45 protein-coding genes and 2 pseudogenes are annotated in these 53,892 nt (G+C 72.2%); 28 read left to right on the top strand and 19 right to left on the bottom strand.

Annotated elements, in window-relative coordinates; translation table 11 throughout:
• Positions 1-209, top strand: a pseudogene (locus AB0P17_RS00235) (hypothetical protein); the annotation flags it as partial.
• A gap of 60 nt (positions 210-269) precedes the next feature.
• Here the strand turns inward: AB0P17_RS00235 and AB0P17_RS00230 are convergent.
• Positions 270-1,421: an NADH-quinone oxidoreductase subunit D gene (locus AB0P17_RS00230; protein WP_365806139.1), complete on the bottom strand. Its 1,152-nt coding sequence runs from the start codon at positions 1,419-1,421 to the stop codon at positions 270-272.
• 37 nt (positions 1,422-1,458) lie between these two features.
• Positions 1,459-2,523 (bottom strand): SAM-dependent methyltransferase, encoded by a 1,065-nt coding sequence (locus AB0P17_RS00225; RefSeq protein WP_365806472.1) that lies wholly within the window; start codon positions 2,521-2,523, stop codon positions 1,459-1,461.
• 131 nt (positions 2,524-2,654) lie between these two features.
• Here AB0P17_RS00225 and AB0P17_RS00220 point away from each other — a divergent pair, with 131 nt between their 5' ends.
• A complete protein-coding gene (locus tag AB0P17_RS00220) occupies positions 2,655-3,854 on the top strand; it encodes a sensor histidine kinase (RefSeq protein WP_365806137.1) in 1,200 nt (399 codons plus the stop codon).
• 143 nt (positions 3,855-3,997) lie between these two features.
• A complete protein-coding gene (locus tag AB0P17_RS00215; protein WP_365806135.1) occupies positions 3,998-4,669 on the top strand; it encodes a response regulator transcription factor in 672 nt (223 codons plus the stop codon).
• A gap of 96 nt (positions 4,670-4,765) precedes the next feature.
• On the opposite strand, the gene AB0P17_RS00210 is transcribed toward AB0P17_RS00215, so the two are convergent.
• The gene (locus AB0P17_RS00210; RefSeq protein ID WP_365806133.1) at positions 4,766-6,016 is read right to left on the bottom strand and encodes an RNA-guided endonuclease TnpB family protein; all 1,251 of its coding nucleotides are present in this window, start codon (positions 6,014-6,016) and stop codon (positions 4,766-4,768) included.
• Between the two features lie 291 nt (positions 6,017-6,307).
• The gene (locus AB0P17_RS00205; protein WP_365806132.1) at positions 6,308-7,600 is read right to left on the bottom strand and encodes a beta-eliminating lyase-related protein; all 1,293 of its coding nucleotides are present in this window, start codon (positions 7,598-7,600) and stop codon (positions 6,308-6,310) included.
• 153 nt (positions 7,601-7,753) lie between these two features.
• Here AB0P17_RS00205 and AB0P17_RS00200 point away from each other — a divergent pair, with 153 nt between their 5' ends.
• The 10 genes from AB0P17_RS00200 to AB0P17_RS00155 all read left to right on the top strand — a co-directional run bounded on the left by AB0P17_RS00200 (position 7,754) and on the right by AB0P17_RS00155 (position 16,726).
• Positions 7,754-8,704: a DUF2520 domain-containing protein gene (locus AB0P17_RS00200; RefSeq protein ID WP_365806130.1), complete on the top strand. Its 951-nt coding sequence runs from the start codon at positions 7,754-7,756 to the stop codon at positions 8,702-8,704.
• A gap of 152 nt (positions 8,705-8,856) precedes the next feature.
• Positions 8,857-9,981, top strand: a complete 1,125-nt coding sequence (panC, locus tag AB0P17_RS00195) for a pantoate--beta-alanine ligase (RefSeq protein WP_365806129.1) — start codon at positions 8,857-8,859, stop codon at positions 9,979-9,981.
• Between the two features lie 59 nt (positions 9,982-10,040).
• Positions 10,041-11,990: an L-aspartate oxidase gene (locus AB0P17_RS00190; protein WP_365806471.1), complete on the top strand. Its 1,950-nt coding sequence runs from the start codon at positions 10,041-10,043 to the stop codon at positions 11,988-11,990.
• Between the two features lie 2 nt (positions 11,991-11,992).
• Positions 11,993-13,054, top strand: coding sequence for a carboxylating nicotinate-nucleotide diphosphorylase (nadC, locus tag AB0P17_RS00185; RefSeq protein ID WP_365806127.1), 1,062 nt, complete (start codon positions 11,993-11,995; stop codon positions 13,052-13,054).
• A complete protein-coding gene (locus AB0P17_RS00180; protein ID WP_365806125.1) occupies positions 13,054-13,851 on the top strand; it encodes a type III pantothenate kinase in 798 nt (265 codons plus the stop codon). Before nadC ends, AB0P17_RS00180 begins: the two co-directional genes overlap by 1 nt.
• Before the next feature lie 265 nt (positions 13,852-14,116).
• On the top strand, positions 14,117-14,818 hold the full coding sequence (locus AB0P17_RS00175) for a hypothetical protein (protein ID WP_365806469.1): 702 nt from the start codon (positions 14,117-14,119) through the stop codon (positions 14,816-14,818).
• A 14-nt stretch (positions 14,819-14,832) separates the two neighbouring features.
• Positions 14,833-15,018 carry a hypothetical protein gene (locus tag AB0P17_RS00170; protein WP_365806124.1) on the top strand — a complete coding sequence of 62 codons (186 nt, stop codon included), beginning with the start codon at positions 14,833-14,835 and terminating at the stop codon, positions 15,016-15,018.
• A gap of 155 nt (positions 15,019-15,173) precedes the next feature.
• The gene (locus tag AB0P17_RS00165; protein ID WP_365806122.1) at positions 15,174-15,683 is read left to right on the top strand and encodes a BlaI/MecI/CopY family transcriptional regulator; all 510 of its coding nucleotides are present in this window, start codon (positions 15,174-15,176) and stop codon (positions 15,681-15,683) included.
• A gap of 9 nt (positions 15,684-15,692) precedes the next feature.
• A complete protein-coding gene (locus AB0P17_RS00160) occupies positions 15,693-16,247 on the top strand; it encodes an amino-acid N-acetyltransferase (protein WP_365806120.1) in 555 nt (184 codons plus the stop codon).
• A gap of 143 nt (positions 16,248-16,390) precedes the next feature.
• Complete coding sequence (locus AB0P17_RS00155; protein ID WP_365806118.1) at positions 16,391-16,726, top strand: Lsr2 family protein; 336 nt, start codon at positions 16,391-16,393, stop codon at positions 16,724-16,726.
• Here the strand turns inward: AB0P17_RS00155 and AB0P17_RS00150 are convergent.
• A complete protein-coding gene (locus tag AB0P17_RS00150) occupies positions 16,705-17,415 on the bottom strand; it encodes an SCO3374 family protein (RefSeq protein ID WP_365806117.1) in 711 nt (236 codons plus the stop codon). The two genes, AB0P17_RS00155 and AB0P17_RS00150, sit on opposite strands and share 22 nt — an antisense overlap.
• 433 nt (positions 17,416-17,848) lie before the next feature.
• Between AB0P17_RS00150 and AB0P17_RS00145 the strand changes: the two genes are divergently transcribed.
• Entirely contained in the window at positions 17,849-20,371 is a 2,523-nt protein-coding gene (locus tag AB0P17_RS00145; protein ID WP_365806116.1) for an ATP-dependent Clp protease ATP-binding subunit, read from the top strand.
• Positions 20,372-20,501: 130 nt separating this feature from the next.
• Here AB0P17_RS00145 and AB0P17_RS00140 read toward each other — a convergent pair whose 3' ends face one another.
• Positions 20,502-23,729 carry an NACHT domain-containing protein gene (locus AB0P17_RS00140; RefSeq protein WP_365806114.1) on the bottom strand — a complete coding sequence of 1,076 codons (3,228 nt, stop codon included), beginning with the start codon at positions 23,727-23,729 and terminating at the stop codon, positions 20,502-20,504.
• A complete protein-coding gene (locus AB0P17_RS00135) occupies positions 23,726-24,112 on the bottom strand; it encodes a trypco2 family protein (RefSeq protein ID WP_365806112.1) in 387 nt (128 codons plus the stop codon). Before AB0P17_RS00135 ends, AB0P17_RS00140 begins: the two co-directional genes overlap by 4 nt.
• A gap of 364 nt (positions 24,113-24,476) precedes the next feature.
• On the opposite strand from AB0P17_RS00135, the gene AB0P17_RS00130 reads away from it, so the two are divergent.
• A complete protein-coding gene (locus tag AB0P17_RS00130) occupies positions 24,477-25,151 on the top strand; it encodes a M23 family metallopeptidase (RefSeq protein WP_365806110.1) in 675 nt (224 codons plus the stop codon).
• A 74-nt stretch (positions 25,152-25,225) separates the two neighbouring features.
• Here the strand turns inward: AB0P17_RS00130 and AB0P17_RS00125 are convergent, their stop codons facing one another.
• On the bottom strand, positions 25,226-25,807 hold the full coding sequence (locus AB0P17_RS00125) for a helix-turn-helix domain-containing protein (protein WP_365806109.1): 582 nt from the start codon (positions 25,805-25,807) through the stop codon (positions 25,226-25,228).
• Positions 25,808-26,078: 271 nt separating this feature from the next.
• Here AB0P17_RS00125 and AB0P17_RS00120 point away from each other — a divergent pair, with 271 nt between their 5' ends.
• The gene (locus tag AB0P17_RS00120) at positions 26,079-27,671 is read left to right on the top strand and encodes an MDR family MFS transporter (protein WP_365806107.1); all 1,593 of its coding nucleotides are present in this window, start codon (positions 26,079-26,081) and stop codon (positions 27,669-27,671) included.
• A 112-nt stretch (positions 27,672-27,783) separates the two neighbouring features.
• Here the strand turns inward: AB0P17_RS00120 and cseC are convergent, their stop codons facing one another.
• The 6 genes from cseC to AB0P17_RS00090 form a co-directional block, all read right to left on the bottom strand.
• Positions 27,784-29,103, bottom strand: coding sequence for a two-component system sensor histidine kinase CseC (cseC, locus tag AB0P17_RS00115; protein WP_365806105.1), 1,320 nt, complete (start codon positions 29,101-29,103; stop codon positions 27,784-27,786).
• Positions 29,100-29,804 (bottom strand): two-component system response regulator CseB, encoded by a 705-nt coding sequence (gene cseB, locus AB0P17_RS00110; protein ID WP_365806103.1) that lies wholly within the window; start codon positions 29,802-29,804, stop codon positions 29,100-29,102. The genes cseC and cseB overlap by 4 nt, the downstream gene beginning before the upstream one ends.
• A gap of 141 nt (positions 29,805-29,945) precedes the next feature.
• A complete protein-coding gene (locus tag AB0P17_RS00105; protein WP_365806467.1) occupies positions 29,946-30,557 on the bottom strand; it encodes a hypothetical protein in 612 nt (203 codons plus the stop codon).
• Between the two features lie 98 nt (positions 30,558-30,655).
• Positions 30,656-31,261: a SigE family RNA polymerase sigma factor gene (locus AB0P17_RS00100; RefSeq protein WP_365806101.1), complete on the bottom strand. Its 606-nt coding sequence runs from the start codon at positions 31,259-31,261 to the stop codon at positions 30,656-30,658.
• Between the two features lie 228 nt (positions 31,262-31,489).
• Positions 31,490-32,512: an A/G-specific adenine glycosylase gene (locus AB0P17_RS00095; protein ID WP_365806099.1), complete on the bottom strand. Its 1,023-nt coding sequence runs from the start codon at positions 32,510-32,512 to the stop codon at positions 31,490-31,492.
• 189 nt (positions 32,513-32,701) lie between these two features.
• Positions 32,702-33,358: a phosphatase PAP2 family protein gene (locus AB0P17_RS00090; protein ID WP_365806097.1), complete on the bottom strand. Its 657-nt coding sequence runs from the start codon at positions 33,356-33,358 to the stop codon at positions 32,702-32,704.
• Positions 33,359-33,527: 169 nt separating this feature from the next.
• On the opposite strand from AB0P17_RS00090, the gene AB0P17_RS00085 reads away from it, so the two are divergent.
• Complete coding sequence (locus AB0P17_RS00085) at positions 33,528-34,418, top strand: hypothetical protein (RefSeq protein ID WP_365806096.1); 891 nt, start codon at positions 33,528-33,530, stop codon at positions 34,416-34,418.
• 175 nt (positions 34,419-34,593) lie between these two features.
• On the opposite strand, the gene disA is transcribed toward AB0P17_RS00085, so the two are convergent.
• Together disA and radA are read right to left on the bottom strand one after the other, a co-directional pair.
• Positions 34,594-35,718 (bottom strand): DNA integrity scanning diadenylate cyclase DisA, encoded by a 1,125-nt coding sequence (gene disA, locus AB0P17_RS00080; RefSeq protein WP_365806094.1) that lies wholly within the window; start codon positions 35,716-35,718, stop codon positions 34,594-34,596.
• A 44-nt stretch (positions 35,719-35,762) separates the two neighbouring features.
• On the bottom strand, positions 35,763-37,169 hold the full coding sequence (gene radA, locus AB0P17_RS00075; RefSeq protein ID WP_365806092.1) for a DNA repair protein RadA: 1,407 nt from the start codon (positions 37,167-37,169) through the stop codon (positions 35,763-35,765).
• Positions 37,170-37,412: 243 nt separating this feature from the next.
• Between radA and AB0P17_RS00070 the strand changes: the two genes are divergently transcribed.
• Positions 37,413-39,266: a hypothetical protein gene (locus tag AB0P17_RS00070; protein ID WP_365806090.1), complete on the top strand. Its 1,854-nt coding sequence runs from the start codon at positions 37,413-37,415 to the stop codon at positions 39,264-39,266.
• 4 nt (positions 39,267-39,270) lie between these two features.
• Here the strand turns inward: AB0P17_RS00070 and AB0P17_RS00065 are convergent, their stop codons facing one another.
• Positions 39,271-40,095, bottom strand: a complete 825-nt coding sequence (locus AB0P17_RS00065; RefSeq protein ID WP_365806088.1) for a hypothetical protein — start codon at positions 40,093-40,095, stop codon at positions 39,271-39,273.
• Between the two features lie 39 nt (positions 40,096-40,134).
• On the opposite strand from AB0P17_RS00065, the gene AB0P17_RS00060 reads away from it, so the two are divergent.
• The 4 genes and pseudogenes from AB0P17_RS00060 to ilvD all read left to right on the top strand — a co-directional run bounded on the left by AB0P17_RS00060 (position 40,135) and on the right by ilvD (position 44,880).
• Entirely contained in the window at positions 40,135-41,064 is a 930-nt protein-coding gene (locus AB0P17_RS00060) for a Ppx/GppA phosphatase family protein (protein WP_365806086.1), read from the top strand.
• A gap of 134 nt (positions 41,065-41,198) precedes the next feature.
• Positions 41,199-41,999: pseudogene (locus AB0P17_RS00055) on the top strand (sugar phosphate isomerase/epimerase); the annotation flags it as partial.
• 239 nt (positions 42,000-42,238) lie between these two features.
• On the top strand, positions 42,239-42,856 hold the full coding sequence (locus AB0P17_RS00050; protein WP_365806085.1) for a TetR family transcriptional regulator: 618 nt from the start codon (positions 42,239-42,241) through the stop codon (positions 42,854-42,856).
• Between the two features lie 173 nt (positions 42,857-43,029).
• The gene (ilvD, locus tag AB0P17_RS00045; RefSeq protein ID WP_365806083.1) at positions 43,030-44,880 is read left to right on the top strand and encodes a dihydroxy-acid dehydratase; all 1,851 of its coding nucleotides are present in this window, start codon (positions 43,030-43,032) and stop codon (positions 44,878-44,880) included.
• A gap of 52 nt (positions 44,881-44,932) precedes the next feature.
• On the opposite strand, the gene AB0P17_RS00040 is transcribed toward ilvD, so the two are convergent.
• Positions 44,933-47,365, bottom strand: a complete 2,433-nt coding sequence (locus AB0P17_RS00040) for a serine/threonine-protein kinase (protein WP_365806082.1) — start codon at positions 47,363-47,365, stop codon at positions 44,933-44,935.
• 125 nt (positions 47,366-47,490) lie between these two features.
• On the opposite strand from AB0P17_RS00040, the gene AB0P17_RS00035 reads away from it, so the two are divergent.
• The 6 genes from AB0P17_RS00035 to proC all read left to right on the top strand — a co-directional run bounded on the left by AB0P17_RS00035 (position 47,491) and on the right by proC (position 52,083).
• Complete coding sequence (locus AB0P17_RS00035) at positions 47,491-47,868, top strand: SH3 domain-containing protein (RefSeq protein WP_365806080.1); 378 nt, start codon at positions 47,491-47,493, stop codon at positions 47,866-47,868.
• Between the two features lie 199 nt (positions 47,869-48,067).
• The gene (locus AB0P17_RS00030; RefSeq protein WP_365806466.1) at positions 48,068-48,568 is read left to right on the top strand and encodes a hypothetical protein; all 501 of its coding nucleotides are present in this window, start codon (positions 48,068-48,070) and stop codon (positions 48,566-48,568) included.
• A 63-nt stretch (positions 48,569-48,631) separates the two neighbouring features.
• On the top strand, positions 48,632-49,444 hold the full coding sequence (locus tag AB0P17_RS00025; protein WP_365806078.1) for a class I SAM-dependent methyltransferase: 813 nt from the start codon (positions 48,632-48,634) through the stop codon (positions 49,442-49,444).
• A 108-nt stretch (positions 49,445-49,552) separates the two neighbouring features.
• Positions 49,553-50,320, top strand: a complete 768-nt coding sequence (locus tag AB0P17_RS00020) for an ABC transporter ATP-binding protein (RefSeq protein ID WP_365806464.1) — start codon at positions 49,553-49,555, stop codon at positions 50,318-50,320.
• Positions 50,317-51,156 carry an ABC transporter permease gene (locus tag AB0P17_RS00015; RefSeq protein WP_365806076.1) on the top strand — a complete coding sequence of 280 codons (840 nt, stop codon included), beginning with the start codon at positions 50,317-50,319 and terminating at the stop codon, positions 51,154-51,156. The genes AB0P17_RS00020 and AB0P17_RS00015 overlap by 4 nt, the downstream gene beginning before the upstream one ends.
• Positions 51,157-51,273: 117 nt before the next feature.
• Entirely contained in the window at positions 51,274-52,083 is an 810-nt protein-coding gene (proC, locus tag AB0P17_RS00010) for a pyrroline-5-carboxylate reductase (RefSeq protein ID WP_365806074.1), read from the top strand.
• A 15-nt stretch (positions 52,084-52,098) separates the two neighbouring features.
• On the opposite strand, the gene trpS is transcribed toward proC, so the two are convergent.
• Entirely contained in the window at positions 52,099-53,127 is a 1,029-nt protein-coding gene (gene trpS, locus AB0P17_RS00005) for a tryptophan--tRNA ligase (protein ID WP_365806072.1), read from the bottom strand.
• Between the last annotated feature and the right edge of the window lie 765 nt (positions 53,128-53,892).

The following is a 53,892-nucleotide window of genomic DNA, read 5'->3' as shown; positions in this document are numbered from 1 at the left end:
ACGTCCCCGCACCGGAGGACGCCTCCGTACCCCTGGACCGGCTGGCGCGGGTGGCGCGTGAGGACCTCGCCGACGTGGTGGGCGAGGAGGCGCTCGCCGAGCGGCGCAGGACCGAGGACCGGGGGGTCGGCCAGGTCATCGACCTGACCGCACACGACGAGACGGAGCCGCTTCCCCTCGGCGAACTGCGCGGCGCGATCAGCTCGTGACGCGGGACTTCGTGACGCGGGGGTGGGCAGGGCACGCCCCACCCACCCGGCCGCGCCGGTCTACTTGTCGATGTCGCCGACGACGAAGAACAGCGACCCCAGGATCGCCACCATGTCGGCGACCTGCGTCCCGGGCAGCAGCTCCGTCAGCGCCTGGATGTTGTTGAACGAGGCGGAGCGGAGCTTCAGCCGGTACGGGGTCTTCTCGCCCTTCGACACCAGGTAGTAGCCGTTGACGCCGAGCGGGTTCTCCGTCCAGGCGTACGTGTGGCCCTCCGGCGCCTTCAGCACCTTCGGCAGCCGCTGGTTGACCGGCCCCGGCGGCAGCTCCACGAGCCGGTCCAGACAGGCGTCGGCCAGCGCCAGCGCGTTGTGCGTCTGCTCCAGCAGGCACTCGAAACGGGCCAGGCAGTCGCCGTCCTCCCGGGTCACCACCGTGAGCACGTCCGCCAGCTCGCCGTACGCCAGGTACGGCTCGTCGCGGCGCAGGTCGAAGTCGACCCCGGAGGCGCGCGCGATCGGCCCCGACACCCCGTACGCGTGCACCGCGTCCCGTGACAGCACCCCGACGCCGCGCGTGCGCCCCCGGAAGATCTCGTTGCCGAGGACCAGCCGGTCGTACACGTCCATCCGCGAGCGCACATCGGCGATCGCGTGCCTGACCCGGCCCGGCCAGCCCGCGGGCAGATCCTCCTTGAGGCCGCCGACCCGGTTGAACATGTAGTGCATCCGGCCGCCGGAGATCTCCTCCATCACCGCCTGGAGCTTCTCGCGCTCCGTGAACGCGTAGAACACCGGGGTGATCCCGCCCAGTTCGAGCGGGTACGAGCCGAGGAACATCAGGTGGTTGAGGACCCGGTTCAGCTCGGCGAGGAGCGTCCTGGTCCAGACGGCGCGCTCGGGGACCTCCATGCCGAGCATCCGCTCGACGGCCATCACCACGCCCAGCTCGTTGGAGAACGCCGACAGCCAGTCGTGGCGGTTGGCGAGCATCACGATCTGCCGGTAGTCACGCGCCTCGAAGAGCTTCTCCGCGCCCCGGTGCATATAGCCGATCACCGGCTCCGCGTGCTGGATCACCTCGCCGTCGAGCACCAGGCGCAGCCGGAGCACCCCGTGGGTGGAGGGGTGCTGCGGACCGATGTTGAGCACCATGTCGGTGCTCTCCGCCGCGCCGCCGATGCCGACCGTCGTCCGGGTGGTCTCCGTCATGGCGACAGTCTCTCAGAGGGGCGCGCAGGCGCCGACGTCAGAGGCCGCACGGCCGGCGCGGCTCGTACGGCTCCTCACGGTCCCCCGTCCCCCACACGTCCCGGGGCGCGATCCCGACGGGCTGCGTCAGCCAGCCGAAGTCCCCGAGACCGCCGCGCGCCGTCAGCTCCGCCGCCTCGCCCGCCCCGGCGAGCGCCCGTACGTACGCCGCCGGGTCCGACGCCGCCAGGGCGAGCGGCGGGCGGTCGCCCCGCACGCCCAGCCGGTGCAGCGCCTCGCGCTGGGTGAGCAGCTCGGCGCCGGGCAGCGGGCAGGCGGCCGCGCACGCGTCCAGCGCCACGTGCGCGGTCAGGTCGCCGGTCCCGTCCGGTACGGGGGCCACCTCCCGGCCCGCGCGGAAGCCGGTGAGCGTGCCGAACGGCGGCCGGGCGCCCCGTACATGCGCGTAGTCCACGGCGACCGCGAGCCCCCGCTCCAGCGTCCCGACCGCCGCCGCCCAGGCCTCGTCGCGGGGGCGGCCGATCTCCGCCCGGGTGCCGGGCCCGGCCGGCGGCCACCAGCGGTCGAGCCAGCGCGCGTCCGGGCCGCCGACCGGACCGCCCAGCACCTCGGAGCCGTCCGGCCGCACCAGGACGTACCGTACGGTCCCGCCGGGATCCGTCCCGGCGATGTCGAGCGGCACATTGTCCAGCCACTCGTTGGCGAAGAGGAGCCCGTGGACCCCGGCCGGCGGCTCCGCGCACCACTCCACGCGCGGGTCGAGCCCCGGCGGACGCGGGGCGCGCTCGACGGCGTACGGATGCACGGTCAGCCCCTCCGGAACCGCCCCCAGCACGCCGGTCAGCAGCTCGCCCCGGCCCGCGCCGACATCGACGAACGCCACCTCGTCGCGGTCGAGCAGCCGCGCGGTCCGCACCAGCAGCCGGGCGACGGCGGCGGCGAAGAGCGGGGAGGCGTGCACCGAGGTACGGAAGTGTCCCGCGGGGCCCTCGGGGCGCAGATAGAAGCCCCCGGGGCCGTACAGCGCCGCCTCCGCCGCCGGGCGCCAGCGCACCGGCCCCGGGTCGCCCGGGGAGCGGGGCCCGCCCCGGGGCCCGTCCACCGATTCACCTGCCGACTTACCCGTCTCATCCGTCACGGCGCCAAGTCTCCACCTTGGGGAGTACGCTTCCGCCGACCGGATCGATCCTCCGGTTGACCCTCAGAGTCATCCGCTTCCCTACGCTGGGTTACGTGCAGCGCTTCTACGAGTTTCTCCGCCGACACCCGAGGGGCGTCGACAGCTTCTGGGCTGTCCTGCTCCTCGGGATCTCGCTGTTGTGGGCGGTCCAGCAGAATCTCGGCGTCGAGCGGCGGCTGGTCGCGATGGCGGTCGCCGTACCGCTGTCCCTGGCCGTGGCGCTGCGGCGGCAGGCGCCCGAGAGAATGCTGGTGCTGGTGGCGGCCGTCGGTGTCGCACAGCTCGCGCTCAACGTGCACCCGGGCCCGGCCGACTTCGCGATGCTGGTCGTCATCTACACCGTCGCCGCGCGGGGCGGGCCGCGCTGGGCCTCCCGGTCCGCCCTGGTCGGCGGCGTGCTCGCCGCGCCGCTGTCACAGGTCCGCTGGTCCACCGGAGAGGGCGGCATCGCCGGCGGGATCTTCTTCACCGTCGTGCTGACGGTGCCGTTCGTGCTGGCCTGGGTGCTGGGCGACTCGATGCGGACCCGCAGCGCCTACTTCGCCCAGCTGGAGGAGCGGGCCACCCGGCTGGAGAAGGAGCGCGAGGCACAGGCCAAGGTGGCGGTCGCCGCCGAACGCGCCAGGATCGCCCGCGAGCTGCACGACGTCGTCGCGCACAACGTGTCGGTGATGGTGGTCCAGGCGGACGGTGCCGCCTATGTCCTGGACGCCGCGCCCGACCAGGCCAAACAGGCCCTGGAGACCATTTCGACCACGGGGCGGCAGGCGCTCGCGGAGATGCGCCGGCTGCTCGGCGTGCTGCGGACCGGCGACGCCAAGGAGAGCGGCGAGTACGTTCCGCAGCCCGACGTCGGGCAGATCGAGGACCTGATCGAGAACGTACGGGCGGCGGGCCTGGCCGTGGACTTCAAGATCGAGGGCACCCCGAGGCCGCTGCCCAGCGGCGTGGAGCTGACCGCGTACCGCATCGTGCAGGAGGCCCTCACCAACTCGCGCAAGCACGGCGGCCCGGACGTCGGGGCCAGCGTCCGGCTCGTCTACTTCGACGACGGGCTCGGCCTGCTCGTCGAGGACGACGGCAGGGGCGCGGCACACGAGCTGTACGAGGACGGCGGCGCCGACGGACGGGGCCACGGCATGATCGGCATGCGGGAGCGGGTCGGTATGGTCGGCGGCACGCTGGACGCGGGCCCGAGGCCGGGCGGCGGCTTCCGGATCAGCGCGCTGCTGCCGCTGAAGGCAGCACACTAGTGTCCGGGCCGGTGTCCTGGCGGCGGCCGCCTGCCCGGTCCCTCCGCACGCCCCGGCCCTCCCGGGCCCCGGACTCCGCCGGACCTCCCCGGACCCGCCGTACCGGCCGGCCCTCTGATGCCCCCTAAGGACAAGGACCCCCGATGTCGATCCGCGTGATGCTCGTCGACGACCAGGTGCTGCTGCGGACCGGCTTCCGTATGGTGCTGGCCGCGCAACCGGACATGGATGTCGTCGCGGAGGCCGGGGACGGCGCCGAGGCGATCGAGAACCTGCGCTCCACCGACGTGGACGTCGTACTCATGGACGTACGGATGCCCCGGCTGGACGGCGTCGAGGCGACCCGCAGGATCTGCGCCGTGCCCGACGCCCCGAAGGTCCTGATCCTCACCACCTTCGACCTCGACGAGTACGCCTTCTCCGGGCTCAAGGCCGGGGCCAGCGGCTTCATGCTGAAGGACGTGCCGCCCGGCGAACTGCTGAACGCGATCCGCGCCGTCCACAGCGGCGACGCGGTCGTCGCGCCGTCCACGACACGGCGCCTCCTCGACCGCTTCGCGCCGATGCTGCCCAGCAGCGGCAAGCCGGAGCACAGGGAACTGGAGCGGCTGACCGACCGGGAGCGCGAGGTCATGATGCTGGTCGCGCAGGGCCTGTCGAACGGTGAGATCGCCGGCCGCCTCGTGCTCTCCGAGGCGACCGTGAAGACGCACGTCGGCCGGATCCTCACCAAGCTCGGGCTGCGCGACCGGGTCCAGGTGGTCGTCCTCGCCTACGAGTCGGGACTGGTCAGGGCAGGTGGCGGGGCGGGCTGACCCGGATGCTGGCCTGGTGGTGGTGTGGGGGTGTGTGTTGTTGGGGGAGTCCGGTGACATCGTTGACTTCCTCCCCCTCGTGAACGAGGGGGATTCCTACGGCTCGCGCCGTGGGGGTTTCTGCTTCATCGCCGACCGCCCCGTCCGGGAGGACTCCCGTTGAGGTCTTACACCGGCTCCACAGACGGACACCGCCAGCCCGGCGGCCAGAATGTTCTTCGCGGCATTCACGTCCCGGTCGTGGACCACGCCGCACTCACACGTCCATGTACGGACGTTGAGCGGCAGCTTCGCACGGATCGTGCCGCAGGCACCGCACAGTTTCGAGCTGGGGAACCAGCGGTCGACGACCACGAGTTCCCGCCCGTACCAGGCGGTCTTGTACTCCAGCATGGACCGCATGTCGCTCCACGCCGCGTCGGACACGGCGCGGGCGAGCTTGTGGTTCCTGACCATGTTGCGGACGGTGAGGTCCTCGATCACGACCGTTTGGTTCTCACGGACGAGCCGGGTGGTCAGCTTCTCGATCACGACCGTTTGGTTCTCACGGACGAGCCGGGTGGTCAGCTTGTGGAGGAAGTCCCGGCGCCGGTCGGCGATCCGGGCGTGGACACGGGCGACCTTACGGCGGGCCTTGGCCCGGTTGGCCCCGTCGCCCTTGTCCTTGCGGGACAGTTCCCGCTGGGCCCTGGCGAGCCGGGCCCGGTCCTTTCGCTCGTGCCTCGGGTTGGCGATCTTCTCACCGGTGGAGAGCGTCACCAGGGACGTGATCCCCGCGTCGATGCCGACCGCGTTCGCGGTGGGCGGGGCCGGGACGATCGTGTCCTCGCAGAGCATCGACACGAACCAGCGTCCGGCCGCGTCCTGGGACACGGTCACCGTGGACGGCGTGGCGCCTTCCGGCAGCGGCCGGGACCACGCGATGCGCAGCGGCTCCGCCATCTTGGCGAGGGTCAGCCTTCCCTCGCGGAAGCGGAAGCCGCTGGTGGTGTACTCCGCGCTCCTGCGGGACTTCTTCCGCGACTTGAAGCGCGGGTACTTCGCCCGCTTGCCGAAGAAGTTGGTGAACGCCACCTGCAAGTGCCGCAGAGCCTGCTGGAGCGGGACGCTGGACACCTCGTTGAGGTAGGCCAGTTCCCCGGTCCTCTTCCACGCGGTCAGCATCGCGGAGGTCTGGTTGTAGTTGACCCGTTCCTGTCGCGTCCACGCCTCGGTACGGGCGTTGAGCGCCATGTTGTAGACCTTCCGCACGCATCCGAAGGTGCGCGACAGCTCAGCCGCCTGCGCGTCCGTCGGATAGAAGCGGTACTTGAACGCCCGCTTCACATGGTTTCCGGTCACGCTCACAAACTAGCGCCGGCGTCGGAGCACGGTGATTCGCCCTGGCGGCGCATCCCAGCTCCTTGCCCCCGCTCCGCAGGAGTCCGATTCCTCCCCGGCCTGAAGGCCGGGGTTTCCTCGGAGGCGGCCGAACGCACGATCCGGGAGTACCGCCGTACGCACCGGGCCGCCCCGCACACCGCCTGGTACACCCGGCTCCCGCGCCTGCCCCGCAGGGGCTCACCACGGGGGGCCGCCACCCGGTGACGCCGGCCCGTGACGCCGCCCCGGCGGCTACCCACCGGCGGCTACCCACCGTCACACCGTCGCGTCCGGCCGCCGTCCATTCCGCTTTCCGGCCGCCACCTCCTCGTCCCGCCTCTCCTGTTCCTCCCGTACGCGGTCCACGAAGTCCCCGACCGCCGCCCGTATGTCCCCCGCCGACCACTCCAGACCCGGCCGCGTCACGGTCACCTCCGTGAACGAGACCCCCGGCGGCCCGGCGGGCGCCGGGTGCCAGGCACGGAACAGCGTCACCTCCGTCTCCTCGGCCTGCCGCACCGCCGCTTCGTTCAGCACCTCGGGCGCGTACGGCAGCCACACCTGGAACTGATGGGTGTGCGGCGGCTCGGGGTGGACGCGGAACCACGGCACCGGCGCCGCGGCCAGGCTCTCCGCCAGCGCCCCGGCCACCACGCGCGCGTGTGCGACGTACGAGGGCAGACGGGGCAGCTCGCGCTCCAGCCCCAGCAGCGCCGACAGGGCGGCCGGGAACTGCTGGAAGAGCTGGCCGCCGTAGCGGTGGCGCCAGGTGCGCGCCTCCTCCACCAGCTCCTCGGGGCCTGCCAGCGCCGCGCCCGACAGGCCGTCCAGGGACTTGTAGAAGGACACGTACACGCTGTCCGCCAGGCCGGCGACCTCGGCGAGCGGGCGCCCGAAGTGCGTGGCGCTCTCCCACAGGCGCGCGCCGTCGAAATGCACCACCGCGTCCCGCTCGCGCGCCGCCTCCACGACCGCGGTCAACTCCTCCCAGGAAGGGAGGACGAAGCCCGCGTCCCGCAGCGGCAGCTCCAGCATCAGCGCCCCGAAGGGCTCGGCCAGCTCCCGTATCTCCCGCGCGGTCGGCAGCCGCGGCTCCGTCGTCGGACGGACCGTGAGCAGCCCGCTCACGGCCGACAGCGCGTCACGCTCATGGACCTCCGGGTGGGCCAGCGGATGCAGCGCCACCGTGCGGTTGCCCGTACGCCCCGCCCAGCACCGCAGCGCCACCTGCTGCGCCATCGTCCCCGAGGGGAAGAACACGGCGGCCGGGAAGCCGAGCAGTCCTGCCACCCGCCGCTCCAGCTCGGCGACGACCCCGTCCCCGTACATGTCCGCGTCCTCGTCCAGGTCGTGCACCTCGCCCGCGTCCGCCGCGAGGGCCGCCAGCCGCTCGCGCAGCCGCAGATCCATGGCGGGGCGCGCCAGCGCGCGACTCGACGCCCGCCACGCGGCCCGCCTCCGCCGCCGGGCGCCCTCGGCCGCCTCCGCCGCCCCGGCCGGAGGCCCGCTCTCCTCGGCCACCGGTCCGCTCTCCTCGGCCGCTCCGGCCGCCCCGCTCGTCTCGTTCATGCGCCGATCATCGCCCACGCCGCGCCCGCCTCGGCCGGCCCTGTGGATATCGCCCACAGCCTGTGGACAACTCGGGTGCCGGTACGAAACGCTGGCGTAGCATGGCGAGAAATCGTCCGGTACCCCCTGCGGACTGGAACGGAAGGCCCTCGCGTGAACGCATCAGCTCAAGAGTCCTTCGATCCCCGGGACCGCCCGGCCCGGCTCACGGTCGGCGTCGTCGGGGCGGGCCGCGTCGGACCGGCGCTCGCCGCGTCCCTCCAGCTCGCCGGGCACCGCCCGGTCGCCGTCTCGGGTGTCTCGGACGCCTCCGTACGGCGGGCGGGCGCCCTGCTCCCCGACATCCCGCTGGTCACCCCGGCCGAGGTGCTGGCCCGCGCCGAGCTCGTCCTGCTGACCGTTCCCGACGACGCGCTGCCCGGGCTGGTCGAAGGGCTGGCCGAGACCGGTGCCGTACGGCCGGGACAGCTCCTCGTCCACACCTCGGGGCGGTACGGCACGCAGGTCCTCGACCCGGCGCTGCGGGCCGGCGCCCTGCCGCTCGCCCTGCACCCCGCGATGACCTTCACCGGCACCTCCGTGGACGTCCAGCGGCTGGCGGGCTGCTCGTTCGGGGTCACCGCGCCGGAGGAGCTGCGGCTGGCCGCCGAGGCGCTGGTCATCGAGATGGGCGGCGAGCCCGAGTGGATCGCGGAGGAGGCCCGTCCGCTCTACCACGCGGCCCTCGCCCTGGGCGCCAATCACCTGGTCACGCTGGTGGCGCAGGCCATGGAACTGCTCCGCGCGGCCGGAGTCGCCGCCCCCGACCGGATGCTCGGGCCGCTGCTCGGCGCGGCCCTGGACAACGCGCTGCGCTCCGGCGACGCGGCCCTGACCGGACCCGTGGCACGCGGCGACGCGGGCACGGTCGCCGCGCATGTCGCCGAGTTGCGCACGCACGCGCCCGGTGCCGTCGCGGGCTACCTCGCGATGGCCCGTACGACCGCGGACCGGGCGCTCGCGCACGGCCTGCTCAAGCCGGAGCTGGCGGAGGACCTGCTCGACGTGCTCGCGGGCGGCGACAGCCTCGGGGACACCCGCGGCGGCGCGGGAGGCACCCGATGAGCGTGATCAGCCCCGCCGACCCGACGGCGGAAGAGCCCGGCCGGACGGAATACCCCGGCCGGACGGAGAAGCCGGGCCGGACGGAGAAGCCGGGCCGAACCGAAGAGCCCGCCCGAGCCGGAGAGACCAGTGAGACCGGAGAGACGGACCTCATGAGCACAGAGCCCGCGAGCACGGATCCCGCGCGTACGGATCCCGCGAGCACGGCCCCCAAGGGCCTTGAACTCGCCGCCACGCGCGCGGAACTCGACCGCGTCCTGGACCGCCGCGCCCCCGGCGCCCGGATCGGCGTCGCGTTGACGATGGGGGCGCTCCACGAAGGCCACGCGACGCTCGTACGGGCCGCCCGCACCCGGGTCGGCCCCGGGGGCCTGGTCGTGGTCACCGTCTTCGTCAACCCGCTCCAGTTCGGCGCGGGGGAGGACCTGGACCGCTATCCGCGCACCCTCGACGCCGATCTGAAGGTCGCGCGGGAGGCCGGCGCCGATGTCGTCTTCGCGCCGGGCGCCGAAGAGGTCTACCCGGACGGCGCCCCCCAGATCACCCTCTCCGCGGGCCCCATGGGCGAGCACTTCGAAGGCGCCTCACGCCCCGGCCACTTCGACGGCATGCTCACCGTCGTCGCCAAGCTCCTCCACCTCACCCGCGCCGACGTCACCTTCTTCGGCCTCAAGGACGCCCAACAGCTCGCCCTGGTCCGCCGGATGGCCCGCGACCTGAACTTCCCGGTCGAGATCGTCGGCGTACCGACGGTCCGTGAGGACGACGGCCTCGCGCTCTCCAGCCGCAACCGCTACCTGTCCGTGGCCGAGCGCCGTACCGCACTGGCGCTCTCCCGGGCCCTGTTCGCCGCCCGCGACCGCCTCGCCGCCCAGCACGCGCTGCGCGCCCGCGCCGCGTCCGCCCCGGCGCCCGGCGCCCGCGCCGCCCGTCTCTCCGCCCTCGGCGAGGCCCGCCTCGCGGCCGACGCCCACGCGGTGGCCGCCGCCGGTACGCCGGGCACGCCGGATTCCGCCGGGACCGCGGCGGGCGGCGCCGGCGCCCCGGGCCGGCCCTGCGGGGCCGACGCCGTGCGGGCCGCCGCCCGGGCCGTCCTCGACGAGGCGTCCCGCGCCGTGCCACCGCTGGAGCTCGACTACCTCGCCCTCGTGGACCCCGCCGACTTCACCGAGGTCCCCGACGGCTACACCGGTGAGGCGGTCCTCGCCGTCGCCGCGAGGGTCGGCACCACCCGGCTGATCGACAACATCCCCCTGACCTTCGGAGCTCCCCAGTGACCGGACGCCCGACCGGACCCGGAAACCCGACGAGAACCGGAATCCCGACGAGAAGCGGAATCCCGACCGGCCCCGGATACCCGACCGGAACCGGAATACGGCTGACCGCCCCCGCCCCCGGCTGGGCCGTCGACGCCGATGTGGTCGTGGTCGGCTCCGGCGTCGCCGGTCTCACCACGGCCCTGCGCTGCACCGCCGCCGGCCTCCGTACCGTCGTCGTCACCAAGGCCAGGCTGGACGACGGCTCCACCCGCTGGGCGCAGGGCGGCATAGCCGCCGCCCTCGGCGAGGGCGACACCCCCGAGCAGCATCTCGACGACACGCTCGTCGCCGGCGCCGGGCTCTGCGACGAGGAGGCGGTACGCACCCTGGTCACCGAGGGCCCGGCCGCCGTACGGCGCCTCATCGACACCGGCGCGCACTTCGACACCTCGGCCGAGGGCGGGCTCCAGCTCACCCGCGAGGGCGGCCACCACCGCCGCCGTATCGCCCACGCGGGCGGCGACGCGACCGGCGCCGAGATCTCCCGCGCCCTGGTCGGGGCCGTCCGCGACTCCGCGCTCCGCACCGTGGAGAACGCGCTCGTGCTGGACCTCCTGACCGACGAACAGGGCCGTACGTCGGGCGTCACCCTCCATGTCATGGGCGAGGGGCAGCACGACGGAGTGGGCGCCGTCCATGCCCCCGCAGTGGTCCTCGCCACCGGCGGGATGGGCCAGGTCTTCTCCGCGACGACCAACCCGGCCGTCTCCACCGGCGACGGCGTGGCGCTGGCGCTGCGGGCCGGCGCCGAGGTCTCCGACCTGGAGTTCGTGCAGTTCCACCCGACGGTGCTGTTCCTCGGCGCCGGGGCCGAGGGCCAGCAGCCGCTGGTCTCGGAGGCGGTACGGGGCGAGGGCGCCCACCTCGTCGACGCCGGCGGCGTCCGCTTCATGCTCGACCAGCACGAACTGGCGGAGCTGGCCCCCCGCGACATCGTGGCCAAGGCGATCATGCGCCGGATGCGGGAACAGGGCGCCGATCACATGTATCTCGACGCGCGGCACTTCGGCGCGGAGATGTGGGAGACCCGCTTCCCGACCATCCTCGCCGCCTGCCGCTCCCACGGGATCGACCCGGTGACCGAGCCGATCCCGGTGGCACCCGCCGCCCACTACGCCTCCGGCGGGATCCGTACGGACCTGCGCGGCCGTACGACGGTCCCGGGCCTGTACGCGAGCGGCGAGGCGGCCTGTACGGGGGTCCACGGAGCCAACCGGCTTGCTTCCAACTCCCTCCTGGAGGGCCTGGTCTTCGCGGAGCGCATCGCTGCCGACATCGCGGACGGCGTCGCTGACGACATCGCGGACGGCGCCGCCGACGGCATCACGGCCGGGCCCGCGCAGCCCCGGGACCCGGCCCGGCGCGGGCCCGCCGAGGCCCCCGCCGTCCCCGTCGAACCGGCCGGCACGCTCCACGTCCCGCTGATCGCCCCCGAGGCCCGCGTCGGCATCCAGCGCGTCATGTCCCAGGGCGCCGGAGTGCTCCGGTCGGCCGCGAGCCTCCGGGCCGCCGCGACGGCCCTGGAGGCCGTGTCCCAGCACGCGCTGAGCCCCGAGTCCGCCCCCGCCGCCGCCCCGGCCGGCGAGACCCCCGGCGAGATCCCCGACGCGACCTCCGGCAAGGCCGCCGTCCCGGGCGTGGACGCCTGGGAGACGACGAACCTCCTCTGCGTCGCGCGGGTCCTGGTCGCCACCGCCCTGGAGCGCGAGGAGACCCGCGGCTGCCACTGGCGCGAGGACCACCCCGAGCGCGACGACACCGACTGGCGCGCCCATCTCGTCGTCCGGCTCGACCCCGACCGCGGTCCGGTGCTGCGCCGTACCCCGACAGCGGCCTTCCCGCCCGTCGCCCCCCCGTACCTCCCCGCCGAACCTCCTTCCCACGTCGCCCCGTCCGGCGCCGCCCCCGCCGTCGCCCCGGATTCCGACGTACCCCCACGCCCAGCCAACGCCCCCAGGGAGCCGTAACCGTGAGCACGCCCGAAGTCAGTCCGCGCCCCGAGCCCGTGGACGTACCGCTCATCCAGATCGGCGCCCCCGCCGAGGCCACCACCGGCGGCTGCGGTGACCACTGCGGCTGCGGCGGCGAGGACGGATACGCCCTCGACGGCTCGGACGGCCTGGAGTGCGGTCTCGACCCCGCCCTCGCCCAGCTCCTCGCCGACGCCGGTCTCGACCCCGTCCAGGTCGAGGACATCGCCCATGTCGCCATCGAGGAGGACCTCGACCGCGGCGTGGACGTGACGACCGTCGCGACCGTCCCCGAGGACGCCGTCGCCACCGCCGACTTCACCGCCCGGGAGAGCGGCACGGTCGCCGGGCTGCACATCGCGGAGGCCGTCCTCTCCCTCGTCTGCACGGAGGCGTTCGAGGTCGAGCGGCACGTCCTGGACGGCGACCGCGTCGCGGCCGGCCAGAAGCTGCTCAGCGTCACCGCCCGCACCCGTGACCTGCTCACCGCCGAGCGCAGCGCGCTCAACCTCCTCTGCCGCCTCTCCGGTATCGCGACCGCCACCCGCGCCTGGGCCGACGCGCTCGAAGGCACCGGCGCCAGGGTCCGCGACACCCGTAAGACCACCCCGGGGCTGCGCGCGCTGGAGAAGTACGCGGTGCGGTGCGGCGGTGGCGTCAACCACCGGATGTCGCTCTCCGACGCCGCCCTGGTGAAGGACAACCACGTCGTCGCGGCGGGCGGTGTCGCCGCGGCGTTCAAGGCCGTACGGGCCACCCTGGAGGAAAGGGGCACGCCCGACCTGCCCGTCGAGGTGGAGGTCGACACCCTGCACCAGGTGCGGGAGGTCCTGGACGCGGGCGCCGATCTGATCCTCCTGGACAACTTCACCCCGGCCGAGACCTCCGAGGCCGTCGGCATCGTCGCGGGCCGCGCCGTCCTGGAGTCCTCGGGACGGCTCACGCTCGCCAACGCGCGGGCCTACGCGGACACGGGTGTCGACTTCCTCGCGGTCGGCGCGCTGACGCACTCCTCCCCGATCCTCGACATCGGCCTGGACCTGCGCGAGGTCGGCGCCTGATGCTGCTCACCATCGACGTGGGCAACACCCACACCGTCCTCGGCCTGTTCGACGGCGAGGAGATCGTCGAGCACTGGCGCATCTCCACGGACGCCCGTCGCACCGCCGACGAACTCGCCGTCCTCCTCCAGGGCCTGATGGGCATGCACCCGCTCCTCGGAGAGGAACTGGGCGACGGCATCGAGGGCATCGCCATCTGTTCGACGGTCCCCTCCGTCCTGCACGAACTGCGCGAGGTGACCCGCCGCTACTACGGCGACGTGCCCGCCGTCCTCGTGGAGCCCGGCATCAAGACGGGCGTGCCGATCCTGATGGACAACCCGAAGGAGGTCGGCGCGGACCGCATCATCAACGCGGTCGCGGCGGTCGAGCTGTACGGCGGCCCCGCCATCGTCGTCGACTTCGGTACGGCGACGACCTTCGACGCGGTCAGCGTGCGCGGCGAGTACACGGGCGGGGTCATCGCCCCCGGCATCGAGATCTCGGTCGAGGCGCTCGGCGTCAAGGGCGCGCAGCTCCGCAAGATCGAGCTGGCCCGGCCGCGCAGCGTGATCGGCAAGAACACCGTCGAGGCGATGCAGTCGGGCATCCTGTACGGCTTCGCGGGCCAGGTCGACGGCGTGGTGTCGCGCATGGCGCGCGAGCTGTCCGACGACCCGGAAGAGGTGACGGTCATCGCGACCGGCGGCCTCGCGCCGATGGTCCTCGGCGAGGCGTCCGTGATCGACGAGCACGAGCCGTGGCTGACCCTGATCGGCCTGCGCCTGGTGTACGAACGCAACGTCTCCCGCATGTGACCCGCCGGGGCGCTCCGGGCGGGGCACGGGTCGGGCGCCCTGACCGCGCGGAGCACGGCCCCGGCCACTCCGGCGTTTTTTACGGGGCCGCCGTACCGCTCTCCGGGCCCGTGAGGGCGGCTCACGGACCCGGAGAAGCCCCTTGCGCGGCCTGGTGGCGCGCGTACCGCGGCCGGGCACGCCCGGAGAGGGGTATTAAGCGGATTTTGTCCCTTTGGCGCGTACTGTCGCCCCCATGCCCACGCCCTACGGATCCCGCGGCGGCATGGCGTTCGGCGCTGACGAGCTCTGTGTGCTCCGACGCGCCCTCGCCGCCGCCCTGCACCCCGCCCCGCTCCCGCGCGAAGACGTCCAGGACTGCCTGCGCCTCGCCGAGTCCGTGGACGAGGCGGTACGCGAGGCGGGGCGCATGCGGGCGTTCCTGGTCGCCGATCTGGCCCGGTACCGGCAGGCGCTCCCCGGCTCCGTCTCCGGTTATCTCGAACTGCTCCAGGACGCCCTGGCCACCGGCTACCCGCCGGGCCCCGACGATCTCGCCGCGCTGCGCGCACTGCGGGGCAATCGGGCCGCCGCGGCCCTGCTCGACCACTGCCGGCGGCTCGCCGAGCGCTCGGTACGCGCCCGATTCGCGGGGGTGGGCGCCCCTCGCCGTACGGTCCCGGCGGCCCCCGCGCCCCGCACCCGGCTGCTGGCGCTGCCCGGCGGCCGGGCGGCCGACGAACCGGCGCACGCCCGCGAACCCCGTAAACCCGCCAAGCCTGCCGAGCCCGGCAAGCCCGCGAAACCCGCCGAGCATCCCGAGCCGGCCAAGCCCGCCAAGCCCTCTGGGCCCGCCGAACCCCGGCGCCCCGCCGAGCCCGCCGAGCCGCGTCGCCCCGCGCCGGACAAGCCGATGCCCAAGCCGTCCGAGGTCTTTCCGCCGCGCCGCAGACCCGCGCCCCCGCCGGAACGGCTCGCCGCCGGATAGCTACTCTGGACGGCATGGACTACGTCTCCGCGCTGCTGCCCCCCGTGGTCATGGCCACGTTCTTCACCCTCCTGGTCAGGACGATCGTCAAGAGCCAGGGCGGCCCCAACAAGGCCAAGGAGGACGCGGCGGTCGACGCGGCCCTGGCCCGTGCGGAGGCCGCCAGGACGGGCGCCGCCCCGGACGCCCGCGGCGCCTGAGCGACTTCCGGAGTCACCGGCCTCCGGGGCTGCCCCCCTGTTCTCCCGGGCCGCAGATCCATCGCTCCGTCGGACGTACGACCGGAACCCGGTCGTACGTCCTTTTTGTCACGTCAATAACCGGCCATTCGGGCATCTCGTACTACGGTGGCCGGGTGCCCCGTCAATTGGGAGACCTGGAAGACGCCGTCATGACACGCGTCTGGCAATGGAACCGTCCGGTCACCGTCAGGGAAGTCCTCGAAGACCTTCAGCGGGAACGGTCCATCGCCTACACCACCGTCATGACCGTAATGGACAATCTCCATCAGAAGGGCTGGGTGCGCCGGGAAGTGGACGGCCGTGCCTATCGATATACGGCGGTCTCCACCCGCGCCGCGTACGCGGCGGCACTGATGAACGAAGCCTGGTCGAAGAGTGACAACCCGGCCGCCGCCCTTGTCGCCTTCTTCGGCATGATGTCGGCCGAGCAGCGCCGGGCCCTTGAGGACGCCGTCCGTATGGTCCGTGTGGGCGGCGCGGACACACCGGATGTCCCGGAAGCCCTCACGGTCCCCGAAGGCGCCGAAGTCCCCGGAGCCGCCGCGGCTGCCGAAGCCCCGGAAGCGGGGGAGGAGGGCCGGCCGGGAGAGGGCGGCGACGAGGGTTCCGGACCGGGGCGATAGCGTCCGGTCATGCCCTCAGTGCCTCCCGATACCGTGCCGCCCGTTCCCAATGCCGAAGCAAATGCCCTCACCGTACGGCGGGCCAGGACCAGGGACGTACCGGCGGTCCGGCGTCTCGTGGACGCTTACGTGAGCGAAGGCATCCTGCTCGACAAAGCGCCGGTGACGCTTTACGAGGACATCCAGGAGTTCTGGGTCGCGGAACGCGACGCGGACGCGACCGTCATCGGCTGCGGTGCCTTGCACGTGATGTGGGAAGACCTTGCCGAAGTGCGCACACTGGCCGTTGATCCTGCGGTCAAGGGGGTCGGTGCCGGACATCTTCTGCTGGACAAGTTGCTGGAGACGGCCCGCTGGCTCGGAGTGCGCCGGGTATTCTGCCTGACCTTCGAAGTCGAGTTCTTCGCGAAGCGGGGCTTCGTGGAGATCGGCGAGACGCCGGTCGGCCGAGATGTGTACCGAGAGCTGCTCCGTTCCTATGACGAGGGTGTTGCCGAGTTCCTCGGTCTCGAACGGGTGAAGCCGAACACCTTGGGCAACAGCCGGATGCTTCTGCATCTGTGATCGTCCGACTCCGCAGCGCTCTATGTCCGAATCGCGTACGTTTCCCGTCCTGTTGCGTCTGTGAACCTCTCCCGGGGGTTTGTGTTTTCCTGAGAAAAGCGGTTTCCTTTCCGCGTACTGCATTTTCGATGAAAGGAAATCCGGTGGCACAGAAGGTTCAGGTCCTTCTTGTCGATGACCTCGACGGCGGCGAGGCGGACGAGACCGTGACGTTCGCTCTGGACGGCAAGACCTACGAGATCGACCTCACCACGGCCAATGCGGACAAGCTGCGGGGTCTCCTCGATCCGTACACCAAGGGTGGCCGGCGTACCGGCGGCCGTGCCGCGGGCAGCCGTGGCAAGGGGCGCCTGGCGGCCGGTGGCAACAAGGACACCGCTGAAATCCGCAAGTGGGCGAAGGAGAACGGCTACAGCGTCAACGACCGCGGCCGTGTTCCCGCCGAGATCCGCGAGGCCTACGAGAAGGCCAACGGCTGAGTATTCGTACGGAACATATTTCCGCGCAGCAAGCGGGCCCGGTGGCACTCGGTGGCCGCCGCGTCCACGAGCCGTACGAGATCGGGGGCACCCCCACCACTGCCCCCGTTGCCGTCGCCCCGCCCGGAGAGGGTGAGGGCCGGCAGCGTCGGCTCCACCTCGCGTCCCGGCACGGGGGGCCGCAGCCATACGGCGGCCCCTTGCGCGGTGGCACCGCCGGCCCGCCGCGGGGGAGCGGGGGACCGTACGGGCACGGTCCCGGCCACGGGTGCAGCCGCAGGCGCCGCAACGGGCACGGCCCCGGGTACGGCAACCGGTGCCACGGCCGGTACGGGGGCGGTCATCCGTCCGCCGGCGCCGAGCGCCGCCAGCCCCAGGGCGATCCCGCCCCAGTCCAGCCAGTCGAGCAGGCCGGGCAACTCGTCCGCGCTCCCCTCGGCCACCAGCAGCCGCGTGAGGCCACCGCAGCCGCTGAGCGCCACCGGGCCGCACGCCGGGCCGATCCGCCGCAGCAGCGCGGCGCCCGCGTCGGCGGGCAGCTCCAGCACGTCGAAACGGACCCCGGTGACCAGCCGGAGCGGCACCCCGGGCACCCCGGGCGCCGTCGGCCACCCGAGCCCGCCCTCGTACCATTCCGCGTACCGCCGCTCTTCGGACGGCGCGCGGGGAGGCGGAACAGTCGGAGCCATACTCCGGGCAACTCCCTACGCCCGCCCAGGGTTACGCTGAGTCGCCACCTCGTTGCCCACAGTTCCCGATTCGGGGGCGTGCGGGCGCGTTCAGGAGCGCAAGGGTGTTCGCCCGTAGCGGAGGGAACCGGGGCGCGCCGCATGGAGTGTCAGTGCTTGCGGGTAAGACATTCCTAGTGGGAAGGGGCGACACGCGGTTCAGGACGCCTCACGTTCGCCATCGGCGTAGTGATGCGAGGGGTATCTGCCTGGCCTGCGGGAACATCGTCTCGCACCATCGGGTTGAAGCTGTTGTCCGGCGTTCGGGGCTGGGAGCCTGGGACAGGTAGTCGGCAGTTGGAATGAGCGGTCCCCGCTTGCGGGACTAAGCTGCGGAAGGACAGGGAGGGGACCGACCCCTTTACTGCCTGACCGCTCTGAGGAGCGATTAACGATGTTCGAGAGGTTCACCGACCGCGCGCGGCGGGTTGTCGTCCTGGCTCAGGAAGAAGCCCGGATGCTCAACCACAACTACATCGGCACCGAGCACATCCTCCTGGGCCTTATCCACGAGGGTGAGGGTGTCGCCGCTAAGGCCCTGGAGAGCCTCGGGATTTCGCTCGAGGCGGTCCGCCAGCAGGTGGAGGAGATCATCGGCCAGGGCCAGCAGGCCCCGTCCGGGCACATCCCCTTCACTCCCCGTGCCAAGAAGGTGCTGGAGCTGTCGCTCCGCGAGGCCCTTCAGCTCGGCCACAACTACATCGGCACCGAGCACATCCTGCTCGGCCTGATCCGCGAGGGCGAGGGCGTCGCCGCCCAGGTCCTCGTGAAGCTGGGCGCCGATCTCAACCGGGTGCGGCAGCAGGTCATCCAGTTGCTCTCCGGCTACCAGGGCAAGGAGGCCGCCACAGCGGGCGGTCCTGCCGAGGGCACGCCCTCCACGTCCCTGGTCCTCGACCAGTTCGGCCGGAACCTCACCCAGGCCGCCCGCGAATCCAAGCTCGACCCGGTCATCGGGCGCGAGAAGGAGATCGAGCGGGTCATGCAGGTGCTGTCCCGCCGTACGAAGAACAACCCGGTCCTCATCGGTGAGCCCGGCGTCGGCAAGACGGCGGTCGTCGAGGGACTGGCCCAGGCCATCGTCAAGGGCGAGGTGCCCGAGACCCTCAAGGACAAGCACCTCTACACCCTCGACCTCGGCGCGCTCGTCGCCGGCTCCCGCTACCGCGGTGACTTCGAGGAGCGCCTGAAGAAGGTCCTGAAGGAGATCCGCACCCGCGGCGACATCATCCTGTTCATCGACGAGCTGCACACCCTCGTGGGTGCCGGCGCCGCCGAGGGCGCGATCGACGCCGCCAGCATCCTCAAGCCGATGCTGGCCCGCGGTGAGCTGCAGACCATCGGTGCGACGACGCTCGACGAGTACCGCAAGCACCTGGAGAAGGACGCGGCCCTGGAGCGCCGTTTCCAGCCGATCCAGGTCGCGGAGCCGTCGCTGCCGCACACGATCGAGATCCTGAAGGGGCTGCGCGACCGTTACGAGGCGCATCACCGCGTGTCCATCACGGACTCCGCGCTGGTCGCCGCCGCTACGCTCGCCGACCGCTACATCTCGGACCGCTTCCTGCCGGACAAGGCGATCGACCTGATCGACGAGGCCGGCTCCCGGATGCGCATCCGCCGGATGACCGCGCCGCCGGACCTCCGCGAGTTCGACGAGAAGATCGCCGGAGTCCGCCGCGACAAGGAGTCGGCCATCGACTCCCAGGACTTCGAGAAGGCCGCCTCTCTCCGGGACAAGGAGAAGCAGCTCCTCGCCGCGAAGACCAAGCGGGAGAAGGAGTGGAAGGCCGGCGACATGGACGTCGTCGCCGAGGTGGACGAAGAGCTGATCGCCGAGGTCCTGGCGACGGCCACGGGCATCCCGGTCTTCAAGCTCACGGAGGAGGAGTCCTCGCGGCTGCTCCGCATGGAGGACGAGCTCCACAAGCGCGTCATCGGCCAGAAGGACGCCATCAAGGCGCTCTCCCAGGCGATCCGCCGTACGCGAGCCGGCCTGAAGGACCCGAAGCGCCCCGGCGGCTCGTTCATCTTCGCCGGTCCGTCCGGTGTCGGTAAGACCGAGCTGTCCAAGACGCTCGCCGAATTCCTCTTCGGCGACGAGGACGCGCTGATCGCTCTCGACATGTCGGAGTTCAGCGAGAAGCACACGGTTTCCCGCCTCTTCGGTTCTCCCCCCGGATACGTGGGATACGAAGAGGGCGGCCAGCTCACCGAGAAGGTCCGCAGGAAGCCGTTCTCCGTCGTTCTCTTCGACGAGGTCGAGAAGGCCCACCCCGATATCTTCAATTCCCTTCTCCAGATCCTGGAGGACGGTCGCCTGACCGACTCCCAGGGCCGGGTCGTGGACTTCAAGAACACGGTCATCATCATGACGACCAACCTCGGGACGCGGGACATCTCGAAGGGCTTCAACCTGGGCTTCGCGGCGCAGGGCGACACGAAGACGAACTACGAGCGGATGAAGAACAAGGTCAACGAAGAGCTGAAGCAGCACTTCCGGCCCGAGTTCCTCAACCGTGTCGATGACACGGTCGTCTTCCACCAGCTCACCGAGGAAGACATCATCCAGATCGTCGACCTGATGGTGCACAAGGTGGACGAGCGCCTCAAGGACCGCGACATGGGCCTCGAACTGAGCCCGAGCGCCAAGTCGCTCCTGGCGAAGAAGGGCTACGACCCGGTCCTGGGCGCCCGGCCGCTGCGCCGGACGATCCAGCGGGAGATCGAGGACATCCTCTCCGAGAAGATCCTCTTCGGTGAGCTGCGCCCCGGTCACATCGTGGTCGTCGACACGGAGGGCGAGGGTGACACGAAGAAGTTCACCTTCCGCGGCGAGGAGAAGTCCCCGCTGCCGGACGTCCCCCCGATCGAGCAGGCGGCGGGCGGCGGCCCGAACCTGACGAAGGAGGCGTGACGTCGCGGATACCGCGCGCGTGACGCTGCTGGGCTGAGCGCCTGAGCGCCTGAGCGCTTGAAGGGGCTGCCCCGGACCGTTTTCCACGGGTCCGGGGCAGCCCCTTTTTCCGGCTGCCTTTCCGCACGGCTTACGTGTCCACGGTCAGGCGGTCGCCGAGGGGCTCGGTACCGAGAAGGACGGGCAGGACGCCGGACCGCTTGGACGAGACGGTGATCCGCAGCCCGGGGAGACCGTGCAGGGGCGTGAGATCCAGTTCCTCGCCGTCCGGAGCCAGGGTGTTGAGGGTGAGCTCCGCGAGGGAGGGGAATGCCTCGGTGACATGTTCCAGCCCGGCGTAGTCGGATACGACGTTCAGGTCCAGCCTTCTGATCTGTGGTGCCGACGTGATGCCGTGTCGGTCCTGAGCCAGCCAGGTGCACGAATCGAGACGCAGCCTCACGGCGCGGAGCGCGGTCCACATCCTCAGCGTGGAGAGATCGATCCGCTTCCCGCACACGACATCGAGAACGGCCACGCCGGGATGGGCACGGGGCAGCTTGCGGGTGGAAGGCGCACTCGGGTACCGGAGGAGGAGCATGGTGAGTTCGGGGATATGGCTGACCGGGTCCAGTTGCTCCGGAGTGGCGCCGTGCAGGTTCAGTTCGAGCACCTTGATGTGTGTCTTCCTGAGCGCGGAGAAGTTCGTGAGCGCCGGGCTCTTGAAGATGGTCAGCCGTCTCAGGAGCGGCAGCCGGTGGACGAACGCCAGATGGGTCAGTGTGGTGTTCCCCGAGATGAACAGCTCGCGGATCTCCAGATCGGCCAGATGACGGGCCAGTTGGGAACCCGAGAAGTCCCCTTGGAGCATGAGGCAGCCGAAGGGGCCGAGCTCTTTGAGCAGGCGCAACTGGGCGATGTCGTCCACCGTGATGACCGCCTCTGTGAGCGGCAGGTCGGCGAGCACCTCACGGGCGTACACCTCCACGGGGAAGTTTCTCCAGCCGCTCACCAGTTCGCCCCCAGCGGCCCGGCTCTCATGCCGGGCTAGCTGCTTCGCGTAGGGAATGGCGGCGGCGCCTCCGATGAGGCACAGCAGATCAGCCGTGTACGCGAGGCCGTCAGAGGTCAGATCGGACGGTTCGGGGAGGAGGGGCAGTACGTACTCCCCGAGGGATGCCACCAACTCCACCTCCGCGATGTCCTCGGGCGGGAGCAGCGCGCGGATATGGGCGGCGACCGACTGGCTGACGCCTTCGTCGACCACGACCGTGCCGAGGAGGCAGCGGGCCGCGAGCATGTACAGGGGCGCGCGCTCCGCCCGGTCCGCGGCACCCGCCCCGGTCTTCAGCAACCCCTCGATCAGCTCGCGGACTTCGTGGGGGCGGCAGTGGCCCACCGCCAGCCGGACGGTGTCCTGCCACTGCTCGTTGTGGGCGTTGCGGAGCAACTCCGGGAGCGAGCCGCCTTCCACGAAGGCGCGGGCCGCCAGATAGTCCTGGAACGTCCGGTGGATGAACTGGATCTCGTTGTCGCCGCGTTCCTGGAGGAGACCGCTGCGGTTGAGCAGATGCGTCAGGACCCCTGCCGCCGAACCCTGCTTGCCGACCTGGGGCAGCCGTCGCATCGCCACCTTGATCTGCCGCTCCGCCACCTCGCGGGAGAGCTGCGCCTGTCCGGCTCGTACCAGCCAGACGGCGAGGGTCTGCAGCAGCTCCTGATGCTCCTCGAAACCCATCGTGATGCCGTCCGGGTCGGCGATGCCGCGCTGTCTGTCCCGGGTGCCGAGCAGCATCGCGAGTGTGGAGCGGTACAGCTCCCATCGGGTGTCGGGCAGGAGGCCGCCCCGGCGGCGGTGCAGGGCGCAGATGACGGCGCAGAGCAGCGGGGTCTGGGCGAGGGTGCGCAGGGCGTCGCTCTGGGCGAAACGGGTTCGCAGCTCGGTCTCCAGCGTGAGGAGTTCGGCGCGTTCCCCCTTGGCGCGCTCCTCGTCCGCGTAGGTGTCGCATTCGAGGCGTGCTGCCCGGTGCCAGGCCGTGACGAACGTCTGGATGTCCTCGTCACGCATCGGGAGGAGTTGCAGCTCGTCGAAGCGTCCGGAGCGCAGCCACTCCTCCTCGACGGCGAGCGGGCGCACCGTGGCCAGGCAGCGGGTGGCGGGATAGAGGTCGAGCAGTTCGTTCAGCCAGATCCGGGTGTTCTCGCGCTCCTCGGGAGGCACCTCGTCCACGCCGTCGACAAGGAGGAAGCCCCGCCCGGCCTCCAGTACCCGCCGCGCCCAGCCGGGGGGCGCCTCGTCCGCCAGGATCTGGGCCACGGACGGCAGTTGGGACGGCGTCGGCAGCCCGTTGCCCCGGGCGTGCACCGTGCGCAGGGGGACGACGAAGGGCACCAGGCCGTTGAGGTCGGCCAGCTCCGGGCCCAGGGTGCCGTGGGCCGCGTGGGCCGCGAGCCACCACACCAGGGTGGTCTTGCCCGCGCCCGCCTCGCCGCGCAGGAGGGTCCGGGGGCGGTCCGCCAGAAGGCTGTCGATACGGCTCGGCTGGACCGGGGGCGGCCGGTGCGGCTCCAGCCTGTCCAGGCCGCCCGGCCGCTCCCGTCCGCCCGCCTCCAGGCTCAGATACGCCGTGTCCAGGTCCCAGGTCGACTCGTTCGTGCCCAGCTCGTCGATGCCGAAGATCCGGGTCTTGCGGTAGCGCGCCCTGACGGCTTTCGCGTACCCCTTCTCGAAGCGTTCGTCCTGCGGGTGGGCGTCGGCCAGCGGGGCGATCCGGAACGTGTCACTGACGGGGGCGCCCGCCTCAAGGATCCGGACCATCGGTATGCCCTCCACCCGCAGGTGAGCGCGGTCCCGGGGCACCTCGGTGACGATGCCGAGGAGGACGGCGCCCGCGAAGACCGGGGAGCCGGAGAGGCCCTGGAGAGGGCTGGTGCCGTCCGCGCGGTCCGCCGCAGCCGGGTGGTCCAGTTCACAGACCAGGGCCGAACGGAGCGTGCCGGCCGCCGGGAGGACGGTCGCGCGGTACTGGTCCAATTCCAGGGCGCCGTCGGACCCGTACCGCTGGATGTCCGGGAAGCCGATGATCTCGCAGTGCGGCAGGGGCGCCTCCGTGGCGAGTACGCCGACGCGGAGGCGGCCGAGCGGTGCCGCCGCCTCCGGGGCGAGGACGTCGTGGTCGGTGACGAGCAGGGCCGCGTCCAGGGTGTCGTCGCGCCACTGGACCTCGGCGGGGACGGTGTCCGCACGGCCGGGGTGGGCGATCGCCGTCCTGTCCGTGTCGCCGATCACATGCGCCGCCGTCAGCACGGAGCGCGGGGTCAGCAGTACGCCCGACCCCTGCCGCTCCCCGAGGACCGCGACGCCCCGGGTGACGCTCACCGCGCGCCGCCGAAGCCCGACGTGGAGCCGTGGTCCTCGTTGCCGACCTTCCAGGGCGCGCCGGTGCGGGCGTTCCGGGGCTTCAGGGTGAAGGCGACCTTGTGGGTGTGGCCCGAGGTGCGGGAGGCGTCCGTGCCGGCCTCGACCACCCATGCCTTGACCTTCGCGCCGCCCTTGACCTCCTTGCGCAGCTCCAGGGTGAACTCCATCTGGATGTCGCCGACCTCGAAGGCGACGGGGGCGCCGGCGGCGCGGGTGGCGGCGTCGAGGAGCTGGTCGCGTACGGACTGGATCGCGTCGGCCAGCTCGATGCCGTCGAAGTCGTGGCCGTGGTCGTGGTCGCGCCCGTGGTCGTCGGGGCGGGCGTGGGCCGGTGCGGTCATGGTGGTCCCCCGTGGGCGAAGTTTCTGTTCGTGGAAGCTTCCGAGACTAGGGGGCGCCCCGGGCCTTTGGTCCCGAAACGGACAGCCTTCCTACCCGGTGGCCGTGACAAGGCGCACAGGCGTTTCCGGCGCTACTAGCCGCAATAGTGCGCGAGGCCCGCGGTCGACAGGGAGTCCCAGCTGTGCGGTGGCTGTGTGGGGGACGGGACCGGCGGGGCGTCAAGAGGCCGAGGGCCGGAGGGCGGCGCTACGACGGAATGTCGTAGATGGGGTGTTTTGGGATGCGGGTGGGTCCGGGTTACCAAGGTGTGGCCAGCCCGGCGCGTATGTGCCGGGTCCGTTCATGCCTGGAGGTTCATCCCGTATGTCGCAGCGCAACCTGTCCCGTCTGGCCCGCCCGTCCGCTCTTCGTACCCGTGCCGGCGTTCTGGCTGCCGGACTCGGAGTGACGATGGTGGCCGGAACCGGGGCCGCGTTCGCCGCGACCAGTGGTCACGCCGCCCCGGAGAGCTCCTCGGCCTCGGTCGTGAGCTCGGCCGCCGTCCACCACCAGGCCGCCGTGCAGGCGAAGGCCGCCGACACCGCGCAGAGCAAGGCCGCGGCCGCCGCCAAGCAGGCCGCCTCCTGGACCGACCCCGTCAAGAAGTACACGCTGAGCGCGAAGTTCGGCCGCGGTGGCTCGATGTGGGCGCACAAGCACTCCGGCCAGGACTTCGCCGTGCCGGTCGGCACCGTCGTCCACGCCGCCCACACGGGCACCGTGGTCAAGGCCGGCCCCAACGGCGCCGGTGACGGTCCCGCGTACGGCAACGCGATCGTGATCAAGCACAAGAACGGTACGTACTCGCAGTACGCGCACCTGTCGCAGATCGACGTGCGGATCGGCCAGCCGGTCAAGACGGGGCAGAAGATCGCCCTGTCCGGCAACACCGGCAACTCCAGCGGCCCGCACCTGCACTTCGAGATCCGTACGACGCCGAACTACGGCTCCGGCATCGACCCGGTCCCCTTCCTGCGCTCCGTCGGCGTGAAGGTGTGACACCTGCCTCAGGTGTCACGGCGTCACCGGCGTGACACCCGAGCGCCGGGGGTGACCCCGCACGGGGCCGCGTCTCAGGACGTGGTCCCGTGGTGCGCTTTGGTGATCAGTTCGACGGAGACCTCCAGGATGGCCTCGCGCTTCTCCTCGGGGTCTCCTTCGACGTCTTTGAGGGCCAGCATCCCGGCGTGCATGGTGAAGAGCGCGCTCACGCACCGGACCTGGTCGGTCATGGACGCGTCGGGGTCTCGGAGCAGGTCGAGCAGGCCCATCATGCGGCCCTTGAAGTTCTCCCCGATGCTCAGTTCGCGTACGGTCGCCTGGTTCTCCTGCATGAAGCGGAACATCGGCGCCGCGCTCGCGAGGGCCGCGCCGTAGCGGCGCAGGATCTCCTGCTTGTTCTCCAGCGTCTTCGGGTGCTCGCGGCCCCAGGCGACCAGTTCGTCGACCGGGCGGGTCAGGTCCTGGAAGAGGCTGACCAGGATGTCTTCCTTGGTCTTGAAGTGGTAGTAGAGCGCCGCCTTCGTGACGTCCAGCCGCTCGGCGATCTCCCGCAGCGAGGTCTTCTCGTACCCCTGTTCCGCGAACAGCTCCAGCGCGACGTCCTGGATGCGCTGGCGGGTGTTCCCGCGCCGCGGGTGCTGCGTGCTGCCCATGGGTGCTCTCCCAAATAACTTACTTGACGCCCGGCAAGTAGAGGTCTACCTTACCGCAGTGTAGTCAGCTAGCCGGGCGGCAAGTAAGGGCCCACGGCGGCATGTGCACCAGGCATCAGGGCGTACCAGGGGAACGGTGGGGACGATGAGTTCGAGCGGGAAACAGCCAGGGAAGGCCGCGGACGCGGCACCAGGGGCGGGCGACGCCCCGGCGGGAGCAGGGTCCATGGCGACGGCGGGGGCGGGGTCCACAGCGACCGCGGGAGGGGCCATGGCGAGCGCGGGGGCGGCGGCCCCCGCGGAGGTGCAGGACGGCGGACGGCAGCCGCGCAGCGTGCGCGTCGTCCTGCTGGCGCTGATGATCGCGATGCTGCTCGCCATGCTGGACAACATGATCATCGGCACCGCGATGCCGACGATCGTCGGCGAGCTGGGCGGCCTCGCGCACCTCTCCTGGGTCGTCACCGCGTACACCCTCGCCACCGCCGCGTCCACGCCGATCTGGGGCAAGCTCGGTGACCTCTACGGACGCAAGAGCATCTTCCTCACCTCGATCGTCGTCTTCCTGATCGGCTCCGCGCTCAGCGGCATGGCCCAGGACATGGGCCAGCTCATCGGCTTCCGGGCCGTCCAGGGGCTCGGCGCGGGCGGTCTCATGGTCGGCGTCATGGCCATCATCGGTGACCTCATCCCGCCCCGGGAGCGCGGCAAGTACCAGGGCATGATGGCCGGTGTCATGGCCCTCGCCATGATCGGCGGACCGCTGGTCGGCGGCACGATCACCGACCACCTCGGCTGGCGCTGGAGCTTCTACATCAACCTGCCGCTGGGCGCCGTGGCGCTCGCGATGATCACCGCCGTACTCCACCTGCCCGCCAAGGACCGGTCGAACGTCAAGGTCGACTACCTCGGCGCCGGGCTGCTGACCGTCGGCATCACCTCGATCGTGCTGGTCACCACCTGGGGCGGTACGGAGTACGCCTGGACCTCCTCGATGATCCTGCTGCTGATCTTCATCGGGGTCGCCGCGCTCGTCGGGTTCGTCGGCGCCCAGACCAGGGTCCCCGAGCCGATCATGCCGCTGCACATCTTCCGGAACCGCAACTTCACGATCATGTCGGTCATCGGCTTCCTGACCGGCTTCGTGATGTTCGGCGCGGTGCTCTTCCTCCCGCTCTACCAGCAGGCCGTGCAGGGCGCCTCCGCCACCAACTCCGGGCTGCTGCTCCTGCCGATGCTGCTGTCGATGATGGTCGTCTCGCTCGTCGCGGGGCGGATCACCACCAGCACCGGCAAGTACAAGATCTTCCCGATCGTCGGCGGCGGGCTGATGGTCGCCGGGCTCTTCCTCCTCGCGCAGATGGGCCCGGACACCACGCGGCTGACCTCGGGTCTGTACATGGCGGTGCTCGGCGCCGGCATGGGCTTCCTGATGCAGATCACCATGCTCGTGGCGCAGAACAGCGTCGAGATGAAGGACATGGGCGTCGGCTCGTCCACCACCACCCTCTTCCGCACGCTCGGCGGCTCCTTCGGCGCGGCGATCATGGGGGCGCTCTTCACCAGCAAGGTGCAGGACGAGATGGCGGCCCGCGTGGGCTCCGGCGGCGCCGGTGCCACGCAGCAGTCCGCGCAGCTCGACGCCGCGAGCCTGGCGAAGCTGCCGGACGTGGTGCGCGAGGCGTACCAGCAGGCGGTCTCCGCCGGTACGCACTCGGCGTTCATGCTCGGCGCGGGCATCGCGGTGATCGGATTCGCGGCGGCGTTCTTCGTCCGCGAGGTGCCGCTGCGGGGCGCCGGGCCGCAGGGGCCGGCCGAGGACGAGGCCAAGGCCGTGGACGGCAAGGTCCCGCAGGCCGTCTGACCCGCACGCCTTCCCTCGCCTCCGGCCCTGTCCCGCACCGCGGGGCGGGGCCGGAGGCGGCTCCGGAGCGTGACCGGCCGGACACCGTACGACCGGTCACCAGTACGCCGTTCTAGTCGCCCGGCTGGTTGAGCAGCATCGGGAAGCTGCCCGTGTTCGTCGGGGCGTGCTCCGGGAGCCAGAGGACCGCGATCGCACCGCCCTCGCCCTCCCGCTCGACCATCCCCTCGGGGGTCGCGTTACGGAACGTGAGACGGGCGCCCAGCACGCGGGCCTGGCCGGCCGCGATGGTCAGGCCCAGACCGTGCCCGTACCCCGCGCGGTCCGTGGCGCCCGTACGGAAGCGGCTGGGGCCCTCGCGGAGCAGCTCCTCGGGGAAGCCGGGGCCGTGGTCCCGTACGCGTACGACCCGCCCTTCCACGGTGACCTCGACCGGTGTGCCGCCGTGCTTGGCGGCGTTGGCCAGCAGATTGCCCAGGATGCGCTCCAGCCGCCGCGGATCGGTGTTGACCCACGAGTCGTGGACCACCTGGACCGTGATGTCGGGGTTCAGGACGGCCACCCGGCGCACGACGAACTCGCCGAGGGCTATCTCCTGGAGCTCGGCCCGTTCCGACGCGCTGTCGAGCCTCGCCACCTCCAGGACGTCCTCGACCAGGGTGCGCATGGCCTGGGCCCGGTCGCGCACCAGCTCCGTGGGGCGGCCGGGCGGCAGCAGCTCGGCCGCCGTGAGCAGCCCCGTCACCGGGGTGCGCAGCTCATGGGCGATGTCCGCGGTCACCCGGCGCTCGGCCTCGATCCGCTCGTTCAGCGCGTCCGTGAGCGCGTCCACCGCGCGGGCCAGCTCGTCCGTCTCGTCGCGTACGACACCGCCCACGGCCTCGCCGACCCGTTCGTCCGTGTTGCCCTGCGCGACCCGGCCCGCCGCCGCGGCGGCCTTGCGCAGCCGCCGCGAGAGCTGGCCGCCGACCAGTACCCCGAGGGCGCAGCCGCCGAAGACCACCGAGACCGAGCCGATGATCAGGGACCGGTCCAGGTCCTTCATGATCGTGGTGGAGCGGTCGGCGAACTGGCTGTGCAGCGAGAGCACGGTGCCGTTGCCGAGCGGGACGGCCGCCCAGACATCGGGCACCCCGTTCGGCCCTTCCTGCACAAAGGTCGCGCGCCGCCCCTGCTTCATCTTCCGCTCCAGGGAGTGCGGCAGGTTCGGGTCGTCGACCTTCGTGCCGAACTTCGCCTCCTTGGTGCTGTCGTACATCCGCTGCGCGAACAGCAGCCGCTCCAGCTGGACTTCGCGCGCGTTGTCGAGCATCGAGACCCGGGCGGAGTTGTGCACGACCAGGCTCAGGGCGACCGCGACGAGCGCGCTGACCCCCGCGATCGCGATGCTGATCTTCCACCGGACGCCGGTGCGCAGGGCGAGGCGCTTCATGCCTTGAGCTTGTAGCCGAAGCCGCGGACGGTGTCGATACGGTCCTGGCCGATCTTGGTGCGCAGCCGCTGGACATGGACGTCCACGACGCGGGTGTCACCGCCCCAGCCGTAGTCCCAGACCCGCTCCAGGAGCTTGTCGCGGGAGAGGACCGTGCCGGGCGCGGCCGAGAACTCCAGGAGGAGCCGCATCTCCGTCGGGGTCAGCGCCACCCGCTTCCCGCCGCGGCGCACCTCCATGCCCTCCGTGTCGATCTCCAGATCGCCGAAGGAGAGCACGCCCTGCTCGTCGGGCCCGTCCCGGCCGTCCGGTTCCCCGGCCGGGCGGCCCGCGTGGCCGAAGCGGCGCAGCACGGCGCGGATCCGGGCGACGAGCACGGCGCCGTCGAAGGGCTTGGTCACGTAGTCGTCGGCGCCCGCCTCCAGGCCCAGCACCACGTCGATCGAGTCGGCGCGCGCGGACAGCATGATCACGGGCACGGTCGACTCGTCACGGATCCGCCGGCACAGGCTCACACCGTCCAGGCCCGGCACCATCACATCGAGCAGCGCGATGTCGGGCCGGTCGGCGCGGAACGCCTCCAGGCCGGAGAGTCCGTCCGGCATGGCGGTGACCACGAAGCCGTCGCGCTCCAGCGCGAGTTGGGTGGCTTCGCGGATGACGTCGTCGTCCTCGACGAACAGGACATGGGTCTCTGCCATCCTGCGGCTCTCAGTTCTCGGTCGTCGGTCGTCGGTCGTCGGTCGTGGGCGTCGGTCGTGGTCTCATGTCGGGCTTCGCCGTCGGCCTGTGTCCTGCCTGACAGACGGTGCCGGCCGGGTGGTGCCGGCCGGGCGGAGTGGTCAGCCTCCGTCGGCCACCGTGGGCGCGGGCTTCGGGCCGTCGTCGCCGCCGTTGCCCACCGCCCGGTTGAAGTCGTTGCGTACGCGGTACCGCTCGGTGAACCTGCCGTCGCTCCAGCTGTAGGTGACCACGTCCTCGCCCGAGGGGTACGACACGGGGTCGCCCTTCCCGTACACCTGCTGGGTGACGACCAGTTCGCCGCGGTCGATCGTGGAGTACACCGCGGGCTCCTCGGCCGTGAAGACATTCTCGTACGCGTGGTTCTTCTCGCGGTAGACGAACGTCCCGATGCCGACGGCGTCGCCGCACGTCATCACGTTGACCACCAGGTCGGGCGCGGCGCCGCCGGTGAGGTTCCCGTACGACGTGTCCACCGGGTACGTGTCCTCGGCGCACGGTTTGAGATCGGCCTTGATCCGCCGGCTGACCTTGGGGTCCGTCCTGAGCAGCGCCACCGCGTCGACGGTCGTCGCGGGCGTCACCACCGAGGCCCTGGGCGTGGGGGCGCCCCGCTCGACCGGCGCGGTCACGGCCGCGCCCTCGTCGCGGGTCCCCGTACCGCCCGTCGAACAGCCGGCCGCGAGCAGCCCGAGTGCGGCGAGCCCGGCCACTCCGGCCAGGACCGTACCCCCCGCGGTCAGGGAGACCGTACCTCCCGACGCCGGGGAACCCCGCCCCACCGCTCTCTCTCCCGACCGGTCGGGGCCTCTCAGGCCGCGCACCTCTCCCGCCCCCGTTCCTGGCGGCCACCCCGGCCGCCCCGTGCGTCACGACGGACCACCACCGGCTTCTGCGGCGCGTGGACGTCCCGTTCCCGGCTCTGGGCCGCGCGGCTCTCCAGCTCCTCACGGAGCCGGGCCAGCGCGCGGTGGAGCGTGCTCTTCACGGTACCCGCCGACATACCGAGCGCCGCGGCGGTCTCCTCCGTACTCATCTGCTCCCAGTGTCGCAGCACGACGACGCTGCGCTGCTTGGGCGCCAGCACCCCGAGGATGTCCATCAGCAGCGCCCGGTCGGCCCGCTGCTCGCTGCCGTCCTCGACACTCGCGTCGGGCAGCTGCTCGGTGGGGACCTCTTCGAGCTTGCGGGCCCGCCACCACTCCGTACGGGTGTTGATCATGACGCGGCGGAGATAGGCGTCGGCGAGGGACTTGTCGGCGATGCCGTCCCAGCGGCCGTACGTACGGGCCAGCGCGGTCTGGAGGAGATCCTGTGCGTCGACGGGATCGGGCACGAGACGCCGGGCGCTCCGCAGGAGTGCCTCCTGCCGGGTACGCACGTACTCCTCGAATCCGAGCACCTCACCCTGCGCCATGCCAATCGCCTCCGACCCCGTGAACATCCGCGCCGTTCCCTGACGGCGCCGCCCTGACGTCACTGAAACTACGGAGCTGTTGTCACGGGGCTGTGCGGGACAGCCGTCGGTGGACGCACGGCTGTCCATCGGTTGTGTAACGGCGATCCGGCGGGCGTCCTGTCCTTCCCGGTCCCGAGGCCCTGTCCCTCCCGGTCCCGAGGCCCCGGCCCCGGGGCCCGGTCCGGGTCAGCCCTGCGGCAGCCGGTACAGGGCGTTCTCCAGGGGTTCGACCAGTCCGTCCGCGACCAGTCCGTCCAGCGCCCGTGCCCGCTGCACCGGCTCGTCCCACACCGCGTCCAGCGCGGCCTGCGGTACGGGTGCGACGGCCTCCCGCAGTACGGCGAGGAGCTTGCCGCGCACCTGGCGGTCCGTGCCCGCGTAACTCTGGCCGCGCCGCGGCGGCCCGTCGTGGGCGGGCTTCCCGGCGAGCTGCCAGGCGCACCGCGCGGCGATCGGGCAGCGCGCGCACCCTTCGTTCTTCGCCGTGCAGATCAGCGCGCCCAGCTCCATGGAGGACGCCGCCCAGGCCGCTGCCGTCGCCGCGTCCTCGGGGAGCAGCGCCCGCGCGAGCTTCCGCTCGGCGGCGGTGGTCGCGTTCGGCGGGTACTGGACGCCGTTCACGGCGCGGGCCAGGACGCGGCGTACGTTCGTGTCGAGCACGGCGTGCCGCTGCCCGTACGCGAACGACGCGACCGCGGCGGCCGTGTACTCGCCGATCCCGGGGAGCGAGAGCAACTGCGCGTGCTCGCGGGGTACGTCACCGCCGTGCCGCTCCGTTATCGCTTGCGCGGCGCCGTGCAGGCGCAGCGCGCGGCGCGGATAGCCGAGCCGGCCCCAGGCGCGTACGGCCTCGCCGGGCGCTTCGGCGGCCAGGTCGGCGGGGCGCGGCCAGCGGGCGAGCCACTGCTCGTACACCGGGAGGACCCGGCTCACGGGGGTCTGCTGGAGCATGAACTCGCTGACCATCACACCCCAGGCGCCCGCCTCGGGGCGGCGCCAGGGCAGATCGCGGGCGTGCGTCTCGAACCACGCGATGACGGGGGTGTGCAGGGCGGAGTGGGCGGTGGAGGGGAGGACGGCCGGACCGGTCCCGGCCGCCGGGTCGGCGGGGGACGCCTGGGCGGGGGGCGACGGGGACGGTGTGGTCGACGGGGACGACGGGGACGACGGTGGGGTCGGGGGCGTCGAGTGCGCGGGGGTAGCAGTCATGGCAGCACCGATCCTGACATGTGCAGGAGCGCGGACAGTGCAGCAGGCGGGCGCACGCCGGAGTACGCCGGACAGCACCACGCGCCCGGGTCAGCGCTGCGCGCCTGGGTCGGTGCCATGTGTCCGGGTCCGGGTCCGGCGTGCCCCAGGGGTACGCCCTTCCGGGTCGGGCTTCGATTCCGTCCGTGCTCAGCTCCGTCCGGCGCTGTGGCGTCCACGCGCCACCGCCGGCTCGGCCTCGCCCGGTCCCGGGCCCGCCAGCCAGAGCGCCGCCCCTGAATTCGAGGAACGCATCGTGTCGACCAGTCGTTGCAAGGGACGGGCCGCGAGCAGGATGAAGAGCGGGGCCACGACGCCGCCCACCACCAGGCCGACCGCCACGTCGTGCGGGTAGTGGACGCCGACGAAGACCCGGGAGAACGCCATGAGCAGCGCCATCGGCACCGTCAGATAGGCGAGTACGGGGCGTGCGACGACGAGGGCGATCGCCGCAGCCCCGGCGATCGTCGCGTGGTTGCTGGGGAAGGACCAGTCACCCACGGGCGGGCACGGTATGAGGGAGACGGATCCCGTGACCGTCCGGCAGGGGCGGTCCTCCTGGATCACCGACTTGGACAGTTCACTGCAGACATAGGCGAAGGCGGTCCCGAGCGGGGCGAGCACCGCGATCGCCACGGCACGTGAGCCGGACGGTCTGGCCTGCCACCAGACCATGACGAAGAGGGCGCCGAACAAGAGGAGTCCGGCTTCCGTCCATAGCTCTGCCAGGGACTGGAACCAGGAAGGGGTCGTATGCGCGAAGTCGAGGACATCGCTGTAGAGGCCGCTGGTTGCGCTGCTGTTCATGAGGAGAACGTACCGATGCCACCGGGAGTTCCCCCAACCGCTACCTGAATGCGCATCAGTCGAAGAAAGCCGCCCAGCTCGCGCCTCCGGGATGATGATCCGGAAAACTTGCGCGCATGAGCGGCATGTGGGGCGGGAGTTGGCCCGGATCTCTCGTACAGTTTGCGCCGTGGGATCTTTGCGCAATCCGGTCGGGCCGCTTCCCTCCACCATCTACTGGCGACGGAGGGCAGTCGCGGCGACGCTGATCGCGCTGCTCGCTCTGCTGGTCGTATGGGTCGTCACCTCCCGTGGGGGTGGCAGCAAGAACACCGACGGCAAGGGCGACGGCGCCAACCCCGTCACGTCCATCACCCCGGGCCCCTCCGGTTCCGGCCCCGCCATCAGCGAACAGCCGGGCGGCCGCGACGAATCGAGCGGTTCCGGCGACGGCGGCGGTGACGGCGACCAGGGCGGTACGGACGCGGGTGCCGACGACGGCAAGAACGGCGACACCGGCGCCCCGGGCTCCGGCGGCGACAGCGGCGGCGCCGGCTCGGGCGGCGGCAACGACGCGTCGGACGGCGGCGGTTCGGCCGGCTCGTCCGGCGGGGGCGCGGGCTCCGGCGGGGGCGGCACCACCACCTCCGGCCGGCAGGTGCCCGCGGGCTCCGCGCTGCCGGACTGCGCGCCCGGCTCCCTGACGCTGACCCTCTCCACGACGAAGGTCGGGTACGCCCCCGGCGAGAAGCCCGTGTTCCGGCTGGTCGCCAAGAACACCTCCGAGACCACCTGCAAGGCGGACTTCGGGCCGAAGGCCGTGGTGCTCACGGTGACGGACTCCGACGACGACCAGGTGTGGTCCTCCGAGGACTGCCCTCAGGCCGGCAGCGCGTTCTTCCAGGTCCCGGCGGGCGACACCGTCACCCGTACCGTCGAGTGGGACCGCAAGCGGAGCGCGGCCGGGTGCGCCACCCCGCCCGCCGGCGCGGTCGGTCCCGGAACGTACCTGGTGGAGGCGGCGGCCCCGCGAGCGACGGTGAAGCAGGGGCAGCAGTCGATCCGCCTGGAGAAGGACTGACCCCGGAGCCGGACGTGCCGCGGTCGGACCATCAGGCCTACCGCGCTCGGACCGTGCGGACGTGCTGCCGTCGTACCGATGAGACGTGCCGCGGCCGGGCCGCTCAGGCGTACCGCGGTCGGAACGATCAGACGTACCGCGCTCGGGCCGCTCAGGCGTACCGCGCTCGGAACGATCAGACGTACCGCTCCAGGATCGACGACTCCGCGAGCCGCGACAGGCCCTCGCGGACGCTCCGCGCGCGGGCCTCGCCGACGCCGTCCACCGTCTGGAGGTCGTCCACGCTCGCCGCCAGCAGCTTCTGCAGCCCGCCGAAGTGCTCGACCAGCCGCTCGATGATGGCGCCGGGGAGCCGCGGCACCTTCGCCAGCAGGCGGTAACCGCGCGGCGAGACCGCCGAGTCGAGCGTCTCCGGGGAGCCGCTGTAGCCCAGCGCCCGTGCCACGATGGGCAGTTCGAGCAGCTCCGGGTGGGTGAGCGAGTCCAGCTCGCCCAGCGCCTCGCCGACCGTACGGGCCCGCTTCGCCGTCGGCTCGGGGACGTAGTCGCGGGCCACCAGATCCCGCTCCGGCTCCACGCCCGCGATCAACTCGTCCAGCTGGAGCGAGAGAAGCCGGCCGTCGGTGCCCAGCTCGACCACGTACTCGGCGATCTCCGTGGCGATCCGGCGCACCATCTCCAGCCGCTGCGCCACCGCCGTCACGTCCCGGACCGTCACCAGGTCCTCGATCTCCAGGGCGGAGAGCGTGCCCGCGACCTCGTCCAGGCGGAGCTTGTACCGCTCCAGCGTCGCCAGCGCCTGGTTCGCCCGCGAGAGGATCGCCGCCGACTCCTCCAGGACCCGGCGCTCCCCGTTGACGTACAGCGCGATCAGCCGCATCGACTGCGACACGGAGACGACCGGGAAGCCGCACTGCTTGGAGACCCGGTCCGCCGTGCGGTGCCGGGTGCCCGTCTCCTCGGTCGGGATCGAGGACTCGGGGACGAGCTGTACGCCCGCGCGGAGGATCTTCGTGATGTCCTTGTCGAGGATGAGCGCGCCGTCGAGCTTGCACAGCTCGCGCAGCCGCGTCGCGGTGAACTCCACGTCCAGCACGAAGCCGCCCGTGCACATCGACTCGACGGTCCTGTCCATGCCCAGGACGATGAGACCGCCGGTGTTACCGCGCAGGATGCGCTCCAGCCCGTCGCGCAGCGCCGTCCCCGGCGCGACAGCGCTCAGGGAGGCGCGCATCAGCGCTTCGTTGCCGGAGCCCGCGCCGGACTTTCCGGGTGCTGATGCCCGGTCGTTGGCTGCCACTGCACTCCTCCGGCTCGTACGGATGGGCGAGACCAGGGCAAAGTCTACCGGCGAGCGTTGTCGTCCCGTGGGGCGTCCGCCCGACCTCGGCGCGGCAGCACCCTCAGAGCGTCCCCCACGTCGCCCACTTCCGTGACCTTCATCCCGGGCGGGACCTTGCCCGGATCGGTGGGGACGAGCGCCTGCGTGAAGCCCAGACGGTGGGCCTCGGCCAGCCTGCGCTGGACGCCCGTGACCCGCCTGACCTCGCCCGCGAGCCCGACTTCGCCGATCGCGACCAGATTCTTCGGCAGGGGGGTGTCGCTCGCCGCCGACGCCAGGGCCAGGGCCACCGCCAGGTCCGCGGCGGGCTCTGTCAGCTTCACGCCGCCCACCGTCGCGCTGTAGATGTCGCGCTTGCCGAGCGCGCTGATCCGGCCGCGCTGCTCCAGCACCGCCAGCATCATCGAGACCCGGGAGGTCTCCAGGCCCGAGGTGGTGCGCCGGGGCGAGGGGATCTGCGAGTCGACCGTGAGCGCCTGCACCTCGGCGACGAGCGGCCTGCGCCCTTCGAGGGTGACCGTGAGACAGGTGCCCGGTACGGGCTCGTCGCGCCGGGTCAGGAAGAGGCCCGACGGGTCGGCGAGGCCGGTGATCCCTTCGTCGTGCAGCTCGAAGCAGCCGACCTCGTCCGTCGCGCCGTACCGGTTCTTCACGCCGCGGACCAGCCGCAGCCGGGCGTGCCGGTCGCCCTCGAAGGAGAGCACGACGTCCACGAGGTGTTCCAGCAGCCGGGGGCCCGCGATCGCGCCGTCCTTCGTCACGTGCCCGACCAGCAGCGTCGCCATGTCGCGCTCCTTCGACGCCCGGATGAGCGCCCCCGCGACCTCCCTGACCTGCGCCATCCCGCCCGGCGCCCCGTCGATCTCGGGGGACGCGACGGTCTGTACGGAGTCCATGATCAGCAGCGACGGCTTGACCGCGTCGAGATGGCCGAGGACGGCGGAGAGGTCCGTCTCGGCGGCGAGGTAGAGATGGTCGCTGATCGCCCTGATCCGGTCGGCGCGCAGCCGGACCTGGCTGGTGGACTCCTCGCCCGTCACATAGAGCGTCCGGTGCGCGTCACTGGCCGCCTTCGCCGCGACGTCCAGCAGCAGGGTGGACTTCCCGACGCCCGGCTCGCCCGCGACCAGCACCACGGCCCCGGGCACCAGCCCGCCGCCGAGCACCCGGTCCAGCTCGGGCACACCGGTCGAGCGCGCCGTCGCCGTACGGATGTCGACCTGGCCGATCGGGAGCGCGGCCGAGGAGACCCGGCCCGCCGCCGTCGTGCGCACGGCGGGCGCGCCGTACTCCTCGACCGTGCCCCACGCCTGGCATTCGGGGCAGCGGCCGAGCCACTTGGCGGTCGTCCAGCCGCACTCGGTGCAGCGGTAGGACGGCCGGTCCTTGGATTTCGTACGGGCAGCCATGGCGTCACCGTATAGGGACCCGCCGACACCCGGGGCCCGGCCTCCGGGGCGGTGCCGCGGCCGTCGTGCGACCCGGACAGCGCGCGGGCGAAGTAAGTCATACAAGGGAGAGCTCTGTACCACTTCCGACTCATCGAAATACGACAACCGTGTCCCCCTTCGAGGGATAGCTTCACCCGTAAGGATTAAATGTGCTCAAGGGGTGTGAAGGGTGCGGGCCGCCGTGTCTACCGTCGCCAGGTGATGAGCAGCAGCCCCGAAACCTCCGCGGACACCACCGGCGCACACACCGGCGCGGAGCGCGCCCTCCGTCGTGCGCTCCGCGCGGTGGCGCAACGCCCTCCGGCGCGGTACGAGCCGTATCTGGACGGCCTCTTCACCTACTGCCTCTCCGTGCTCTGCGACCACGACGCCGCCACCGAGGTGCTCGGCGACGTCCTGGCCATCTCCGAGCGTCAGTACGCCCGTTGCCCCTCCGGCGCCGGGGAGCGCAGGGCCTGGCTCTACGCCCTCGCCCGCTGGGCCTGTCTGCGCAAGCTCACCGCACAGCGCCGCACCCCCGCACACGCTCCCGCGCGGCCCCCGGCGCAGGCCCCCCGGCCGGCCCCCGCCGTCGTGCCGGAGACCGCCGAGCGCCGGCGGCGCGAACTGGCCCTGCTGGCCTGGCCCGAGGCCGCCGGTACGACGCCCGAGCAGCGCGAGGTCCTGGAGCTGGCGGTACGCCACGGGCTCGGCCCGAACGATGTGGCCGCCGTACTCTCCAAGGAGCCCACCGCGACCAGGGAGCTGCTCGCCTCCGCCGCCTGCGAGGTCGAGCGGACCCGCGCCGCGCTCGCCGTCGTGAACAGCGGCGGCTGCCCCTCCGTCGCCCGGCTCACCGACGACCACCACGTGCTGCTCTCCGCCGCGCTCCGGCGCGAACTGGTCCGCCACGTCGACGACTGCCCGCGCTGCCGCCGCGCCGCGGAGCGCGCCGAGGCGGCGGGGCCCTGGCCCGGCTCGCGCACGACGCCGCCCCTCCCGCCCGGCCCGTCCGGCCTGTCCGGCGCCGGGGAGGCACCGTCCCCGCTGCCGCTCGTCGAGGCACCGCGCGGCGCCGTCTGCACCGCCATGATCCAGACGCCGCGCGCCCGCGCCACCGCCCCGCGCTTCGGCCGTAACGGCTTCCCCATGGACCCCAAGGACCGCGCCGCCCGCCGCGACCGGCTGCGGGCGCGGGCCGTGACGACCACCGTCGTGGCGACCGTCGTCGCGGCGCCCGTCCTCGCCCTCTGGGCGGCGTACCGCGGGGCGCCCCAGACCGGCGAGGGCCGCGACGGCGCCTCGGTCACCGCGGCCGAGACCGCGGGCCCGCCCGCCCTGGACGGGCATCCCCCCAACGGCACCGACGGCATCTACGACCACCCGCACGACGCCCCCTACGAGCGCTACGAGCACTACGCGAACGCGGGCAGCGCCCAGAACCGTCCCGGCGCCCGCTTCCCCGGGGACGGCCGCGCGCCCGGCGTCTCCGTCGAGATCGTCAGCGACGGTACGGGCGCGCCACCGCCCGGCGAGGGCCGCTCCGGCCCCGGCGCGCTCACCGTCGAGGCGCGGTCCGCCGGTGCCGTCACCCTGATCGCGCTGCGGGCCTCCGGCGGCGAGCGGGTCGCCTGGACGGCCGGGACCCGGGCCCCCTGGCTCACGCTGAGCCGCCACTACGGCACGCTCGCGCCCGGCGAGTCCGTCACCGTCCGCGTCTCCGTGGACCACGGGCGCGAACCGGCGGGCCCGTGGAGCGCCCGGGTCGCGCTCTACCCGGCGGGCGCCGCCGTACGGATCCACGGGTACGGGGCCAGGCCCGCACGCCCCGGACACCCGGGCCGCCCCGGGCCCGGCGGGCCGACCTGGGCCGGTCCCCAGGCCCCGGGCCCCGCGAGCCCCTCCGGCGCGGGGGGCCCTTCCGGCCCCGCGAGCCCCGCGAGCCCCTCGGGGTCCTCGCCTCCCGACCCGGACCCGCCCGATCCGGGCCCCACCGGCAGCCCAAGTGCCGGTCCCGGCTCCGGTCCCGGCGCCACGGCCGCCGCTCCTCCCGGTGCCGGCCCCGAACCCCGCTGAGGCGTCAGCCCCGCGGCGGGTCCGCCGGGTGCGGTGCCAGCAGCGGAAGCTCGCTCGCCAGGCGCCGCTCGCAGAGCTCCACCAGCCGGTCGTACCCCTCCTTGCCCATCAGCTCCGTCAGCTCGGGCCCGTACGTCCGGTACACCGGCTCGCCCGCGCCGTGCGCCGATGTCGCCGACGTGCACCACCAGTGCAGATCGTGACCGCCCGACCCCCAGCCGCGGCGGTCGTACTCCCCGATCGACACCTGGAGGACGCGCGTGTCGTCGGGCCGGTCGATCCAGTCGTACGTACGCCGTACCGGCAGCTGCCAGCAGACGTCCGGTTTCGTCTCCAGCGGCTCGCGGCCCTCGCGCAGCGCCAGGATGTGCAGCGAGCACCCCGCGCCCGCCGCGAAGCCGGGCCGGTTCTGGAAGATGCAGGACCCCTCCCAGCGCCGCGTCTGGCGCTCCCCGTCGTCGTCGGTCTGCGTCCAGCCCGTGGTCGTCCCCTCCTCGTGGAACTGCCACAGCTCGGGCGTGAGGCGCGCCACATGCTCCGCGACCCGCGCCTCGTCGTCCTCGTCCGAGAAGTGCGCGCCCAGCGTGCAGCAGCCGTCGTCGGCGCGGCCCGCCTGGATGCCCTGGCAGCCGCTGCCGAAGACGCAGTTCCACCGTGACGTGAGCCATGTCAGATCGCAGCGGAAGACCTGTTCGTCGTCGGCCGGGTCCGGGAACTCGACCCAGGCACGGGCGAAGTCCAGGCCCTTCTCGTCGGGCACGGCCCGGTTCTCGTCGGGGATCTTCGGGCCTTTGGCTTTGCCCGGCTTCGTCTTTTTCGTCTTTGGCACATGCCCAGCGTATGCGGGGATCGCAGTAGCGTTCCGTTCATGAGACTCGGAGTCCTGGACGTCGGTTCGAACACCGTGCACCTGCTGGCGGTCGACGCCCACCGCGGTGCCCGCCCGCTGCCCGCGCATTCGCACAAGGCGGAGCTGCGCCTCGCCGAACTGCTCGACCCCGACGGAGCCATCGGCCCCGACGGCGTGGACCGTCTCGTGGCGACGATCGCGGACGCCCTCCAGGCGGCCGAGGACAAGGGCTGCGAGGACGTCCTCCCCTTCGCCACCTCCGCCGTACGGGAGGCCACCAACGCCGATCAGGTCCTCGCCCGCGTCAGGAGCGAGACCGGGGTCGATCTGGAGGTCCTCACCGGCGAGCAGGAGGCCCGGCTGACCTTCCTCGCCGCCCGTCGCTGGTTCGGCTGGTCGGCGGGGAAGCTCCTCGTCCTGGACATCGGCGGCGGCTCGCTGGAGATCGCGTACGGGATCGACGAGGAGCCGGACGCGGCCGTCTCCCTCCCCCTGGGCGCGGGCCGGCTCACGGCGGGCTGGCTGCCCGGTGACCCGCCCGACCCGATCGACGTGAAGGCGCTGCGCCGCCACGTACGGGCGCAGATCGCCCGTACGGTCGGGGAGTTCGCCCGGTTCGGCAGCCCGGACCACGTGGTGGCCACGTCCAAGACCTTCAAGCAGCTCGCCCGGCTGGCGGGCGCGGCCCGGTCCGGCGAGGGGCTGTACGTGCAGCGCGAGCTGAGCCGCACCGCCCTGGAGGAGTGGGTGCCCACACTCGCCACGATGAACGCCGTCCAGCGGGCCGGGCTCCCCGGGGTCTCCGAGGGCAGGTCGGCCCAGCTGCTGGCGGGCGCGCTCGTCGCGGAGGGCGCGATGGACCTGTTCGGGGTCGAGACGCTGGAGGTCTGCCCGTGGGCGCTGCGCGAGGGCGTGATCTTGCGGAGGCTCGACCAGCTCACGCCGTGACCGTACGAGGGGTGCGACCGTACGAATGGTGACAGCCGGCCGAGGCGCGCCCGGGAGGCCGCCTGGATGCCGCCGAGAGGCCGCCGTACCGGGCGGGCCGACGACCGCCTCGCCGGGGCCCGTACGCTGTCCTCGTGGCAGATCCAGTGGTGCGCATCCCGGATACGAAGGTCGCGCTGTCGACGGCCTCGGTCTATCCGGAGTCCACGGCGACGGCCTTCGAGATCGCCGCCCGCCTCGGTTACGACGGCGTCGAGGTCATGGTCTGGACGGATCCCGTCAGCCAGGACATCGAGGCGCTGCGCCGGCTCTCCGACTACCACGGCATCCCGGTGCTCGCCGTCCACGCGCCCTGTCTGCTGATCACCCAGCGTGTCTGGTCGACGGACCCGTGGGTGAAGCTCCAGCGGGCGCGGGCGGCGGCCGAGAGCCTCGGCGCCTCCACGGTGGTCGTGCACCCGCCGTTCCGGTGGCAGCGCCAGTACGCGCGCGACTTCGTCTCCGGTATCTGGCGGATGGCGGACGAGACGGACGTACGGTTCGCCGTCGAGAACATGTACCCGTGGCGCTACCGCGACCGTGAGATGCCCGCGTACGCGCCCGGCTGGGACGTCACCCAGGACGACTACCGGCACTTCACCCTCGATCTCTCGCACACCGCGACCTCCCGCAGCGACGCCGTGGCGATGGCGGGTCTCATCGGTGACCGGCTGGGCCATGTGCACCTCGCGGACGGCAACGGCTCGGCGAAGGACGAGCACCTGGTGCCGGGGCGCGGTACGCAGCCGTGCGCCGAGCTGCTGCAGGGGCTCGCGGGCAGCGGCTTCGACGGCCATGTCGTGATCGAGGTCAACACCCGGCGGGCGATGTCGGCGGCGGAGCGGGAGGCGGACCTCGCGGAGGCGCTGGCCTTCGCGCGGCTGCACCTCGCGTCGCGCCCCGCCGCCGGGGCCCCGTCTCCTTCCGCCGCACCCGCACCGACTCCCTCCGCCCCTGCCTCGTCCGGCTCCTCCGTCCCGTCCGGCTCCGCAGGCGCTGCCGCTGCCCCCGCCGCGCGGTCCCAGGGCACGGCGGCGGGCGCGGGCGCGCCGGCCGGCCGGGGGGCCCGGACGCCTCGTACCTCCCGCACGTCCCGTGGCACCGGCACCTCGGACGCCTCCGGAGCGCGCCCCTCATGACCACCGGCGCCACCCCCCGCCGCCGGGGCCGGCCCGCCCGCAAGGACGCCGACTCCGGTCCCAGTGCCCGGCAGAAGATCCTTGAGGCCGCCCGCGCGGAGTTCGCGGCGCGCGGCTACGACAAGACGTCCGTCCGCGGCATCGCCAAGGCGGCCGGCGTCGACCCCGCGCTCGTCCACCACTACTTCGGCACGAAGGACGAGGTGTTCGCGTCCGCCGTCGAGATCTCCTTCGAACCCGCCCTGACGGTGCCCGCCAAGGTGCTCGCCGGGGACCCCGGCACGATCGGGGAACGGCTCGCCCGCCAGTTCTTCGCCGTCTGGGAGAACCCGGCGACCCGGACGCCGCTGCTGGCCGTCATCCGTTCCGCGCTCACGCACGACGCCGCGGCGGCGGTGCTGCGTACGTTCGTGCTGCGCCGGCTGCTCAGCCAGGTCGCGGAGCGGCTCGACGTACCGGATCCCGAGTTCCGCGCGGAGCTCTGCGCCTCCCACATGGTCGGGATCGCGCTCCTGCGGTACGTGATCAGGGCGGAGCCGCTGGCGTCGGTGGACATGGAGCAGATCATCACGATGGTCGCTCCCACGCTCCAGCGCTACCTCACCGAGGCATGAGCCCGGCCTGATCACCGGGTTCCGGCCATCGGCTGCCACCGGTTGCCCGAAAGGTGAACAGGCGTCCCGTATCCCGGACGGCATGTCCAGATCTTGGATCCGGGGCGTACGCTCGAAGAAGTCATTTCTGCCGAAGGACTCGGCCGAAGGATCTGCTGAAGGAGCGAGAGACGATGCCCGAGCTGAGGTCCCGCACTGTCACCCACGGACGCAACATGGCGGGCGCACGCGCCCTGATGCGAGCCTCGGGCGTAGCGAGCGAGGACATCGGCAAGCCGATCATCGCGGTGGCCAACTCCTTCACCGAGTTCGTGCCCGGGCACACCCACCTCGCGCCGGTCGGCCGGATCGTCTCGGACGCCATCAAGGCCGCGGGCGCGGTGCCCCGCGAGTTCAACACGATCGCCGTGGACGACGGCATCGCGATGGGCCACGGCGGGATGCTCTACTCCCTGCCGTCCCGCGACCTGATCGCCGACTCCGTCGAGTACATGGTCGAGGCGCACTGCGCGGACGCGCTGATCTGCATCTCCAACTGCGACAAGATCACCCCGGGCATGCTGATGGCCGCGATGCGCCTCAACATCCCGACGGTGTTCGTCTCCGGCGGCCCGATGGAGGCCGGCCGGGCGACGCTCGTGGACGGTACGGTCCGGAAGCTCGACCTGATCAACGCGATCTCCGACGCGGTGAACGAGAACGTCTCGGACGAGGACATCCTCCGTATCGAGGAGAACGCCTGTCCGACCTGCGGCTCCTGCTCCGGCATGTTCACCGCCAACTCGATGAACTGCCTGACCGAGGCCATGGGCCTCTCCCTCCCCGGCAACGGCTCCGTGCTCGCCACGCACACCGCGCGTAAGGCGCTCTACGAGAACGCGGGCCGCACGGTCGTCGAGATCACCAAGCGCCACTACGAGCAGGACGACGCGTCGGTCCTGCCGCGCTCCATCGCCACCCGCGCGGCCTTCGACAACGCCATGGCGCTCGACATCGCCATGGGCGGCTCCACCAACACGATCCTGCACCTGCTCGCCGCCGCCCAGGAGGCCGAGCTGGACTACGACCTCAGCGACATCGACGCCGTCTCGCGCCGCGTCCCCTGCCTCGCCAAGGTCGCGCCGAACGTCGCCCCGGGCGGCACGTACTACATGGAGGACGTCCACCGGGCCGGCGGCATCCCCGCCATCCTCGGCGAGCTGTACCGCGGCGGTCTGCTCAACGAGGACGTCCACACCGTCCACGCCCCCGGCATCAAGGAGTGGCTGCAGACCTGGGACGTGCGCGGCGGCTCGCCCTCCGAGGAGGCCGTCGAGCTGTGGCACGCGGCCCCCGGCTGCGTCCGCTCCGCCGAGGCGTTCTCGCAGTCCGAGCGGTGGGACACACTCGACACGGACGCCGCGGGCGGCTGCATCCGCGATGTCGCCCACGCCTACTCCAAGGACGGCGGTCTGGCGGTCCTGAAGGGCAACCTGGCCGTCGACGGCTGCGTGGTGAAGACCGCGGGTGTCGACGAGTCGATCTGGACCTTCGAGGGCCCGGCCGTCGTCTGCGAGTCGCAGGAGGACGCCGTCGAGAAGATCCTCCGCAAGGAGATCACCGAGGGCGATGTGATCGTCATCCGGTACGAGGGACCGCGCGGCGGCCCGGGCATGCAGGAGATGCTGTACCCCACGTCGTACCTGAAGGGCCGCGGCCTCGGTAAGTCCTGCGCGCTGATCACCGACGGCCGCTTCTCCGGCGGTACGTCGGGGCTCTCGATCGGCCACGCCTCGCCGGAGGCGGCCTCGGGCGGCACCATCGCGCTGGTGAACGACGGCGACCGGATCCGGATCGACATCCCGAACCGTTCGATCGAGCTGCTGGTCGGCGACGCGGAACTCGCGGCGCGCCGCGAGGCGTTGAACGGTGTGTACGCGCCGGCGGGCCGCGAGCGCAAGGTCTCGGTGGCGCTGCGCGCGTACGCCGCGATGGCGACGAGCGCGGACAAGGGCGCGGTCCGGGACATCACGCGCCTCGGCTGACTCCCTCACCCGGCAGCCCCTGCTCCGGCCCTCACGACGGAGGGCCGGGGCGTCACCAGGACGCGGGGTCCCGGCCGGCGACGGCGAAGACGGACCCGTCGGGCGCGCTCCCGAAGACCGTCGTCCCCCGGGAGCCGGAGCCTGTGCCGGTTTCGGAACCGGGGCCGAGGACGGGCGCGGGCAGCGTGGGTACGAGCGTGTCGGGCCCTTCGGCCATCCGCGGCTTCGTCTGCCCCAGCAGCACCCCGCGCCGCGCGTCCACGGCGAGCAGCCGGCCGTCCCCCGCGCTCAGATAGACCCGCTCCTCGGTGGCGGCAGGGCGTGAGGCGCGCGTCACCGAGGTCTCCAGCCGCCAGCGCACGCCGCCGGCCCTCGCCCCCGAGCCCTTCGCACCCGCGGTTTTCGCGCCCGCGGCCTTCCCGCCCGTGTCGACGGCGAGCAGCGACCCCGAGTAGCCGATGACGTACACGGTGTCACCCACGGCGGTCGCCTGGGCCTGGTCGACGGGTGCGCCCAGCGGCACCCGCCGTTCCGTACGGCTCGACGCGTCCAGCCGTACGACCGCCTCCGTGAAGCCGTCGACATCGTTCGCGAGCAGGAACAGCGCGTCGTCCGAGGCGCCCACCGGGGCCAGCCCGCCCGTCAGCCGCTCCTCCCAGCGCACCGCGCCGGTGGCCGGGTCGATCGAACGCACCTCGGTCGCCGAACCGTCCCCCGAGGGCGTCGCGGCGAACAGCGCGCCGTCGGTGCCGCTCGCCGCCGTCCAGACCGTGCCGGTGCCACCGAGCCGCTCCGTCCAGCGCTCGTCACCGGTCGCGCTGTCCAGGGACCGTACCCGCCCGTCGTACGAGACGAGGAGGACCGAGCCGCCGCTGTGCCGGACCGTGGCGTACGAGGAGACGTCGACGCCCCAGCGCTCGGCGCCCGAGGCCGGGTCGAGCGCTGCCAGCCGCTTCTCGCCGCCCGCGCCGTGCGCGACGACATGGAGCAGCCCGCCGGAGAGGACCGGCGCGGCGTCGGCGTCGGAGCCGGCGTCCACCGCCTCGGCTCCCTTCGCGCCCTTCGCTCCCGCGGCGCCCTTCACGGACCAGGCGGGGCGGCCGTCGAGGGGATCGAGCCGGGTGGTCGTGCCACCGGGGCCGGCGCAGTAGACGGCCGTGGTGCCGGCCGCGCAGACGGGCACCTGGCCGGGACCGTCGCCCAGCGTCGTCTCCCACGGCTCGAACGTCCGGGAGGGCTCCGCGTCCGTCCTGGCGGGGGCGCCGTCCCCCATGGCCCGTACGCCGAAGAATCCCGCACAGGCCACGGCCACCAGCGCCACCGCGCCCACCACCGTGCGCACGCGGCGCGGCGATCGCGCGGGGGACGAGGACGGCGCCGGAGACGGAGACGGAGAAGGAGCGGGAGACGAAGGAGAGGCAGAAGGAGAAGCAGAAGGTATCGACGACAGCGACCGGACGGCCCCGGTGCCCCGCGCGTGATTGGTCGGTACGGAGCCCGGACCGGAACCGGCGCCGCCGCCCGGGCCCCGCCCGGAGCCGGCGTCCGGGCCCGCGCTCTCGACGGGATCCGGCCCGCGCTGCGCCGGTACGAGCGCACTCGCCCCGTACGGCCCGCGCAGGTCGTACGCGGTGGACGGCACCACACCGCCCGGCACCGACCGCGACGTACGCAGCGCGCCCATCACCTCGTCCGGCGTCGGCCGGTCGGCCGGGTCCTTCGCGAGACACCCTCTGATCACCGGAACGATCCGCTCCGGTACGCCCGTCAGATCCGGCTCGTCGTGCACCACCTGATAGGCCACGATGTACGGGCTGTCCGAGTCGAAGGGACCACGCCCGGTCGCCGCGTGCACCAGGACCGCGCCCATCGCGAACACATCGGCGGCGGGCCCGACTTCGCGCGGGCGCTGGAACTGCTCCGGCGCCATGAACGGCGGCGTGCCGATCAGCTTGCCCGTCTCCGTCCGCAGATCGCTGTCGGCGGGGCGCGAGATGCCGAAGTCGATGACCTTGGGCCCGTCCGACGCCAACAGGACATTGCTGGGCTTCAGATCACGGTGCACGACCCCGGCGCGGTGGATGTCCCGCAGCCCTTCGGCGAGCCCCGCCCCGAGCCGGAACAAGTCCTCGGTGCCCAGCGGCCCGTTCCGCTTCACCCGCTCGGAGAGCGTGGGCCCGTCGATGAACAGGGTCGCCATCCACGGGCGCCCGGCCTCCGGATCGGCGTCCACGACCGGCGCGGTGAACGCCCCGCTCACCCGCCGCGCCGCCGCGACCTCCTGCTGGAAGCGCGCTCTGAACTCCGGGTCCGAGGCGTGGTTGGCATGGATGACCTTGACGGCGAGCCGCAGCCCCGAGGCGGAGGTGGCGAGATGAACCTCGCCCATTCCGCCGGAGCCCAGGGCTGATTCGAGCAGATACCGCCCGGCGTACTCCGGACGCTCCGCTTCCGGGGCCGACCCGGTGTTGCGCAGTGGTGGCATCGCCCACCCCCGTGTATTGGTGCGCAAGCGCGACGCACGGAGCCTAGTCGATGGTGCGTGCTATCCAGCCATGGGTTGCTAGCCTGCGCGGCGCAGAGCACACACCGTCAATGGGGGAGGACCGCATGGCAGTCGAAGAGGTTGAGAACACCACCAGAACCGGGGGAGAAACCGCGACAACCACGACAGAAGCGGCTGCGGCAACCGCCGCGCCGGCCACCGAAGCGACGGCCACGGGAGTGGGGACCCTCGCGGCCACGCGTTACGCGGTCCACCCGGACTACCGGGTGAACGTCCGCAGCGGTCCGGGCACCAACTACCAGCTCGTCAGGGTGCTCCAGTACGGCGCGAGCGTGCCGATCAACTGCCAGAAGCCGGGCGAGCGGATCGCCGGCCCGTACGGCACGACGAACCTCTGGGACAACATCGCCAACGGCGAGTTCATCTCGGACGCGTACGTCTACACGGGAAGCAGCGGCTACGTCGCTCCCCGCTGCGCCTGAGCCCCGGCTGCGCCGAGGCGCCGCTCAGCTCAGCGCCCGCTCCGCCTGAGCCCCCACTCCAGGCGCCGGGGATAATCGCCCCGTGAGCGAGCATCCCGAGCACTCCCAGCCCCCCGCGGACGCCACCGCGACCGCGTCCGCCGCCTCCACCAAAAACGTAGGGGGCGGACGTGGCCGCGGCGGCCCGGAACCCGAGGCCATCGTGTTCTTCGGAACGACCTGGCTCGCCCGCGACGCCGGGTACGCCGCCCGTCGCGTCGCGGTCGCCCTCGGCTCCCTCACCACCGCGGTCGCCGCCGGCTTCGTCCTCCGCTTCGCCTACGAGGGCCTGGAGATCGCGAAGGTGGGCTCCTTCGTCGGCCTGCTCCTCGCCGTGATGTTCGCGGTGTGCAGCGCCATCGCCTTTCGCAGGACCTGGGACGGCTTCACCCGCCGCCCGGCCGACCCCGCCCACGAGGAGTCGCTGCGCAGCGTCAAGGCGATCGGCTTCATGGGCTCGCTGATCGCCTACTTCCTGCGCTCCCTGGCCGAGGCCCCGGGCGAGGGGCTGCGCCGCAAGGAGTACGAAACGGCCCTGGCGCAGTACGAACGCCGCCGCACCGCCCGCGCGGGCAACCCGGCAGCCCGAGCCGCGGCCAGGGAGAAGGGCAAGGGCAGGAACAAGGGCGGGAGCAAGGGCGGGAACCCCCAGCGCGCGTGACCCCAGCGCGCGTGCCCCGAGCGCATCTGGCCCGTATCCCGTCCCGGGCACCACGATGGGGACATGACTCCCGAGACGCCTCCCGCCAACAGCTCCACGAACAGCTCGGCCCCTAGTCCTGCCCCCGGCCCGACCGCGCGCGCCTTCTCCTTCGACGCCGTCGCCGACCAGTACGACGAGGCGCGCCCCGGCTACCCGCCGGCCCTCTTCGACACGGTCGAGGAACTGACCGGCCGCCCGCTCCGGGGCTCCCGTGTCTTCGACATCGGTGCCGGCACCGGTATCGCCACCCGCCTGCTGCGCGCACGCGGTGCCCGGGTCACCGCGGTGGAACCGGGCCCCGGCATGGCGGAGCGGCTGCACCGTACCCGGCCGGACGTCCCCCTCATCCGCGGCCTCGGCGACGCACTGCCCCTCGCCGACGGCTGCGCCGACCTGATCACGTACGCCCAGGCCTGGCACTGGACCGACCCGGCCCGCTCCCTGCCCGAAGCGCTGCGCGTGCTCAGGCCCGGCGGCGCGCTCGCCCTGTGGTGGAACGTCGCGGACGCCGGGGTCCCCTGGATCGCCGGCCAGGACGAACGGATCCGCCGCTGGGCCGACGACGGCGCCCACGGCGCGCACAGCCTCCCCGGCCGGGGCGGAGACCTCCCGGCGGAGCTGCGCCCGGCCGAGCGACGGGTGACGTGGACCCGCCGTGTCCCGCTCGACACCCACCTCGCCCACCTCGGCAGCCACTCGATCTTCCGGATGCGCGGCGAAGCGGCCACGGCCGCCTTCCTCGCGGCCGAGCGCGCGCGGCTGCTCACCCTCTTCCCCGACGGGAGCGTCGAGGAGGCGTACGTGGTGGAGCTGACCCTCATCCGCCGTCCCTGACGTACCCCCTGTACCCCCTTGCCCGGCCCCATCCCCCGTTTCCCATCCCCTGTTTCCCCGTGCGGCGCTTGACGAGTCCGTCCGCCGGGGCTCATTATTCATCACATGATGAATTTGCCTGCGGCCGCTGCTGTGCACGCCCGCGGCCTCACCGTCCACCGAGGCGACCGCGCCGTCCTGCGCGGTGTCGACTTCTCCGTACCGCCCGGCCGGATCACCGGACTCCTCGGTCCCTCCGGCTGCGGCAAATCCACCCTGATGCGCGCCGTCGTCGGAACCCAGGCCCAGGTCACCGGCGCCCTCGACGTCCTCGGCCGCCCCGCGGGCGACCCCGCGCTGCGCGCCCGTATCGGCTACGTCACCCAGGCGCCCTCCGTCTACGACGACCTGACGGTCCGCCAGAACCTCGACTACTTCGCCGCCGTCCTCGACCCCGGCCGCGCCCGCCGTACCGCCCGCGGAGCGGCCGTCGACCGCGCCATCACCGACGTCGACCTCGCCTCCCACACCGGCTCGCTGGCCGGACGGCTCTCCGGCGGCCAGCGCAGCCGGGTCTCCCTCGCCGTCGCCCTGCTCGGCGCGCCGGAACTCCTCGTCCTCGACGAGCCCACCGTCGGCCTCGACCCCGTACTCCGCCGCGACCTGTGGGCCCTCTTCCACCGCATCGCCGCCGACCGCGCCGCCACGATCCTCGTCTCCTCCCACGTGATGGACGAGGCCGAACGCTGCCACCAACTCCTCCTCATGCGGGAGGGAGAGGTCCTCGCCCAGGACACGCCCGAAGCCCTGCGCACCCGTACGCACACGGAGACCGTCGAAGCGGCCTTCCTCCACCTGGTCGACGAGGCCAACGCACTCCAGGGAACCGCCCGATGACGCCCACCGGCCCCAGCACCGGCGACACCCCCGCCACCACAGCCACCAAAGCCACCAGCGTCAGGACCCGGCGCACCCCGGCGCCCCGCCCCCGCCCGTTCTCCGCCGCCCGCACCCTGGCCACCGCCGCCCGCGTGCTGCGCCAGCTCCGCCACGACCCGCGCTCGATCGGGCTGATGATCATCGTCCCGTGCGCGATGCTCCTCCTGCTCCGCTACGTCTTCGACGGCAGCCCGCGCACCTTCGACTCCATCGGCGCCTCGCTGCTCGGCATCTTCCCGCTGATCACGATGTTCCTGGTGACCTCCATCGCCACCCTGCGCGAACGCACCTCCGGCACTCTGGAACGCCTCCTCGCCATGCCCCTGGGCAAGAGCGACCTGATCGCCGGCTACGCCCTCGCCTTCGGGCTCATCGCCGTCGTCCAGTCCGCGCTCGCCACCGGCCTCGCCGTGTGGGCCCTCGGCCTGGATGTCGTCGGCTCCGCCTGGCTGCTCCTCCTGGTCGCGCTCCTCGACGCCCTGCTCGGCACGGCGCTCGGCCTCTTCGTCTCGGCCTTCGCCTCCTCCGAGTTCCAGGCCGTTCAGTTCATGCCCGCGGTGATCTTTCCGCAGCTCCTGCTCTGCGGACTGTTCGCGCCCCGGTCCGCCATGCACCCCGCCCTGGAGGCCATCTCCAACGCGCTGCCCATGTCGTACGCCGTCGACGGCATGAACCAGGTCCTGCGCCACCCCGACATCACGGGCGACTTCGTCCGCGACGCCGTGATCGTCGCGGGGTGCGCCGTCCTCGTCCTCGTCCTGGGAGCCGCCACCCTCCGCCGCCGTACGACCTGAGCGCGCGGCGGAGACCGGATCGGGCGACCGCCCCTCGGACACCGCACGCACGCGGACCGCCTCCGGTGCGACGATGGGGGGAGAAAGCCCACCCCCTACGGCGAGGTGACTCCGCACATGACCCAGACCGTCGCAGTCCTCGGCACCGGAAAGATCGGCGAGGCCCTGCTCAGCGGCATGATCCGGGCCGGCTGGCGAGCGGGCGACCTGCTGGTCACCACGCGCCGCGCGGACCGGGCGGCGGAGCTCCGCGACCGGTACGGCGTCGAGCCCGTCACCAACGCCGACGCCGCCAAGCGCGCCGACATCCTCATCCTGGCGATCAAGCCCCAGGACATGGGCACGCTCCTCGACGAACTCGCCCCCCACCTCACCGCCAACCGCCTGATCATCAGCGCGGCCGCCGGTATCCCCACGGCCTTCATCGAGGAACGTCTCGCCCCCGGCACCCCCGTCGTACGCGTCATGCCCAACACCCCCGTCCTGGTCGACGAGGGCATGTCCGTCATCTCGGGCGGCAGCCACGCGCTCCCCGCCCATCTCACCCACGCCGAGGAGATCTTCGGCGGCGTCGGCAAGACCCTGCGCGTCCCCGAGTCCCAGCAGGACGCCTGCACGGCCCTCTCCGGCTCCGGCCCGGCGTACTTCTACTACCTGGTCGAGGCCATGACCGACGCGGGCATTCTCCTGGGCCTGCCCCGCGCCCAGGCCCACGACCTGATCGTCCAGGCCGCCATCGGCGCCGCCGTCATGCTGCGGGACAGCGGCGAGCACCCCGTGAAGCTCCGCGAGGCCGTGACCTCCCCGGCCGGAACCACCATCAGCGCCATCCGGGAGCTGGAGAACCACGGGGTACGCGCCGCCCTCATCGCGGCGTTGGAAGCCGCCCGCGACCGCAGCCGCGCCCTGGCCTCGGGCAACGGCTGAGGCGCGACCCCGGGCTCAGCCGGCGGGCAGCAGGCCCGCCGCCCGATACGCGGCATCGACCACGGGCCGGGCGATCCTCCTGGCCCGATCGGCTCCCTCCTTCAGTACGACGTCCACCTGACCGAAGTCCGCGGCCAGCACCGCGTGCCGTTCCTGCACCGGCCGCATCAGCTCGATCACGGCGTCGGCGGTGGCCCGTTTCAACTCCCCGTACGACGTGAACGTCTCGGCCAGCGCCGCCGGATCCGCGGGCTTCTCCCCGTCGGTGTCCCCACCCAGGTCCCCGCACCCGGCCAGGATCTCCAGCAGATTGGCCACGCCCGGTTTCGTCTCCGGGTCGTACTCGACCTCCTGGCCGCTGTCGGTCACCGCCCGCATGATCTTCTTCCGCACCACATCGGCGTCGTCCAGCAGATAGATGATCCCGGCGGTCGACTCATGGGACTTTCCCATCTTCGACGTCGGGTCCTGAAGATCCATGACCCGCGCGGCCACGGCCGGCCGGGTGGCCTTCGGCACGGAGAAGGTGTGCCCGTACCGCTGGTTGAACCGGGTGGCGATATCCCGCGTCAGCTCCACATGCTGGGCCTGGTCCTCACCGACCGGCACCTCGTCCGTGCGATAGGCGAGGATGTCCGCCGCCATCAGCACCGGATACGACAGCAGGGAGAACCGCACACTCTCCCCGGACGCGAGGGCCCGCACGCTCTTCTCCTTGTACTGGATCATGCGCCGCAGCTCCCCGTCGGTGGCCGTGCACTCCAGCAGATAGGAGAGCCGCGTGTGTTCGTCCACATGGCTCTGGACGAACACGGTGCACAGGGCGGGATCCAGCCCGGCCGCGAGCAGCAGCGTCGCCGCCTGGCGACTGAGCCGGCGCACGCGAGCCGGATCGTGTTCGACGGTCAGTGCGTGCAGATCCACGACGCTGAACAGCGCGTCGGCCCGGTGCTGATCGACCTCGACCCACCGGCGTACGGCCCCGAGGTAGTTGCCCAGCGTCAGGGGTCCGGTCGGCTTGACCCCGCTGAAGATCCGCGTCATCTCTGATTCACCCTCTCGGTAGGAGCAGCCACTCCTCGCGGCCGGTCCCCGAGCTGGGAAAATGCGAACGGCCGCCGAAGCGGCGGCCGTTGAACGCATACGTGTGAGGCGGCCGCCGTCAGGCGGCCCACCACTGAAGGACGCACGCATGCGTTGTCATGCCCCTCAGACTACCGTCCCAACCCCTCAAGTTGACACGCCCCACACAGGAACGTAATGTTCTCCGAGCTGTCCGACGTGAGCACCGGCCCCGTGCCGGTCCCCGGACAGTCATTCCGCAGGACCTTACGACGAGTGAGCGACTTCATGTCGCATTGCTTTGCGTACGCCTATGCGAAATGAGGAATCGACGCTCGAACCGAACGTCGGCACCGAAGCCCCGATTAGCGTCGGAGCCCAGGATTCCGCTAAAGTCTCACTCGTCGGAACGGCCGCAGGGCCGGGAGGACAAGCCCCACTGACTGGGAATCAGGCCCGAAAGGATCTGGTAGAGTCGGAACCGCCGGAAAGGGAAACGCGAAAGCGAAGAACTGGAAAGCGAACCCCGCTCCGACGGGGAATCGGACACGAAAGAGTCTGATAGAGTCGGAAACGCAAGAACGAAGTACAGAACAAAATGAAACACCGAAGGGAAGCGCCCGGAGGAAAACCCCAGACAAGATCTGCGGGTGAGTACAAAGGAAGCGTCCGTTCCTTGAGAACTCAACAGCGTGCCAAAAGTCAACGCCAGATATGTTGATACCCCGACCTCCCGGATTGTTCCGG

Origin of the sequence: Streptomyces sp. NPDC088124, assembly GCF_040685895.1 — a bacterium.
Classification (GTDB): Bacteria; Actinomycetota; Actinomycetes; order Streptomycetales; family Streptomycetaceae; genus Streptomyces.
This window is presented reverse-complemented; position numbering and strand designations above follow the sequence as displayed.

Excerpts from the sequence above, each read along its gene's own strand:
- AB0P17_RS00230 (WP_365806139.1), bottom strand. The coding sequence starts at position 1,421 with ATGACGGAGACCACCCGGACGACGGTCGGCATCGGCGGCGCGGCGGAG.
- AB0P17_RS00215 (WP_365806135.1), top strand. The coding sequence starts at position 3,998 with ATGTCGATCCGCGTGATGCTCGTCGACGACCAGGTGCTGCTGCGGACC.
- AB0P17_RS00205 (WP_365806132.1), bottom strand. The coding sequence starts at position 7,600 with ATGAACGAGACGAGCGGGGCGGCCGGAGCGGCCGAGGAGAGCGGACCG.
- panC (WP_365806129.1), top strand. The coding sequence starts at position 8,857 with ATGAGCACAGAGCCCGCGAGCACGGATCCCGCGCGTACGGATCCCGCG.
- AB0P17_RS00180 (WP_365806125.1), top strand. The coding sequence starts at position 13,054 with ATGCTGCTCACCATCGACGTGGGCAACACCCACACCGTCCTCGGCCTG.
- AB0P17_RS00175 (WP_365806469.1), top strand. The coding sequence starts at position 14,117 with ATGGCGTTCGGCGCTGACGAGCTCTGTGTGCTCCGACGCGCCCTCGCC.
- AB0P17_RS00170 (WP_365806124.1), top strand. The coding sequence starts at position 14,833 with ATGGACTACGTCTCCGCGCTGCTGCCCCCCGTGGTCATGGCCACGTTC.
- AB0P17_RS00160 (WP_365806120.1), top strand. The coding sequence starts at position 15,693 with ATGCCCTCAGTGCCTCCCGATACCGTGCCGCCCGTTCCCAATGCCGAA.
- AB0P17_RS00150 (WP_365806117.1), bottom strand. The coding sequence starts at position 17,415 with ATGGCTCCGACTGTTCCGCCTCCCCGCGCGCCGTCCGAAGAGCGGCGG.
- AB0P17_RS00145 (WP_365806116.1), top strand. The coding sequence starts at position 17,849 with ATGTTCGAGAGGTTCACCGACCGCGCGCGGCGGGTTGTCGTCCTGGCT.
- AB0P17_RS00135 (WP_365806112.1), bottom strand. The coding sequence starts at position 24,112 with ATGACCGCACCGGCCCACGCCCGCCCCGACGACCACGGGCGCGACCAC.
- AB0P17_RS00130 (WP_365806110.1), top strand. The coding sequence starts at position 24,477 with ATGTCGCAGCGCAACCTGTCCCGTCTGGCCCGCCCGTCCGCTCTTCGT.
- AB0P17_RS00125 (WP_365806109.1), bottom strand. The coding sequence starts at position 25,807 with ATGGGCAGCACGCAGCACCCGCGGCGCGGGAACACCCGCCAGCGCATC.
- AB0P17_RS00120 (WP_365806107.1), top strand. The coding sequence starts at position 26,079 with ATGGCGAGCGCGGGGGCGGCGGCCCCCGCGGAGGTGCAGGACGGCGGA.
- cseC (WP_365806105.1), bottom strand. The coding sequence starts at position 29,103 with ATGAAGCGCCTCGCCCTGCGCACCGGCGTCCGGTGGAAGATCAGCATC.
- cseB (WP_365806103.1), bottom strand. The coding sequence starts at position 29,804 with ATGGCAGAGACCCATGTCCTGTTCGTCGAGGACGACGACGTCATCCGC.
- AB0P17_RS00100 (WP_365806101.1), bottom strand. The coding sequence starts at position 31,261 with ATGGCGCAGGGTGAGGTGCTCGGATTCGAGGAGTACGTGCGTACCCGG.
- AB0P17_RS00095 (WP_365806099.1), bottom strand. The coding sequence starts at position 32,512 with ATGACTGCTACCCCCGCGCACTCGACGCCCCCGACCCCACCGTCGTCC.
- AB0P17_RS00090 (WP_365806097.1), bottom strand. The coding sequence starts at position 33,358 with ATGAACAGCAGCGCAACCAGCGGCCTCTACAGCGATGTCCTCGACTTC.
- radA (WP_365806092.1), bottom strand. The coding sequence starts at position 37,169 with ATGGCTGCCCGTACGAAATCCAAGGACCGGCCGTCCTACCGCTGCACC.
- AB0P17_RS00070 (WP_365806090.1), top strand. The coding sequence starts at position 37,413 with ATGAGCAGCAGCCCCGAAACCTCCGCGGACACCACCGGCGCACACACC.
- AB0P17_RS00060 (WP_365806086.1), top strand. The coding sequence starts at position 40,135 with ATGAGACTCGGAGTCCTGGACGTCGGTTCGAACACCGTGCACCTGCTG.
- AB0P17_RS00050 (WP_365806085.1), top strand. The coding sequence starts at position 42,239 with ATGACCACCGGCGCCACCCCCCGCCGCCGGGGCCGGCCCGCCCGCAAG.
- ilvD (WP_365806083.1), top strand. The coding sequence starts at position 43,030 with ATGCCCGAGCTGAGGTCCCGCACTGTCACCCACGGACGCAACATGGCG.
- AB0P17_RS00040 (WP_365806082.1), bottom strand. The coding sequence starts at position 47,365 with ATGCCACCACTGCGCAACACCGGGTCGGCCCCGGAAGCGGAGCGTCCG.
- AB0P17_RS00035 (WP_365806080.1), top strand. The coding sequence starts at position 47,491 with ATGGCAGTCGAAGAGGTTGAGAACACCACCAGAACCGGGGGAGAAACC.
- AB0P17_RS00025 (WP_365806078.1), top strand. The coding sequence starts at position 48,632 with ATGACTCCCGAGACGCCTCCCGCCAACAGCTCCACGAACAGCTCGGCC.
- AB0P17_RS00020 (WP_365806464.1), top strand. The coding sequence starts at position 49,553 with ATGAATTTGCCTGCGGCCGCTGCTGTGCACGCCCGCGGCCTCACCGTC.
- AB0P17_RS00015 (WP_365806076.1), top strand. The coding sequence starts at position 50,317 with ATGACGCCCACCGGCCCCAGCACCGGCGACACCCCCGCCACCACAGCC.
- proC (WP_365806074.1), top strand. The coding sequence starts at position 51,274 with ATGACCCAGACCGTCGCAGTCCTCGGCACCGGAAAGATCGGCGAGGCC.
- trpS (WP_365806072.1), bottom strand. The coding sequence starts at position 53,127 with ATGACGCGGATCTTCAGCGGGGTCAAGCCGACCGGACCCCTGACGCTG.